This window comes from Pseudarthrobacter sp. 10T415 (assembly GCF_056394175.1).
This window is the reverse complement of record NZ_JBFTHJ010000003.1, coordinates 114074-169963: the sequence shown is the minus strand read 5'-3', so window position 1 is coordinate 169963 and position 55890 is coordinate 114074. Positions and strand designations below refer to the sequence as shown.

Below are 55890 nucleotides of genomic sequence, written 5' to 3'. Positions count from 1 at the left end.
AGAAGTAGCGCCGTGGCCGCTTTGCATGAAGTGGTCATCATTGGCGGCGGCAACGCGGGAGTGTCGCTGGCGGCGCGGCTGGAGCGGTACGGGGTTAAGGACCTGGCGCTCATCGAGCCCAAGGACCACCACTTCTACCAGCCATTGTTTTCCCACATTGCCGGCGGCCGCGCACAGGCGAAGGAGGCCGTCCGGAGCCAGGCCTCGGTGATCCCGCCCGGCGTCGAATGGATCCGGGATGCCGCCGTGGACGTGGACGCGAACACCAACACGGTCACGCTGGCATCCGGCTCAACTGTCGGGTACGGGCAGCTGGTGGTTTGCCCTGGGCTGCAGTACGACTGGGACGCCGTGCCGGGCCTGGCTGATGCTGTCCATTCGCCGCACGGCACCACCCACTACGAGTTCGAGCTCGCATCAAAAGCCTGGACCCTCCTTAGCGGCCTGACCTCCGGGACGGCCGTGTTCACCATGCCTACCGGGCCCATCAAATGCGGCGGAGCCAGCCAGAAGCCCATGTACCTGGCCTGCGACTACTGGCGGCAACAGGGCGTCCTGGACAAGATCCGCGTGGTGATGGTGCAGCCCTACCCCACCGTGTTCGGCGTGCCGGAGGTGGACCGCGAACTGGACCGGAAGATCGCCGAGTACGGCATTGAGCTGCGGACGGACAGCGAACTGGTGTCCGTGGACGCAGCACGCCGGGAGGCGACGATCCGCAACCTCCGCTCAGGCAGCCAGGAAACCCTGCAGTACGACGTCCTCAACGCGGTGCCGCCGCAGTCCGCGCCGGACTGGCTGAAAGCCACCGACCTCCCCACCCCGGCGGACAAGGGCGGTTTCGTGGAGGTGGACCGGCAGACCCTCCGCCACCTGCGGTACCCCAACGTCTGGTCCCTGGGGGACGCCGCGGGCACCACCAATTCGAAGTCCGGCGGGGCGCTGCGGAAACAGACCAAGGTCCTGGCCAAGAACCTGGTGGCCGCCCGGAAGGGAAAGCAGCCCACGCAGAAGTACAACGGCTATTCGGTCTGCCCGTTCACGGTCTCACGCGACACCGTGGTGTTCGCCGAGTTCGACGACAGGTACCGGCCCATGCCCACCATTCCGCGAATCCCCACCTGGAACGAAAGCAAGGCGTCCTGGGTGGTGGACCGCGACGTCTTCCCGCAGGTCTACTGGAACCTCATCCTCAAGGGCCGGGCGTAGGAACTCTGGCTGTTGCGGCGGGCCTGTCGGCTGACGCTGGCACATCTCCGGCCCTCCGCCCGCCGGCACGCCACTCGTCAGCGAGCACTGCGTAAATCATTTCGGTGGCCCACTGATCCTTGTAGAACCATTTGTCCACGTGGCGGCCCTCCAGCCGCATGCCCAGTCGCTGGCAGAGCGCGGCCGAGGCGGTGTTGAGTTCGTCCAGCCGAGCTTCGATCCGGCGCAGGCCAAGCTCCCCGAAACCAAGGTCCAGGACCGCTGCCGCCGCCTCGGTGGCGTAGCCCTTGCCGCGCGCCTGCGGCGCCATGGACCAGCCCACTTCCGCCTGGCCGCGGCCCGGAAGCCACTTGAGCACCACTTCCCCCAGCAAGCCAGGCTCCCCCGCGGCTTCTATGGCCAGGCAGAGCCAGTCGCCTTCCTTCTCGTAGACGAAGTTGGCGTATTTCCCCACCGACTCCATGGATTTGGTGTAGCTCTTGGCAGGCCCGGGCAGGAACCGGGCGGTCTCCGCCAGCGAGTGGTAGGCGTGGAAGGCCTCCAGGTCTCCGGCTTCGAAGCGCCGCAGGACCAGGCGCCCCGTTCGGATGGGCAGCGCGATGTCCGGCATCGGGGCGTTACCGGCCGGAACCTACGACGGCGGCAGTCGCCTCAGCGATGGCGCGCTCCTCGTCAGTGGGAACCACCAGGACGGGGATGGCGGACTGCGGCGTGGAAATAACGCGCGGTTCCTTGGACCGGGCAGCATTCAGCCCGGCGTCGACCTCTATGCCGAGCGCACCCAGGCGGTCGGCGACCAGCGCGCGGAACTGGTGGGAGTTCTCGCCGATTCCCGCCGTGAACACCAGCGCCTTGGCCCCGCCGACGGCCACGTGGTAGCCGCCAATGTACTTGGCCAGCCGGTAGGACGTAACAGCGAGCGCCATGGCGGCTTTGGCATCGCCGTCCTCAGAGGCCTCCACCACGGAGCGCATGTCGTTGTTGCCGGCCAGGCCCTTGAGCCCGGACTCCCGGTTGAGCATGGAGTCCAGGTCCTCGGGGGTCCAGCCGGCGCGGCCCAGGAACACCAGGATGGACGGGTCCAGGTCGCCGGAACGGGTCCCCATCACCAGGCCTTCAAGCGGGGTGAATCCCATTGAGGTGTCCACGGAGTGGCCGCCCTGGATCGCCGTAACGGAGGCGCCGTTGCCCAGGTGGGCGATGACGGCGTCGAACTCCTCCACGGGCAGGTCCAGCAACGCGGCAGCGCGGCGGGCTACATACTCGTGCGAGGTGCCGTGGAAGCCGTACCGGCGGATGCCGTGGTTTGTGTAGAGCTCGTCCGGGACGGCGTAGCGCCAGGCGTGTTCGGGAAGGGTCCGGTGGAAGGCGGTGTCGAACACGGCCACCTGCGGCATGTCCGGCCACTTCCTGGTGATGGCCCTGATGCCCAGGACGTTGGCGGGGTTGTGCAGGGGTGCCAGCGGGTTGAGCCGCTCGATGGCGCGGGTGATCTCGTTGTCGATCAGTACCGGTTCGGCGAACCGCTCCCCGCCGTGCACCACCCGGTGGCCCACGGCGCCGAGTTCCAGGTCACCCAGCTCTCCATGGATGGCGGCTTCCACCTGTTCCAGCGCCTCAGCATGGTCCCGCGGGCCCACGATTTCGCCGTCACCGTCACCGCCGTTGCCCATGCCGATCTTCTCGATCAGCCCCTCGGCCAGCACCGTCCCGGCGGCCACATCGCGCACCTGGTATTTGAGCGAGGACGAACCGGAGTTGATGACGAGCACGAGCATGCGGGGCCTCCTGGGGCTTGCTTCTGCAGTTCAACCCCCACTATAGGTGGCGGCACTGACAGGCGGGTTTCCTTGCGCATGCAGCCCAGCTGTGCCTATGGTCGGCGGACAGGCTGCACCACGTCGAGAGGACTTTCCCAATGACGAACGACCCCACTTCGAACGAAGAGAACGATCCCACCAACACCGGATCCAGCAGCACCGCGCCGCTTCAGCCGGGCGAGTCTGAAGGGGGCTCCAGTTCCAAGGACCCTGCGGGTGTGGAGGGCGCCAACCCGGCGCTGGACGATACCGGGGACCTCAAGGCTGCCGAAACCGGGGACGCCCCCGAGGCGCCCGCGGACCGTGAGGGCCTGGACCTGACTCCGCAGGGGCTGTCCGATGAGCCGGCAAAGGAAGAGGACGACGACAGCCTCGCCAAGCCGGACAACAGCTAGGCACAACGAACGCTCCCGACGGCGGCACCCGGCTTTTTCACCAAAGCCGGGTGCCGTCGTCGTACTTTCCCTAGGCCTGGGCCTGGATGGCGGTGATGGCCACCGTGTTGACGATGTCCTCCACCGTGCAGCCGCGGGAGAGGTCGTTGACCGGCTTCCGCAGGCCCTGCAGGACGGGCCCGACGGCGACAGCCCCGGAGCTCTGCTGCACCGCCTTGTACGTGTTGTTGCCGGTGTTCAGGTCCGGGAAGATGAACACGGTGGCCTGCCCTGCCACGGATGAACCGGGCATTTTGGATTCGGCGATGGAGGCGTCCACGGCGGCGTCGTACTGGATGGGCCCTTCGACGGCGAGTTCCGGGCGGCGCTCCCGCACCAGCTCGGTGGCCTGCCGCACCTCGTCCACGGCCTCGCCCGAACCGGAGCCGCCGGTGGAGTAGGAGAGCATGGCCACCCTCGGCTCCACCCCGAACTGTGCCGCCGTCTCCGCGGATGCGAGCGCGATGTCCGCCAGCTGCTCCACGTTGGGGTCCGGGTTCACTGCGCAGTCGCCGTACACCAGCACCCGGTCCGGCATGAGCATCAGGAACACCGAGGAGACGATCTTCACGCCGTCCCGGGTCTTCACGAATTCCAGGGCCGGCCGGATGGTGTGGGCGGTGGTGTGGGCTGCGCCGGAGACCATGCCGTCCACTACGCCCAGCTGGACCATCATGGTGCCGAAGTAGCTGACGTCCTGCATGATTTCGAGCGCCTTGGCCAGGTCGACACCCTTGTGGGCGCGGAGTTCGGCGTACTTTTCGGCGAACTGCTGCCGCAGCTCAGAGGTTGCCGGGTCCACGATGTTGATCCCGGTGAGGTCGATGCCGCGGGAGGCCGCCAGTTCGCGCACGTCTGTTTCGGGTCCGAGGACCGTGAGGTCGCAGACGTCGCGGCGGTGCAGGATCTCGGCGGCGCGCAGGATGCGGACGTCGGTTCCCTCCGGCAGGACCACGTGGCGACGCTGGGCCCTTGCCCGTTCGATGAGGTCGTGCAGGAACCGCAGCGGGGTCATCCGTTCCGGCCGGGGCAGGTGCAGCCGCTCCATCAGCTCGGCTTCGTCCACGCGCCGGGACCACAGGCCCAGCGCGGAGGCCACCTTGCGGCGGTGCCCGGACCAGATCTCGCTGCGGACCTCGGACACGCGCCGGGCGGTGGTGTAGGTGTCCGCGCTGGCGGCAAAAACGGGGAAGGGCGCCTGGGCCAGGAGCGGGTAGATGTTGGCGTCCGGGGCGAGCCCGCCGGTGAGGATGAGGGCGGAGGCCACCGGGAACTCCGGCGAGAAAGAGGACGCCAGGCACGCCACCATCACATCGGCCCGGTCCCCCGGCACGATCACCAGGGCGCCCTCGTCCAGGACGTTGAGGAAGTTGCCCACGTTCATGGCGGCCACCTTGATGTCCCTTACGTCGCGCTCCATATCGGCCCGGCCCGCGATCTGCCGGACACCCAGCGCGGCGGCCACCTCGCCGGTGGTGGGGCGGGCGATCTCCTCCAGCTCGGGCAGGACATAGACGGGACGCTTTGAGGCGCCGGGCTTGATGGCGGCGGCGATATCCTCGACGTCGTCCGGGTCCGCCCGGTTCACCAGGATGGCCAGCAGCGAGCATTTCTCGGCGGCGAGTTCCTTGCGGGCAACCTCGACGGCGGCGGCGGCCTCCGCGACGGTCCGCCCCTTGGCACCCACCACGGCAACGATGGGGGCCGCGAGGTTGTTGGCCAGGCGCGCGTTGAGGTCGAATTCGACGGCGGCGTCCTGGCCCGTGAGGTCCGTCCCCTCCACGATCACCACGTCGCAGTGCCGGGCAATGTCGGCGAAGATTTCCACGCAACGGGCATCGATCTCTTCGCGCTGCCCCTCGGCCAGCAGCGTCCGGACTTCCTCGAAGGTGAGGCCGCCGCGGCAGCGTTCATCCTCCAGGGCGAACCGGGATTTCATCAGGGTGACCATGGGGTCCTCGCTGGCCACCGGGCCCTGGACCACGGGCTTGAAGAAGCCGATCCGGTCCGCGTGCCGGTGCAGGGTGTCCGCCAGGCCGAGGGCCACAAGGGACTTGCCCGAGCCCGGGGTGGTTGCGCTGACGTAGATGCCTTTGGCCATGGTCCGCCCTTTGCTGTTCTTGCTGGTGCCGGTCCTCCCATCCTTGCACCTCCGGCGCCCCAAAGAACAAAGGTGCGCGCCGCCGTCGTGCGTTCCTTCCCAGTTAGTTTCCATCCCACCGTGCGGCGCGCCGCGGACGACGGCGTGTCCCCCGCTTTGGCGCCCGGAGCAGCTAAGTAACGGGGCGGGAAGGCCCGCGCCGGGCGGCCCCACCCTTGACACCGGACCCCCTTATGGGATTACCTAATGAACATTCGGTAAATAAAGCTGGAGGCAATGACGCATGGCTGAAGCAACACTCTCCGGGGCCACCCACCCCATCCTGGAAAACGACTATGCCTCCGAGTGGATGGGCATCGAGGTCCTGGCACTCAGCGACGGCCACGCCACCATCCGGATGACCCTCCGGCAGGAAATGCTCAACGGCTTCGGCATGGCACACGGCGGAATGATCTTCGCCTTCGGCGACACCGCCTTCGCCCTCGCGTGCAACCCGATCAGCCCCGCACCAGGCGAGGAAAACACCATCACCGTTGCCTCCGGCGTCGACATCAATTTCCTCAAGCCGGCGTTCCGTGGCCAGGTCCTCACCGCCGTGGCAGACCGCCGGTCCAGCGCCGGCCGCAGCGGCCTCTACGACATCCAGATCTTCGCCACCGACGCCCACACCCCCGGCGCGGAGCCCGGCACCAGCACCCCGGGCGAGCTCATCGCCGAGTTCCGCGGACGCAGCCGCACCATCCCCAAGAAGTAGGAAAACCATGACCCTGCATGCCCCCGAAACCCCTGCCGCCGCGTCCGTGGACACCGCAGCCACCGGCACCGACGCCGTCCTGGACCGCGAGGAGACCATCTCCCGCGACGAGCTCGAAGCGCTCCAGCTCAGCCGCCTCCAGCACACCGTCTCCTACGCCTACGAGCGCGTGCCGCTGTACAAGCGCAAGTTCGACGAGGCCGGCATCCACCCGAACGATCTCCGCGAACTGGCCGACCTCGGCAACTTCCCCTTCACCACCAAGGACGACCTGCGCGCCGAATACCCGTTCGGCATGTTCGCCGTGCCGCAGAACGAAGTAGCCCGCATCCACGCCAGCTCGGGCACCACCGGCCGGCCCACCGTCGTCGGGTACACCAAGCAGGACCTGGCCGACTGGGCAAAGCTCGTGGCCCGCAGCTTCCGCGCCGCCGGCATCCGCCCGGGCATGAAGGTCCACAACGCCTACGGCTACGGCCTGTTCACCGGCGGCCTGGGCGCGCACGCCGGCGCCGAGGCCCTGGGCTGCACCGTGATCCCGATGTCCGGCGGCCAGACCGAACGGCAGATCCAGCTGATCCAGGACTTCAAGCCGGACGCCATCCTGGCCACGCCCACATACCTGCTCACCATCGCCGACGCCATGGCACATATGGGCATCGACCCCGCCTCCACGTCGCTGAAGTTCGCCGTCCTGGGCGCCGAGCCGTGGACGCAGGAGATGCGGCACGAGCTCGAGGTCATGATGAACATCAAGGCCTGCGACATCTACGGCCTGTCCGAGGTGATGGGCCCGGGCGTTGCCGGCGAGGCCGTGGAAACGCAGGACGGCAGCCACATCTGGGAGGACCACTTCCGCCCCGAAATCATCGATCCCTTCAACCCCCTGGCGGGCAAGGAAAACGTCCTGCGCGACGGCGAACACGGCGAACTCGTCTTCACCTCGCTCACCAAGGAAGCCCTGCCGATCATCCGCTACCGCACCAAGGACCTCACCCGGCTCCTGCCCGGCACCGCCCGCCCGGCCCACCGCCGCATGGGACGCATCACCGGGCGCAGCGACGACATGATCATCCTGCGCGGCGTGAACCTCTTCCCGTCCCAGATTGAGGAAATTGCCCTCCGCATCCCCGAGCTCAGCCCGCACTTCCAGCTCGAGCTCACCCGCCCGGAAGGGCAGCGGATGGACCAGCTGACCGTCCGAATCGAACGGCGGGACGCCGTCACCATTGAGCAGAGCACGACGGCGGCACGCGCCTTGAAGGAGCAGATCAAGATCCACGTGGGTTCTTCGTGCACGGTGGACGTGGTGGATCCCGGATCGCTTGAGCGCTCCAACGGCAAGCTCCGCCGCATCTACGACATGCGGCCTAAGGGATAGACGGAGGCAGTAGGCCCGGACCTGCGCCTTCCCGCCTGTCCGGGCCGACCGACCGTTCATGAGAAACTAGCCACTATGCCCAGCCAGACCACCAGCACCAACGGCGCAGCCGCCAACGGATCAGCCAAGCGCGGCCGCCCCGGCTACGACCAGCAATCGGTGCTGCGCATCGCCGTCGACGTCTTCAACCGCCATGGCTACGACGCGACGTCCATGGGGATCCTCGCGGACAACCTGGGCATCTCCAAGTCGGCCATCTACCACCACGTGCCGTCCAAGGGCGATCTGCTGAAGCTCGCCCTGGACCACGCGCTGGGCGGGCTGGAGTCCATCCTGGAACAGCCCGAGGCCACCGCAGGTGCCGCCGATGCCCGGCTGGAGTTCGTGCTGCGGCGCACCGTGGCGGTCCTCGTGGAGCGCCTGCCGTTCGTCACCCTGCTGCTGCGGCTGCGGGGCAACACCGAGATCGAGCGGGACGCGCTGGAACGCCGCCGCACGTTCGACCACAAGGTGGCTGCACTCATTTCCGCCGCCCGCGATGAAGGGTCACTGCGCCAGGACATCGACCCGCGCACGGTTACCCGCCTCCTGTTTGGCATGATCAACTCCATCGTGGAGTGGTACAAGCCCGGCGGTTCCCTGAGCCCCGGGAAGCTCGCGGACGATGTCATCACCATGGCCTTCGACGGCCTACACGGGCAAGCGACCCCCACAGCCTGACCTTCCCTGGCCTTCACTGTCACCGGGCACTCCGCAAGTAATAAGGGTGCTTGGTATTTTCCCTGCTTCGAGGCTACGGTGGTAGAAAGCCACTGATAACAGGGAGGTAGGGAAGATGAGCACCCACAAAGAAGAGCCCGACGCAGGATTCATCGTTCCGGATCCGTCCAAGATCCGGGAGGACATCCCCGGGGACGCAGCCGATGAAGCAAACGTCATCCGCTTCAGCGAGGAGCAGGCCCTGATCGAGGAGCAGTCGCACGGCATCCGGCCGGACACCTACAGCGTCCCCGCCGGCGGTCCCACCATGGATGAGGCCCGCGGCAACATGGACCTCTCCGATCAGAGCGAGTCCGGCAAGGGCACCGGCCGCGAGGATGACAGCAGCGATGACGGGCTGCACGGCGGCGCGGAGTCCTGACTCCCCCGCACTAAACCCTGGGCGGTATACCCGCCCGGGCGCGCAGTAACTTACAGGCCCGGCGATGGGCAGCCCTGCCCATCGCCGGGCCTGTTTTTGCGCCGTAAACTCGGGACCACCAACCACATAAATGGCCTTCGCATCTCCGCGGGCCAATAAATCCATACGTTATAGTTATCCGTGTTCGCATCACATCTTCAGGGGGAAATCATGATCAGGAACCGCACTTCTTCGCGCCCGTTGACCGCCTTGGGCGTTGCCGCCGTACTGGGGCTGGGACTGTCCGCTTGCGCAACTGAGGCGCCTGCGGCCTCCGAAACCCGGCCGTCAACCGAAGCGGCCACTTCAGCTTCCGCGTCACCCAGCAGCTCCGCCAGCGCGTCAGCCAGCGCTTCTGCTGCCGCCCCGGCCGGTGCCTCCGGAACCGCGAAGGACCTTACAGCTCCCGGGACAAAGCTCGGCCTGGGCGAAAAGGCAGTCACCCACACCAACACGGGCAAGGATAAGGCTGACGCCAAGTACACGGAAGCCACCTACACCACCAGCGTCACCAAGATCACCGCTGGCGCCGAGGCGGATCTCGCCGCGTTGAAGGACGCCGCGAAGTTCGCCGGGCAGACGCCGTACTACGTCTTCACCGAACACACCTTGGACAGCCTGAGCAAGCCCTCCGCCGGCATCAGCGAAACCCCGCCTGAACGCCCAGCTGAAGGATGGGACGGATGCCCAGAAGCTGATCATCATCGGCTCCCTGGACCAGTGCCCCACCAAGCGGTTTGAGACCACCGGCTCGAGTGACAACCTGAGCTACAAGGTGGGCAGCACCATGACATCGTGCCAGGTCTTCCTCGCACCCGCCGGCGACGAGATCGTCTCCGCGGACTACGCCGATTCCGGCTTCAGCTACGCAAGCTCCAGCGACAACCCGTACCGCAAGAACCCGATCGTCTGGTCCAAGTAGGGACCGGCCCAGCCCGCCAGCGGCCGGGCGACCAACCGACGCAGGGGCGCCCCGATCCGACCGGAGCGCCCCCGCTGCTGTTAATGCTTCCTAGACCTGGTAGTCCGGCTGGCCGTTCAGCCGCTCGTGGACGCAGAGGATGTTGTGCTCGGTGTCCATGAACCACGCACACTTTTCCGAGTCGGTGGTGCAGATGTGGCTTTCGGTCCGAAGGTTGGGCAGGTTGTAATCCTGGAACCGCACGCCCATGGCCTCCATGTCCCGGACGGTCCGTTCGATGTCCGTCACTTCGAAGCTCAAGGCCGTGTGCTCGGAGTGCTTGCCGTCCGATACGGGCATCAGCTGCAGCATCGGGCCGCCGTCGGTGCCGAGTAATTCGCTTCCATCGTCTGTCATTCCGCGGTGCGGGAGTCCGAGTTTCCCGGTGTAGAAACTGCGGGCGCGGGCTGCGTCATCGACCGGCAGGATGGTTGTGGCTGTGCTCATTTTGAGGGTCATGTGGCCACCTCCTACGAGGCAGAATCTTACGCCGGGGAACCGCGAAACACCCTCCCCCTTTTGCCCCGCATCTCCCGCCCACCTTGACCACCCAAACGCCAGCTCACTAGTGGCGCTTAAGAACCGAACGCCAGCTCACCTGGGTGAGCTGGCGTTCGGCGGTAAGACACCACGAGTGAGCGCGCGTCGCAGGGGAAGCGACCACAAGTGAGCGCGCGTCGGGGAGGGGGGCTACTTTTCGACGAGGGTGAGGACGTCGTAAGTGGCCACGATCTCGTCGTCCTGGTTGGTGAGGACGGCGTCCCAGGCCACCTCGCCGTATTCGTCCGTTTCACGCGGCGTGATCTTCTTCGCGGTGAGGGTCACCCGGATGGAGTCGCCGGCGGCAACAGGGGTGATGAAGCGCAGGTTCTCCAGCCCGTAGTTGGCCAGGACGGGGCCCGGTGCCGGCTCTACGAACAGCCCGGCGCCCCAGGCCAGCAGGAGGTAGCCGTGCGCCACGATGCCCGGGAAGAACGGGTTGGCCTCGGCGGCCTCCTGGTTGGTGTGGGCGTAGAAGGTGTCCCCGGTGGTGTTGGCGAAGGCCGTGATGTCCTCCAGGGTGACCTGCCGCAGGTCCGAGCGGACGGCATCGCCGATGCGCAGGGTCTGCAGGTGCTTGCGGAACGGGTGCGTCCCCTCAGTGTCCACCGTGAAGTTGCGGTCCGCCCCTGTGTGCCAAACGCCGGTGACGGCGGTGAGCATGTTGGGCGAGCCCTGGATGGCGGTGCGCTGCATGTGGTGCAGGACCGAGCGGATGCCGCCGAGCTCCTCGCCGCCGCCGGCGCGGCCGGGGCCGCCGTGCACCAGGTGCGGGACGGGTGAGCCGTGTCCGGTTGAGGTGCGGGCGTCTTCGCGGTTCAGCATGAGGACGCGGCCGTGGTGCGCGGCAATGCCGGTGACCAGTTCACGCGCCACGTCGGGATCGTTGGTGCAGACGGAGGCCACCAGCGAGCCGCCGCCGCGGGCGGCAAGCCGGACGGCGTCGGCGAGGTCCGTGTAGCCCACCACGGAGGAGACCGGGCCGAAAGCTTCCAGCGAGTGCAGCGCCTCGGCTTCGGGATTGTCCCAGTTGAGGACCACGGGGGCCATGAAGGCGCCGGCGTCCACCACGCCGGTGGTTCCGTCGGCCGAGGTGACCGACGGCGAATCGAGGGTTCCGTACGCAAGCTCACCGCCGGCGTCGAGCATGGACTGCACGGCCACCCGGACGTCCTCAAGCTGTTCCACGGACGCCAGCGCACCCATGGTGACGCCCTCGGCGCGCGGGTCGCCCACCACCACGCGCTCCTGGATGCGCTTGCCGATGGCGGCGGAAACCGCGGACACCAGCTCCTGCGGCACGATGGCGCGGCGGATGGCGGTGCACTTCTGGCCCGCCTTGACGGTCATCTCGGTGACCACGGATTTGACGAAGGCCTCGAACTCCGGGGTGCCCTCCACAGCGTCGGGGCCGAGGATGGCGGCGTTGAGGGAGTCGGTTTCGGACGTGAACCGGACGCCGCCCTCCACCACGTTCGGGTGCGCCTTCAGGGACTTGGCGGTGGCGGCGGACCCGGTGAAGGACACCAGGTCCCGGTAGTCCAGCACGTCCAGCAGTCCGCGGACCGAGCCGGAGACCAGCTGCAGCGACCCCTTGGGCAGGATGTTGGACTCCACGATGGCCTTCACCACCGCAGCGGCAACGTAGCCGGTGGGGGTGGCGGGCTTGACGATGGTGGGTACGCCGGCGATAAACGCGGGGGCGAACTTTTCCAGCATGCCCCACACCGGGAAGTTGAAGGCGTTGATCTGCACTGCGACGCCGGGGATGCGGGTGTAGATGTGTTCGCCGGCGAAGGATCCGTCCTTGGACAGCACCTCCATGGGGCCGTCCACCACCACCTGCGAGTTGGGCAGTTCGCGCCGGCCCTTGGAGCCGAAGGTGAAGAGCACGCCGATGCCACCGTCGATGTCCACCATGGAATCGATCTTGGTGGCGCCGGTCTGGTACGAGAAGCCGTAGAAGTGTTCGCGGCGGGCGTTCAGGTACTGCGCCAGCTCCTTGAGCTTGAGGGCGCGCTGGTGGAAGGTCAGCTTGCCCAGCTCGGCCTGGCCGGTGGTCCGGCCGAATTCCACGGCGGCCGCGAGGTCCAGCCCCTCGGTGCTCACCTTGGCCAGGAGCTCGCCCGTGCTGGCGTCGCGGACCGGGGTGGCAGCGGCGGAGCCGGTTTCGGGCGTCCACCAGGAGTCCATAATGAAGCTGGGCACCGTCTCCACGGTATCGAGCGTGGCGTGGGGCGCTGTGGCAGTGGTGGTCATCGTTGACGGGTCCTTCCAAAAAGGGGCAGACAAACGGCTGGTTGATACTGCAATGATTACTGACCGTCCGTTCGGTAATATAAGTACCATACAGGAATGTCCCCGCTGCGCACTAGGAGAGCACATGAACGACGCCGCCCCGCACCACTCCCCCACAGAGTACGAACTGTGGAAGATCACCCTCGGTGAACTCGACGAGAAGATGGGCGTGAAGATCCTGGAGGAGTCCGTGGAGCGGGTAGTCGCCACCATGCCTGTGGAGGGAAACCGGCAGTCCTTCGGCCTGCTGCACGGCGGTGCTTCGCTGGCAGTGGGTGAGGCGGTGGGCTCCTGGGCGGCGGTTATCCACGCGAGCACCCTGGGCAAGACGGCGGTGGGCATCGACGTCTCCGCGACGCACCACCGCTCCGCCCGGGAAGGCCAGATCACCATCACGGCCACGCCCATCCACCTGGGCGGCACGCTGACCACCCACGAAGTGCTTATCACCAACGAGGCCGGCCAGCGGCTCTGCACCCTGCGCATCACCAACCTGCTGCGGAAGCACAAACACTAGGCACCAAAAAATGTTTCCCGGGCCTGCATCCAAAGACCCCTTTCCCGCGGTATTAAGCGCGTAAGCACAAACAGCCCGGCCACCGGGCATCCTTCAAGGAGTTTGATATGCGCAAAATCAGCTACGCCGCCGGAGCACTTTCACTCGCTGCTTCGTTGGCCTTCGCCGCCCCCGCCCAGGCCGGCGGATGGCACCATGATGACGACCCCGCGCTGCTGTCCGTACTTCATGGCGTTCCCGGCCTGACCGTGGATGTGTGGGTCAACGGCGCCCTCACGCTGGACGACTTCAAGCCCGGCACCCTGGCAGGACCGCTGGAACTGGCCGCCGGCGATTACCAGATCGCCATCACGGCCGCCGACGCCACCAGCGCCGACAACCCGGTCATCGGACCCGTGGACGTGGAGCTCGAAGAGGGCGGCAACTACACCGCCGTGGCCCACCTCAATGCCGATGGTGCACCCACCGCTACGCTCTTCACCAACGACACCAAGGCTCCCCGCAACGACAGCAAAGGCAAGCTGACGGTCCGGCACGTAGCGGCAGCTCCCGCCGTCGACGTCCTGGCCGGTGGGAAAGCGGTCATCGAAGGGCTGAGCAACCCGGACGAGGCCACGCTGAAGCTGAAGGCCGGCACCTACTCGGCGTCGGTGGCTGCAGCCGGCACCACCGATCCCGTGATCGGCCCGGCGGACGTCACCGTTGAGGGCGGGAAGAACACCATCGTTTACGCGTGGGGAAGCCTGGCTGACGGCACCCTGGGCGTGGCAGTGCAGGTGGTTGACGGCACGAACAGGTGGCACGGCCACCACTGACCGCCAGCCAAACCGCTTTTTAGGCCGGACGGGCGGGGCGCTTTACGCGTCCCGCCCGTCCGCTGTTCATTTAGCCGAGCTGCCGGCCCCCGCGCCGCACCAGGATTGTCATGATGATTCCGACGGCGAGCGCCGCGGCCGCTGCGAGGGCTGCGGGAACCAGCCCCGACGGTCCGGTGTTTGCCAGGTCCGCGGGGGACGTGCCGGCATCAAAAGGTACGACGACGAGACCTGCGTCCGCAGGCGGCTGCGGTGCCGCGGGCGCGGGCACAGCCGGGGCCGGGTCAGCGGGGACGGCTGGAACGGGTGCCGGGTCCGCGGGAACGACGGGCTGGGGCTGTTCCGGTGCGGGCGGTTCCGGGGCAGGAACGCCGGGAACCGGATTGCCGGGGGCAGGCAGCCCCGGCGCAGGCGGCTCCGCTGCTGCCTTGGCAAACTCAAACTCGACGGCGCCCGAGGTGCTGAAGCCGTTGACCGTCTCGGCCGTAAAGCGGAGGGGTCCGTTGCCGTCCGGTGCGGTGAAGCTCCAGTTGCCCGCGGCGTCGACAGGGACCTCCACCGGGTCCTCGCCCTCCACCGTGACCTTGACCGTGGAGCCTGCGGCGACGGCGGAAGCGGGGGCTGCCGGGACGTTGCCGCTGATGGCCTGCCCCGGTTCATAGCTTCCGCCGGGGAGGGGCGAGCTGACAGCCGGCTTGTTGAGGAACAGTTCCAGCTGGTAGCCGGGAAGGACGGCCAGGCTTTCCGAGATTGTGGCGCCGACGGCGAAGTTTGCGGGTACCGGCTCGCCTGGCGCGGGCGGCGCGTCACCGGCGGCGTGCGTTCCCACCGCGTAGTTGCCGCTGACGTAGGGGCCTCCGGAGTCGCCCCCGCTGGACTGAACGCCATAGGAGAGGAATCCGCGGAAGGCGCGGAGATCGGTGGGATCTGCGGCGAAGTCAGGGCCGGGCACCACGTAGATTCCCACGGCGTCCACTGTTCCGCAGGACCAGTCTGAGGTCCGGCCCGAGCGGCAGATGGGCATTCCCAGTACCGGATCGGCAGTGCCGATGATCTTCACATCCGGGCCGGGCTGTGAAGGATCACCCCAGGTGCTGGCGGCAGGCAGCGGATCCAGTCCCTCCGGAATGTTGTGGATCACCGAAATGTCCGTGCCCACGTTTCCGGGGTTCTCGGGGTCCGCAGGGTTCTCGATGATGCGGGAGTTGCCGGGGCCGCCAAACTGGCTGAACCCGAACTCGCCCAGCGGGTCCTTCCGGACGAACTGGAACTCCAGGGTTGCCGTTACCGCCTGCCCGTCCGAGGCACAGTGACCTGCGCTGAGGACGGCAGGCAGTCCCGCGGGGTCGAAGGCGGAGAACCCGGTGGAGCAGATCCAGCCGGTATCGGCGATGTAGCCCACTCCGCCGGGAACTTCGGCCTCGGGCTTGAGGGGTGCGCCGCCGTCGAGCTCCACGTTGGCGTACCGGGCCACGAAGTCGGCCGGCGAGACCTTGCCGGAGGCTCCCGCCGCCGTCGTTCCTGCTGTGGTGGTCCCGGCTGCAGTGGTTCCGGCTGCGGTTGTTGCGTCAGCCGCCACCCCACCGGCCTGTCCGGCGGACTCGGGTGCGTTCAGCGCCCCGGTGCGGATGACGAACTTCCCGTCCGCGGCCATGACTGCCTGCAGGCCTTCGGGGCCGACATCGCGCACGTATGCCTGGAAGAGCTGCTCGGTGCTGACCGCCAACTGTGAGCCATTTGCTGCTCCCCCGCCGGAGGGTGCTGCGCCGCCGTCGGTACGCCGGGCCTGCGGGGCCTCCACGGTGAGGTCCGGAAGGGTCCCGGCGAGCGCTGCCACTTTGGCGAGGAACTCCGGGCCGGATCCGGTGACCACCACGTGGCCGTCGGCCAGCCGGATCCCGGCGTAACCGGGGACGTCGCGCAACTGGGCGGCCGCGGCTGCTGCCTGGGCGCCAAGCTCACCGGCCGCGGTGAACTGCTCCCGGGTGAGTCCGAGGTCCCGCTGGACGGCGGCGTCCAGCGGGACCTCCGACAGCCCGGAGACCTGTGTCCCGGCGGCAGGTGTTCCGGCCCCAGGTGTTCCGCCGGCAGGCGTTCCGACTGGTGGCGCATCGGGGGACGCCGTGGATGCGGCCTGACCGTCGGCTGCCCAGGCCGGTGCAGCCACGTAGGCCGACGACGCCAGGATGCCTGCAACGGCACCCAGCGAGAGGTACCTGCGCACTGACGGCGGGGTCATCGGGGCACACCCGCTCCACACAGGGACAGCACGGCGTCGAGTTGGCCGCCGCTGAGTCCGTTCTTCAGGAGGTAGCCACGGCTGTCCAGGGTCCGCACGAAGTCCACAACGGCTTTCCCGCGCTGCTCCAGCAGCGGCGCCAGTTCGTCGTCGGCCAGGTAGCGTTCCCTGTCATGCGGAGGCCCATGGGTCCGGTACCGCTCGTTGATGCCACGCGCTGCCCGCCGGTAGCCCTCGGCGATCTGATGGTCCGAGTCCCCCGCGAGGTCCTGCACCATGGCCGCCACCAGGCCGCTGCGGTCCCGTCCCGCGGCGCAGTGCAGCACCACCGCACCCCGGTCTGCGGCATCAGCCAACGCGCGAAAGACTCCCGCGATCCTGTTCGGGAACAGGCGGGCGTTTTCCGTGTAGTAGGCGGGGTCGTTCAGGTAGGGTCCGGTCAGCGCGGCGAACTGCTGGTGGTTGGCTTCCTCCGTGGGAGCCGACACCACGGCCAGTCCGTGCAGCGCGGCCGCTGGCACCACCGGATCTGTGTCCCGGCGCCGAGCTTCCGCTGCGTTACGGAGATCCACTACTGTGCGGACGCCGTCGTCGTACGCCTGCCGCCAGCCGGCTTCCGTGAGCCATTCCCGCCGGCCCATGCGGTACACGCCGCCGGCAACGTGCCAGGCATTGACAGCACCATCCCAGTCCATGGACCCGCCCGCTTTCTCCATCCGCACAGCTAACCACAAGCACGTGAACCCCGCATGTCACAGACGGGTACCAAGACAAACGGCTTCAGCCCGGTCCTACCCGCGCCGGTCCAGGCGGTATTCCAGGCCGGCGCGGACCATGGGCCATTCGTGTTCCAGGATGGAGAACACCACGGTGTCGCGCAGCAGGCCGTCGCGGGTCCGGGAGTGGCTGCGGAGGACGCCGTCCTGTTTGGCGCCCAGCCGGGCGATTGCTTCGCGGGACTGGTGGTTCAGCCAGTGCGTGCGGAACTCCACGGCCGGGCAGCCAAGCGCCTCGAACGCGTGCTGCAGCAGCAGGAGCTTGGAGTCCGGGTTTGTTCCGCTCCCCTGTACTGATGCCGCGTTCCAGGTGGAGCCGATCTCCACGCGGGGAGTGCCGGCGTCGACGTTCATATAGGTGGTCATCCCGATGACCCGGCCGGGACCGCCGGTTTCCGGGTCGATCAGCCGCGTGGTGAACGGCAGCATGGACCCTTGCTCCTGCAACGCCAGGCGGCGCCGGATCTCCCCCGCCATCTCGGCGGGAGACGGCACGGAGGTGTACCAGAGTTTCCACAGCTCGCCGTCCTCCGCCGCCTGCACCAGCCCGTCGTGGTGGGCTGGGTCGAGGGGCTCGAGGATTACGTACCGGCCGGTCAGGGTAAGGGGCTCAAGGAAAGTCACTGCACCAGCCTAGGACCAAACACCGGGGCCGGTTACGCTGGGGAAAGCCCCAGACCGCGAGCAAGGGAGTTAACGTGTCAGGAACCAATCCGGACCCGGAAGACGACAAGATCACAGGCCTGGAACCCGGCGGCGGAGTTCCCCCGGGCGAAACCCCGCCCGGGGAAGGCTCGGTGGCGGGCACTCAGGAACCCCGGCAACCTGGTTCCGGGAGGGGCCAGCAGATCTTTTGGCTTGGAGCCATTGGCGCAGGCGTCCTGCTGTTCCTGCTGTTTTTCATCGGCTACATCGTCGGCTTCTTCGACTAGGCGCCGCACCTCTCGCGGGTTGCCCTAGCTGGGCCAGTCGAAGAAGCCCTTGCCGGTTTTGCGGCCGAGTTCGCCGCGGGCCACCTTGTCGCGGAGGATCTGCGGCGGGGCGAAACGGTCGCCAAGGGTGGACTGCAGGTATTCGGCGATGCCCAGCCGCACGTCCAGGCCCACGATATCGGTGGTCCGCAGCGGACCGGTGGGGTGCTTGTAGCCCAGCACCATGGCGTTATCGATGTCCTCGGCCGACGCAACGCCCTCTTCGACCATCCGCATCGCTTCCAGCGCGATGGCCACGCCCAGCCGGGACGAGGCAAAGCCCGGCGCGTCATTGACGACGACGGCGGTCTTGCCCAGTGCCGCCACCCACCTTTTCGCCGCGTCAGCGAGTCCGGGTGCGGTGTGTTCGCCGAGGACCACCTCGATCAGCGTGGATGCCGGGACCGGGTTGAAGAAGTGCAGCCCCAGGAAGTTCCCGGGCCGCTGCAGTTCCTTCGCGAGCCCGTTCACCGACAGCGAGGACGTGTTCGACGCCAGATACGCCTCCGGAGCCAGCCGCTCCTCGATCCCGCGCAACGAGGAAACCTTCAGGTCCCAGTCCTCCGGAACAGCTTCAACCACCAGTTGCCGGTCTTTGAACGCGTCATAATCCACGCCCACCGTCAGCCGTGAAGCCATCTCATCAAGGTTCGCGTCCACCACGCCACGCTCGATGCTCTTGGCCGCGGCAGACTCCACCCGCTCCCGGGCAGCCTCGGCCGACTGCTCATCACGCTCCACCACCAGCACCTCGGCGCCCTTGATCAGGAACGCGTGCGCGATGCCCGCGCCCATCCGGCCACCACCCAGCACCCCCACAAAATGGGGCAGGTCAGTGGAAAGGTCAGCGGGCAGGCCAGCAGGAATTGCAGTGTTGCTCATGGGTTTCTACTTTCCGTCAGCGGTGTCGGAGGATGCAGCCTTCTTGGCCGCGTTGCGGTCCAGGAACTTCTGCATGCGGTCGAACTTGGCCTGCGATTCGAAGAGGATGCCCTGGGCCAGCTGGTCGATCAGCGGGTGCGCTTCAGCCGGAGCATGGAACACGGACTTGGTGATCCGGACGGCGAGGGGGTCCTGCCGGGCGATGCGGTCCGCAAGGCTGTGGGCGGCACCCAGAAGGTCCGCGGGGCTATGGATCTCGCTGATGAGGTTGACGGCCAACGCCTCGTCGGCGCCCAGCACCTTGCCCGCAAGGAGGATCTGCTTGGCCACCGGCTCCCCCACCAGCTCCTTGAGCCGCCAGCTTGCACCGGCGGCGGCCAGAATCCCCAGCCCGGTCTCCGGGTTGCCGATCTTGACGTCCGGAGTCCCGATCCGGAAGTCGACCGCGTAGGCCAACTCCGCGCCGCCACCCAGGCAGTACCCGTCCACGGCTGCGATGACGGGCATGGGCAGCTTGGCGATCCGTACGAAAATGGTGGAGTTGATTCCCTGCAGGGCATCGTCCCGCCGCCGCTCACGGAGCTGGGCGATGTCGGCGCCGGAGGCGAACACCCCGTCCACGCCGGCGATGATCAGGACCTTGGGATTCTGTTCCAGCGCAGCACAGACGGTGTGCAGCTCATCCACCATCTGCTGGTCGATGGCGTTGCGCACCTCTGGGCGGTTCAGCAGGACCACCACACGGTCGCCCTGCTCCTCCACCAGGAGCGCGGAGAACTTCTCGGCCGCCAGATCCACAGCGCCCGGCATCAGATCTTCTCCAGCAGCATGGCCGTGCCCTGGCCGACGCCAACGCACATGGTGGCCAGGCCCATCTTGGCGTCCTCGCGTTCCATGCGGCCGAGCAAGGTGATGGCGATCCGTGAGCCGCTGGAACCGAGCGGATGGCCCAAAGCGATGGCACCGCCGTCGTTATTCACAATGTCCGGGTCCAGGCCCAGCCGGCGGATGCAGGCAAGGGACTGCGTGGCGAAGGCCTCGTTAAGTTCGACGGCGGACAGGTCACCGACGCTCAAGCCGGACCGCTTCAGGATCTTCTGCGTGGCCGGGACCGGGCCGATTCCCATGATCTCGGGCTCGCATCCAGCGGACGCGCCGTCGATAATCCGGGCACGCGGTGTCAGGCCGAGCCGCTCGATGGCCGCTTCGGACGCGATGATGATCGCGGAGGCGCCGTCGTTCAGCGACGAGGAGTTCCCGGCCGTGACCACCGATCCGCCATGCGCCACGGGCTTAAGTTTCGCCAGCACCTCGGCGGTGGTGCCGGCGCGGGGACCCTCATCGGTGTCCACCACGGTTTCGGCCTTGCGGGTCTGGACGGTGACCGGGACGATCTCGTCCTTGAACCGGCCGGCGGCGATGGCGGCGAGTGCACGTTCGTGGGAGCGGACGGCAAAGGCGTCGGCGTCCTCGCGGGAGATACCGTCCACCCGTGCCACTTCCTCAGCGGTTTCAGGCATGGCATAGGTCATTTTGCCGTCCCGGGACAACGCGCCGTGCTGGAACTGGGGGTTGGTGAAGCGCCACCCGATGGAAGTGTCGAAGATCTGCCCGGGCTTTGCGAAGGCCGCGCTCGGCTTCTCCTGCACCCACGGCGCCCGGCTCATCGACTCGACGCCGCCTGCGATCACGATGTCCGCGGCACCGGCTTTGATCATGTGGCTGGCCTGGATGATGGCGCTCAACCCGGACGCGCAAAGCCTGTTGACGGTAATTCCGGGGATGTGCATCGGCAGCCCGGCCAGGAGGACGGCCATCCGCGCGACGTTGCGGTTCTCTTCACCGGCGCCGTTCGCGTTGCCAAGGATCACCTCGTCGATGCTGTCCGGGTCCAGGCCGGCGCGTTGCACGGCTTCACGGACCACCAGCGCGGCCAGGTCATCGGGCCGGACCGCCGAGAGCGCACCTCCGTACCTGCCCACCGGAGTCCGGACTCCGCCTACCAGGAAAGCCTGGGGACCTGCGCTTGCAGCCATGGAAACACCCTTCACGCGATTAACAGCACTGTCACCGGCAGCCGGTATGGCGACATGCGCTACTTACCGACCGTTCGTTCTGTAAATAGTACACGGCGGGCCCGGCCACGCGTAGCCCCACTTAGATAACGGTGATGCCCAGGTGTGCGGCCAGGAGTGGCGCGAGCAGTCCCAGCTGGTATTCGTCCATGACGACGCCGGCCATGTTGCCGATGCCGCTGACGCTGCGGAAATCGGCGCCGCGGAGGTCGAAGTCCTTGAGCCTGGCACCGGTAAAGTCCAGGGCTCCGATGGTGCACCCCTTCAGCGATACCCTCGTTGCCGCTGCCGAGCCAAGGTCCAGTTCGTTGATGATGCAGTCGGTGATGAGCACGTCCGTCAGCTTCGCCCCGCGCAGGTTCAGGTAGTCCAGCTTGCCGCCCTCGATCCGGACGGACTGCCACCCTGATTCGTAGAGTTCGGCCGAACCGAGCCGGGGGTTGGTGATCTCAACGTCCCGCCAGGTGCTGCGGGCGGCCCGGAAGACGGGGGCATACAGCTCGCTGATGACGGTGTCGCGGAATCCGGCGCCCCGGAGTTGGGCTTCGTTGAAGGAAACCCCCTGGAGCTCACACTCGGAGAAGTCGACGCCGGAGAGCTCCAGCCCATCGGCGTCCAGGCGGCTGTAGCGGGCACCCTCGTGGCGCCCGCCGCGGCGGAAGTCCAGGCCGCGGTCCTCGAGGTCCTCTAGCCGGACCGGCGAAAGCCGCGGAGCGGTGACGGCAGCCTTGGGCCGCCTGGTCCCGGACCCGCTCACCGGGCGGATTCCGCTTTGGCCGCGATGTCCGCCAGGTCCTTGGCGAGTGCTTTGCGGCTTGCCGCCATGCCCAGCCTGCCGAACACTGCGACGAGGATCCGGGTGGCCGCCGTGGGCTTGGACATTTTGGCACCAAAGGTCAGCGTCAGGTCGGTTCCGCCGTCGCGGTTGGCCAGGCTGAACCTGGTGCTGTAATCCGCCCCGCCCTGGGCCGCCTTAACGGTGGTGGTGCGGGGCGGTTCCGCACTGTCCACCCACATCTCCACGGTTTCAGACCTGCCGAACATCTTCCGCGTTTCCTTCCAGCGGGTGCCCTCGGCGTAGGCACCGTCCGTCAGGAGCTGCACCGCCTCCACCCCGGACAGCGTCCCGGGTGCGTTCCGGATATCCGTGATTACGGCCCACACCCTTTCCGGCGAAGCTTTGATGTGCTGGGTCAGGCTGAGGCTTTGGTCCATGACGTCGAGCCTATCGCCGCCGGCGGACAACGACAGGGCGGCCAACCGCCCGCGGCACTCCCGCTGCCCGCTGGGCTTGAACTAGTAAGCATGCTTCGTGTTAGTGTGAAAGGGCATTGTTTGATCGACGGAAACGAAAGGAGGCCACACCATGGGCCTCGGAGACAAGATCAGTAACGCAGCAGAAGATATGGGCGGTAAGGCCAAGGAAGCTGCTGGCAACGCAACCGACAATGACCGCCTGAAGGCAGAAGGCCAGACCGACCAGGTCAAGGCTGATGCAAAGAAGGTCGGCGAAAATGTCAAGGACGAGTTCAAGCGCAACTAGTCCTTTACCGGGGCGGCCGCAGCGAACGGCGTGCTGAACCGGTAGACAATGGCGGCGGATCCCCCGGATCCGCCGCCATTTTGCTGCCCGGTCCACATCGTTACCTCGTGGGTCACCAGCCACTGCGGGTTGGCGTATGCCCCTGCCTGGACTCGTACGGCATGGTCATTTCAGCCCGCAGCCCCAGCAGCCGGATGGGCCGGTCCGGTTCAATCTTGCCCCTGAGGTCGAGGGCCCGGGCCAGCACCTCCGCGGGGTCCGCCGTTTCGGGAATCTTGCGGGCATACGTTTTGGTGGTGAACGGGGCGTACCGGACCTTGAGCGTCAGCCCGACCACCGGCCGCCCTTCAGCGGCAACGTCCTCCAGCACCGCCGCCACCAGTTCCCGGACAGCTTCATCCACCTGCGCAGGTTCATTGAGGTCGCGCTGGAACGTGGTCTCCCGGCTGTGGCCGCGCGCCACCCACGGGGTGTCATCCACCACCGAGGAACCGTCACCCCGCCCGAGCTGCGCGTACCAGGGCCCCATTTTGGGGCCGAATTCGGGGACAAGGACCTCCGGATCCACCGCCGCCAGCTGGGAAACCGTGGTGATCCCCAGCGTTGCCAGCCGGCGCGACACTTTTGTACCCACTCCCCACAGGTCGATGGTGGGCCGGCTCCCCATGACCTCCAGCCAGTTCTCCGCCGTCAGCCGGAAAACACCGGCCGGTTTGCCGAATGTCGTCGCCACCTTGGCGCGGACCAGGGTGTCGCCGACGCCCACGCTGCAATGCAGCCTGGTGGCCTCGAGTACCGCCTCCTGCAGTTGGCGGGCGTAGGCCTCGGGATCACTGGACTGCACGCCGACGAACGCCTCATCCCAGCCAAGCACCTGCACAACAGCGCCGGGCCGGGAGCGCAGCACGCCCATCACCTCCCCCGAGGCCTGGAGGTAGGCCTCCTGGTCCACGGGCAGAATGACGGCGTCAGGAACTTTCCGCGCGGCGATGCGCAGCGGCATCCCGGATCCGACGCCATAGGCCCGGGCTTCGTAGGAGGCGGTGGAGACGACGGCCCGTTCGGTGGGATCGCCCCGGCCACCCACGATCACGGGCTTGCCGGCAAGCTCGGGGCGGCGGAGCACTTCCACGGCCGCGATGAACTGGTCCAGATCCACATGCAGCACCCAGGGTTCGCCCACATGCCCCAGTCTGCCCCGCGCCGCCGCCCTGCACCAGCATTCCCCGCGTGCGGCTAGCCTTGGGCCATGACGAACGTGGACCTGAGCACCGAGAGCATGGCCGCCGGCGGATCGCCCTCGCTGGAAGGCTATCTGGCCGTACCCGAGGGCGAGGGTCCCTTTCCCGCCGTAGTGGTGATCCATGAAGCGTTCGGCTTGGATGACCAGACCCGCCGGCACGCGGACCGGCTGGCCCGGGCCGGCTACCTTGCCCTGGCGCTGGACCTGTACAGCGACGGCGGGGCGCGGCGGTGCCTGGTGGGAACCCTGCGCGCCATGGCAGCCCGCACAGGCCGGCCGTTCACCGACATCGCCACGGCCCGCACCTGGCTTGCGGAATCGGACCTCAGTAACGGCAGGACGGGGGTGATCGGGTTCTGCATGGGCGGCGGGTTCGCCCTTCTGGCCGCCAAGGACGGGTTCCAGGCCGCGGCGGTCAACTACGGACGGCTCCCCAAAGAGCAGGAGGACCTTGTCGATGCCCTGCGCGGCGCCTGCCCCATTGTGGCCAACTACGGTGGTGCGGACAGGTCCCTCAAAGGGGCGTCCGCGCGGCTCGATTCAGCCCTCGACCAGCTGGGCATCGAGCACAGCGTGCAGGAGTTTCCCGGCGCCGGCCACAGCTTCCTCAATGACGAAGAGATGGGCCCGGCACTCCTCCGGCCGCTGATGCGCGTCATGGGAGTGGGACCTGATCCGGACTCCGCCCCCGAGGCGTGGCGGCGGATCGAAGACTACTTTGCGCGGTACCTGAAGGAAGAGGGCCCCGCCACCCCATCGAATTAAGCGACAACGGCGGCCCACCCTCCGAGCCTTTAGGTACTCAGGGGCGGGCCGTCGTCGTGCGTATCCCGGCAGTCCTGCAGCGCTAGCTGAAGAGCTCGCTCTTGGGCGCGTTGTTCTTGACCTTCTGCCAGCCCAGCCACAGGACCACGGCGAAGAACGGAATGGTGGCCAGGGTCCACAGCCCCAGGTAGAACACCTCGCCGTCCTTGCTGGTCATGGTGTCGAAGCCGATGAGGACTGCGATGACGAGCAGGGCGATGAGGCCGGCCCAGCTGGTCCACGGCGAGCCGGGCATGGGCAGGGTGGACACGCTGCCCTTCTTCTTCCGCAGCGCGATCTGGCTGGCGAAGATGGAACCCCAGGTGAAGATCACGCCGATGGAGGCCGTGTTCAGGGCGAGGTCGAACGCGTGCGAACCGCCCAGCCAGATGTTCAGGAGGATGCCCACCAGGTAGACGGTGCCGATGGCGAGGATGGCCATGTACGGGACCCGGCGGGTGGACATGCGGGTCAGCCACTGCGGCGCGTGGCCGTTGTTGGCCATGGTGCGGAAGATTCGGCCGATCGAGTAGAGGCCCGAATTGCAGGAGGACAGGGCGGCGGTAATGACGATCATGTTCATGACGTCGCCCATCCAGCCCAGGCCCATCTGGCCGAAGACGGTGACGAACGGGGAAGTCCCGGCCTTGTACTGGTCCGAGGGCAGCAGCATGGCCAGCAGGGAGACAGAGCCGACGTAGAAGACGACGATGCGGACCACGACGGCGCGGATCGCCTTGGGGACTTCGCGTTCCGGGTTCTGCATCTCACCGGCGGTGATGCCCACCAGTTCGATGGCGTTGTAGGCGAAGATGACGGCGTTCAGCACGAGGATCATGACCAGCGCGCCCTTGGGGAACATGCCGCCTTCGTCATGGAAGAGGTTGGCCACGGAGGCGTGTCCGTCGCCCACCTTGGCATTGGTGACCACCATGAAGGTGCCCACCGCCAGGAAGATGACAATCGCGGCAACCTTGAGGCAGGAGGCCCAGAATTCGAACTCGCCGAAGGCCTTGACGCTGAAGAGGTTCACAGCCACCAGCAGCACCAGCGCGGCGATGGCGGACAGCTCAACGGGGACGTTGGGGAAGAAGAACTGGAAGTAGAGGCCGATCGCGATGAGTTCGGCGATGCCGGTCATGGCCCAGTTGATGAAGTACATCCAGCCGGACAGGTAGGCGCCCTTGCGGCCGAACATTTCACCGGCGTAGCTGACGAACGAGCCGGAGGTCTGGCGGTACATGATGAGTTCGCCCAGGGCCCGCATCAGCAGGTAGGCGATGACGCCGGCAATGGCGTAGGAGAAGATGAGGGCCGGGCCGGTGGAGGCGAGGCGGCCGCCGGCTCCCATGAAGAGGCCGACGCCGATGGCGCCGCCCATGGCGATCATGGTGACGTGGCGCCTGCCCAGCGTTTTGCTGTAGCCCTCGGCACTGAGGGACGGGTCGACGGCGGTGGATGCTGCCGTGCTGTTCTTGATTTCGGGCGGGGTACTTTGAGGCACAACGGTTCCTTGTGGGTTGGGGGTTGGCCGCATCCGGAAGCGAATGATCCACCTCACATAATTCGGCCTTCATCCGCTGGGACGACCGTTTGTGAGCGTAAGTCTTCGTCTTGCCGAAGCTTCGCGCGGCCTATCCATCGTACAAGATCCATCCGGGTGCCACGTGACGCGCACTACACCAGACTTGCTACGGCATCCCGTAAAGATACTTTTCGGTATGCCTAAATTTGCTGTATTCTCGTGTCATTACCGCAATGGCGAGGAGATGATCATGGCAGCACCCACCGTGCAAGCACGGCCAGCCGCAGGCAAGCTGTGGTCACGGCTCCTGCTGCTGGGCCCGGCATTCGTCGCCGCCATCGCCTACGTGGATCCCGGAAATGTCGCCGCCAACCTGACCGCCGGCGCCAACTACGGCTACCTGCTGGTCTGGGTGCTGGTAATGGCCAACGCCATGGCGGTCCTGGTGCAGTACCAGTCCGCGAAACTGGGCCTCGCCACGGGCCTGAGCCTGCCGGAAATCCTCGGCAGGCGGCTGGGAACCCGCTCCCGGCGCCTCTACTGGGTGCAGGCCGAGGTGGTTGCCGGCGCCACGGACATGGCCGAGGTCATTGGCGGCGCCGTGGCCCTGAACCTGCTGTTCGGGCTGCCGCTCCTGCTGGGCGGGGTCATCATCGGCATCGCCTCCATGCTGCTGCTGGCGCTGCAGACCGCCCGCGGCCAACGGTCCTTCGAGTACGCCGTCCTGGTCCTCCTCGGAGTGATTGCCGTCGGTTTCATGGCCGGCTTGTTCGTCAACCCGCCCGACGCCGGCAGCGCCCTGGGCGGCCTGGTTCCGCGTTTCGAGGGAACGGACACGGTCCTGCTCGCCGCCAGCATGCTCGGCGCCACGGTGATGCCGCACGCCATCTACCTGCACTCTGCGCTGGCACGTGACCGGTTCGGCTTTTCCCCGGACCCGGCCGTGCGGACCCGCCTGATCCGGGCCACCCGGTTCGATGTGCTGGGCGCCCTGCTGCTGGCCGGCGTGGTCAACATCTCGATGCTGCTGCTGGCTGCATCCAGCCTGCGCGGCATCGAGGGAACGGACACCATCGCCGGAGCCCACGCCGCCGTCTCCGCCGCTTTGGGACCGGCCATCGGCGTCGTGTTCGCCGTGGGGCTACTGGCATCTGGCCTGGCCTCCACCTCGGTGGGCTGCTACGCCGGCGCAACCATCATGGGCGGCCTGCTGAAAGTCCGGATTCCGCTGCTGGTCCGCCGGGTCATCACCCTCATCCCCGCCCTGGTGATCCTCGGGGCAGGAATCGAGCCGACACTCGCCCTGGTCCTCAGCCAGGTGCTGCTGAGTTTCGGCATTCCGTTTGCGCTGATCCCGCTGATCCGGCTCACCGGCAAACGCGAGATCATGGGCATCCACGTTGACTCCCGCGCCCTGAAGATCGCCGGCTGGACCAGCGCCACGCTGATCGTCGGGCTGAACTGCGTGCTGATCGCCCTGACCATCGCCGGGCAATCCTGAAGCCTGGTTCCGAAAACGTTCCCGGGGGCATCCGGAAGCTAGGCTGAAACCATGGCCACCACGCACCGCCGCCCGCCCGCACCGCAGCCGGAGCTGTACCGCTTCGCTCCCCTGGATTTCGCCGCCCTCGGCACATATGTGGCCATTGCCGGCGTCTTCACCGTGGCAGGTGAGCTTCTGGCGCCGGCACTTCAGCAACTGGCACCCTCCCCGGCGGCGGCGTCCTACCTGGTCAACCTGATCTTCTACGGATCCGTGGCGGTCCTGGCGTTCCTGGCGGCCCGGCGGGTGGTGGTGCGGGACCTGAGGGTCCTGGCCACCCGCCCGTGGTTCACCGTGCTGATGGTCCCGGCGGCCGTGATCGTGATGATGATCCTCACGGCCGTGGTGGTGGCTGCCGGCGGGGAGGCCCAGACCTCCGCCAACCAGGCCGGCCTGCAGTCGCTGATGCAGCAGGTCCCGGCCTGGCTGATTGTGCCCGTGCTGGTGGTGGTGGGGCCGTTCGTGGAGGAGTACATTTTCCGGCACCTCCTGATCGGCAAGCTCAGCAGGCGGCTGAATATCTGGCTGTGCTGCGCCCTGTCCGTGGTGGTGTTTGCCGGCATCCACATCGCCGGCCAGGAGGCCATCACCCTGACGGCGCTGCTGCCCTACCTGGCCATGGGCGCCACCCTGGTGTTCGTCTACGTCTGGACCGGCAGGAACGTGATGTTCTCCTATTTCGTCCACGCTGCCAAGAACCTGCTGGCGGTGGTCTTCATCTACGCCATCCCGCCGGAGCTGTTTGAACAGCTCCAGCAGGCCCAGGCCTGATTCCTATGGCGCTTCGGTGCTCCCCCGCAGCACCAGACGGTGGCTGCCGGCGGTCCGTCCCGTGATGAACACCTTGACCCCGTCCGAGGCGTTGGTCCCCGCGAGGTAGCGGTAGTTCTCGCCCGGGTTGTAAGTGGGCGGAGTATCAGGATGGGCCGGCAGGCCCGGCCCGAACTCGATGGTGTCCGCGCCAACCCGGTAACTGCCGGCCCCGTCCACGAGCTGGAAGGCTCCGGGCGTGCCTGCAGCCGGGATCACGCCGTCGAGCACGCCCCCGGGCCGGAAGGTCAATTCCAGTGCAAAGGCGGTGTCCGCACCGTCGAAATCCAGCTCCAGGACGGTCTGCCCCGGCTCGGCCCGGACGGCAATCTGCGTGCCCAGCCGGTGGACCACCGTGGGCCTGCCGGGAAAGTCCATGCTGGCGCTGAACCGGCCCTCGTGGCCCAAAGCGTAAACGCCGTCCTGGCGCCTGCGGGCGGCGGGCAGTGGCAGGTAGAAGTTCGCTGAAAGCTCCTCGGACAGCCGGACCGTGGCGCCGTCCCGTACCGTGTGCTGGCTGCGGAACGGGCCCAGGTCGAAGAAGCTGCGGGACAGCCGCACCCCGGCGAGGACCGCTGCTCCCTGCGCGAACCGCAGGAACGTGGGATTGCTGGCCAGCCCGGACACCACGCCCGGGACCAGATTGTCGCAGCCGCCGTACACGGTGGTCACCGCACCCCCGGTCCGGAACCGGTAGGCGCCGCAGGTTTCCAGTACGGCGTCGGCCGGGGTGAGGACGTCCGGGAAAATGGCGTCCGACGGCGGCGCGTCCGGAAGTGCCGCGCCCAGCCAGGGGTCCAGCCGCAGGAGCGCCAGCAGTTTGGCGGGTTCGTGCAGCGGCAGCGTCTCCAGCCAGGCGGCGGCCGCGGCAAAGTCCGGGTTGGCGTCCTGGCCGGCAAGGCGCCGGTAGAGCGGAAGGAAGGGTGCGGCCTCGAAGTCCATCCACTGGTCCTGCCGGCGGGAGAAAACGGATTCCAGGGTTCCGTCCGGGTTGAACCAGGGCAGGAACGCCATGAGGTTCCGGCGGACATGGTCCAGCAGCCCGGGACGGCCCGCATGGTCAGCGATGGCCAGCAGGGACGGGTTGGTCACGGCCGAGGCGTACAGCGCGCTGCGTTCGGAGTACATGCTGTCCGGCAACTGGTCGATGCCTTCGGCCAGCCATTCGTTGATCCTGTCCGCGATGTCCTGCCGCGGCTGCAGCGCGTTGATCCTGGCCAGGGCGGCGCTCAGTTCCCAGCGGTGGTTGGGAGTGTGGACTCCCCCGGCCACCAGTGCGTCGGTGGCGCGGGAGATGATGCCGGCCAGCCGGGCCTCGGCGTCTGCGAGCGCCTCCCCGGGCGCCTCCAGGGCACGGATGATGCCCAGTGCGATGCACGCATCATTGAGGGTGAAGGCAGAATCCGGCGGCGAACAGAGGTTGGTGCCGTCGAACAGCCCCGTGGGGCCCTGCAGCTGTTCGAGCCGGTCCAGGCACCGGCGTATCGCGTCAACCGTGCCGCCTGCGGCGGAGCCTCCTCCCCCGGCAACGCCCCCGCCGGAACCGACGCCGCCGGCAACACCCCCGCCCGCGCCGTAAAAGGCGGAGCCGGGCTCCGTGGTGACCGCGGCCAAAGCCAGCAGCCTGCCCATGGCGGCGCGGTGCGGAAGGGCCGCGGCGTCGTCGTCGTGCGTGGCCACGAACTCTGCCACGCTCCTGTCCGCCGCCTCCACCACCCGGGAGTGGAAAGCGGTGTCAGTTGTTGTTGTTTCCACGGGCCTAGTCCTTCAGTCCGGCGCTGACATCGGCGTTGAGCACGTACTTCTGGAACACGAAGAACACGAACACCAGCGGCAGGAGGGAAATCACCGAGGCACCCAGCAGCACCGGCCAGTCAATGTTCTCCGCGCCAACGATGCTGCGCAGCGCCACCTGCAGCGTGTACCACTTGGGGTCGTTGAGCACGATCAGAGGCCAGATGTAGTCGTTCCAGCGCCACTGGAAGGAGAAGATGGCCAGCGTGAACAGGATGGGCTTGGACAGCGGGAGCATGATCCGGAAGAAAATGGCCAGCTCGCTGGCACCGTCGATCCGGGCGGAGTGCAGCAGGTCGTCCGGGACGGTCAGGAAGAACTGCCGGAACATGAAGACGCCGGTGGCCGTCAGCACGGAGGGCACGATGATGCCGGCCAGCGAGTTGTAGAGGCCCAGGTCCCGGATGACCGAGAACGTGGGATTCAGGATGACCTCGGTGGGCAGCATGGTGGTGGCCAGGATGCACACGAAGAACAGCCGGGTGCCCTTGTTGTTGTACTTGGCCAGGGCGTATCCCGTGCAGGCGCTGAAGAAGACCGTGAGGACAGTGGTGACGATGGAAACCGTCGCCGTGTTCAGGAAGTACTGGGCGAAGTCCACCCGCTCCCAGGCGTCCACGAAGCCCTGGAAGGTCCATTCGCGCGGAATCATGGACAGCGGATAGCTGAAGAGTTCGCTGCCCGGCTTGAAGGAGCTGAGCAGGAACCATAGCAGCGGGAACGCGTAGATCGCGGCGATCAGCCACGTCACCACGGTGAGCGGGACGGATGCCTTGGCGCGGGCCTCCCGGTTTCCCCGAGGCTTCCTCCGCGGGTTCTTCGGGGAATTGGGCGGCGCAGCAGGGGTCTTTGCCGCCCCGATGGCCGCTTCCTCGGCGACGGCGGGAGGCAGGTTGGCAGCTGTTGCCATGGGTCAGCCCTTCTTCCGGTTGAACCGCAGCTGGATCAGCGCGATGGCCAGCAGAACCAGCATCAGCACCATGGAGGCGGCGCTGGCGTAGCCCACCTTGGACTGCTCGAAGCCGGTCTTGTAGATGTACTGCACAATCAGGGTGTTCTCCGTGCCCGGGCCGCCGTTGGTGAGGGCCTGGATCATGGCGAACTCCTTCATCGCATGGATGGTGGAGAGCAGGATGACCATGAACGACGTCGGGGCGATGCCCGGGAGCGTGATGTGCAGGAAGCGCTGCCACGCGTTCGCCCCGTCCAGCTCTGCTGCCTCCAGCAGGGCCTCGGGGATGTTCTTCAGCGCGGCGATGAAGAGGAGCATGTTGAACGCCGTACCGCCCCAGGCCGAGGCGAAGATGACTACCGCGAGGGCCAGGTTGCCGTTGCTGGACCACGGGACGGGGCTGCCGCCCAGCAGGGAGATGACGAAGTTGACGAAGCCGAAGTCCTGGCCGAACAGCCACTTCCAGATCACGCCCACCACGATGGGCGAGATCAGCCAGGGCAGGAAGATCACCATCTTCGCCGCCGTGCGGCCGCGGACGGCCTTGCTGACCAGCAGCGAGGCCACCCCCAGCGAGCACACGTACACCAGGGGCACGGACAGGACCGTGTAGGCGAACGTCCTGCCCAGCGCCGCGTAGAACGTGCTGTCCGCGAGGAGCTTCTGGAAATTGGCCAGGCCGATGAAGTGGAGCTTGCCTACTCCGCGGTAGTCGGTGAACGAGTACAGCATCCCCAGGGCGCCCGGCCAGACGAAGAAGACCAGGAAGAGCACCACGTTGACGCCCACCAGGACCAGCGGGGCGATGACATAGCGGTTGCGGCGCTTCTGCTGCGACTTGCTCCGGACCGCCCCTGTGGGGGGCTTCCCGGGAGCCGCAGCAGTAGTGCTGATGGTTGGGTTGGCCACTGGCTTAGGCGCCGTTGTAGAGCTTCACGATGTTGTCCACCGTGGTTTTGGCATCCTGGCTGCCGGAGAGCATCTTCACGGTCTCTTCGCGCAGCGGGTCCCCGGAGAACGGGGTTTCGGAGTACGCCTCTGCCACCACGCGCTTGATGGCGTTATCGCCCTTGGCGTCGTTCTGGGCGATCTGCTTCTGGTACAGCTCAAAGGACGGCTGCTGGAACTGGTACTCCACCTTGAGGTCCTTGGCCGGCAGGTAGCCGCCCAGCTGTGCGAACTCGGTGTAGTTGGCGTCCTCGTAGAACCAGTCGATGAACTTCTTGGCTTCCTCGTCCGCGCCGGTGTCCTTGAAGGCCACCATGAAGCCGCCGCCAAGGTTGGTGGCGTTGACTTCCTTCTTGGGCAGCGGCACCGAGAGCCACTCGAAGTCCTTGATGTTCTTGTTGAAGTCGGCCACCTGCCAGCTGCCGGAGTAGTACGCGGCCACCTGGCCGCTCTTGAACATGGCGTTGCCGTCCTCGCCGCTGAGCCAGACGGACTTGGGCATGGTCTTGTCGTCGTTAATCCTCTGGAAGTACTCCAGGGTTTCCACGGCCTTGCTGTCGCCTGCGTACTTGCCGTTCTCCTTGGCGAAGGCGGTGCTGCCGAACTCGTACATCATGGCGCGGAGGCGGTGCCCGGAGCGGTCCATGACAAAGCCGTACTTGGCGCCGGCCTTTTCCCGGACTTCGGTGACGGCGGCAATGAACTCGTCCCAGGTCCAGGTGCCCTCGATGGCGGTGGGGTATTTGACGCCGGCCTTGTCGAAAAGGCTCTTGTTGACGAACAGGCCCACTGCGGTGAGGTCCGAGGGGATGGCGGGGATGATGCCGTCCGGGGACTCCTGCAGGTACTTTTCGTCGATGCTGTGGGACTTGGCGATGTCCGAGAGGTCCTGCAGCTGGTTGGCCCACAGCGGGTCAAGAGCCGTGACGCGGGCCAGTGCCGGCAGGTCGTTAGCGGTAGCGGCGTTCTTGAGTTTGGTGGTGATGTCCGCGGTGGGCACGTCCACCACCTCGATGGTGATGCCCGTGGCTTCCTTGTACTTCTTGGCCGCCGCCGCGAAAGCGCCGCCCTGGTTGGTGTCACCGGAGAGGACCAGCTGGAGCGTCTTGGACCCGGAGTCCGAGGAGCCGCCCCCGCCGCCGCAGGCAGTCAGGCCGGCAGCAAGTGCTGACAGCCCGAATGCGGTCAGGCCGAACTGGCGGCGGGTGATGCTTGAGATTCTTGTCTTCTCTGACAATGGTCTGTCCTGTCTCTCAGTGCTACTGGCCTTGCAGCAAGGCCTTTGCCGATGGTGAAAGCTAAGCCCATTCCGGCAGCCCTGCCGGCAAGGAAAAGCCTTTCCGGACCCAACTGTGACCCATGTCATGACATATTGTCAAGAGCACTTTTCAGCGTTGTAGATCCTTCTCCATCGTGGGAAAGCGTGCCCCTACCGCTCGGGCGCATGCGCCTTTACCGTTGTGGGATGGGACTGAATATCCAGATTGTCATCGACTGCCGCAGGCCGCACCACCTCGCGGACTGGTGGGCCGAAACCCTCGAATGGTCGGTGGAGCCGCAGGATGCCGGGTTCATCCGCTCCATGATCGAGCAGGGCTTCGCCACCGAGGACCAGACCACCACCCACCACGGGAACCTGGTGTGGAAGGACGGGGCCGCCATCCGCCCGCCCGATGAAATCGAGTCCAAGGCGCCCAGCCGCCGCCTCCTGTTCCAGACCGGCGAGGAGGAAAAGGTGGTCAAGAACCGTGTGCACTGGGACGTCAACCTCGCCGGACGGGACAAGGACGACGTCCGGAGCGAGCTGGAAGCGCGGGGTGCCACGTTCCTGTGGACGGCGCGTCAGGGACCGCATTCCTGGCACACCATGGCGGACCCCGAGGGGAACGAGTTCTGCATCAGCTAAGCACGATTACTAGACTTGGACGGTGAGCAACCAAATTCCCGCCCCGGTGTCCGACGTCTTCGATCCCACCCGCTGGCGGGTGGTAGCCGGTTTCGAGGACTTCCAGGACATGACCTACCACCGCCAGGTGGAGCGGGACGCCGACGGCGGCTGGGTGCGTGACCTGCCCACCGTCCGGATTGCCTTCAACCGTCCCGAGGTACGCAACGCCTTCCGCCCCGGCACCGTGGACGAGCTCTACCGTTCACTGGACCACGCCCGGATGACCCCGGACGTGGCTACCGTACTGCTCACCGGCAACGGCCCCTCCCCCAAGGACGGCGGCCACTCGTTCTGTTCCGGCGGGGACCAGCGGATCCGGGGCCGGGACGGGTACCGGTATGCCGACGGCGAGACGCAGGAAACCATCGACCCCGCCCGCGCCGGCCGGCTGCACATCCTGGAAGTGCAGCGGCTCATTCGCACCATGCCCAAGGTGGTCATCGCGGTGGTCAACGGCTGGGCGGCCGGCGGCGGGCACTCGCTGCATGTGGTGGCAGACCTGACCATCGCCTCCCGGCAGCACGGCAAGTTCAAGCAGACCGACGCCACGGTGGGCAGCTTCGACGCCGGCTATGGTTCGGCGCTGCTGGCCCGGCAGATCGGACAGAAGGCGGCCCGTGAGATCTTCTTCCTGGCACGCGAATATTCCGCTGAGGACATGGTCCGGATGGGCGCCGTCAACGAGGCCGTGGACCACGAGCGCCTCGAGGACGTGGCCCTGGAATACGCCGCAGACATCGCGCGGCAGTCGCCGCAGGCCATCAGGATGCTGAAGTTCGCGTTCAATTTGGCAGATGACGGCCTGGCAGGCCAGCAGGTCTTCGCCGGCGAAGCCACCCGGCTGGCCTACATGACGGACGAGGCGGTGGAGGGCAAGGAAGCCTTCCTGCAAAAACGGGACCCCGACTGGTCCGGCTTCCCGCACTACTTCTAAGGCAGGAGCGGCACATGAACAGCACCTCCCCCAACACCAGCCACCTCAACATCGAGCCCGTGCTCAAGGCCCTGGCCGCCGCGCTCCACGGCGAGGGCCCCGCCGTCGAACTTTCCATCGGTGCCGACGGCGCCCTCGTGGTGGGCCACATCGAAACCCCGGGCTGCGACGACGCGGTGGCAGTGGTCCGCACCTCCGGTTCCACCGGTGCGCCCAAGGCCACGGTCCTGACCGTGGAGTCCCTGGCGGCCTCCTCGATGGCCACGGCGCTGGCGCTCAAGGGCGAAGGCCAGTGGCTGCTGGCCCTCCCCGTGCAGTACGTCGCCGGCATCCAGGTCCTGGTGCGCTCTCTCTTCGCCGGGACCCGGCCATGGGTGATGGACATGTCCGGCGGTTTCACGCCCGAGGCCTTCACCGCCGCCGCCCTGGAGCTCACGGACAAGATCCGGTACACCTCCCTGGTCCCCACCCAGCTGCAGCGGCTCCTGGACGATCCTTCCCCTGACACTCTCGCCGTGCTCCGCCGCTTCAACGCCATCCTGCTGGGCGGCGCCCCCACCCCGCCCGCGCTGCTCGATGCTGCCCGGGAAGCCGGGGTCCGCGTGGTCACCACCTACGGCTCGGCGGAAACCTCCGGGGGTTGCGTCTACGACGGCTACCCGCTGGAAGGCGTTTCCGTCCGGGTGGCCCCGGACGGCCGCATCCACCTGGGCGGCGACACCATTGCCGCCGGCTACATCGAGGCCCCGGACGAGGAAACCGGCACCTTCTTCGAAGAGGACGGCGTCCGCTGGTACCGCACCAGCGATATCGGCAAGATTGACGACGACGGCCGCCTCACCGTGCTGGGACGCGCCGACGACATGATCATCACCGGCGGCATGAAGGTTTCCGCCGCGGACGTCCAGGAAAAGCTGGAAAAGTCCGACGGCGTTGCGGCCGCTTTCGTGGCCGGCGTTCCGTCCGAGGAATGGGGCCAGGCCGTGGCCGCCTACGTGGCGCTCGCCGCGGAAGGCGCCACGGGCGACGATCAGGCGGGTCCTGCCGCCGACGTCGACGGCCTCCGGGAATCCTGGCACCGGGAACTGGGCTTTGCTGCGCCGAAAACCGTCCTCACCGCGCCTGCCCTGAAGATGCTGCCGAACGGGAAACCGGACAGGCTGGCCATGACCGCCGAACTCAGCGCCCTGCACCAGGGAAAGTAGAGTGGACCTGCACTACTGCGGCGCATGCCTGCCTGGCATCCTGCCGCTTACACGAAACAACACGAGGTACTGACCGTGGCAACAGCCGCCCAATGGGTCCAAGGCGCACGCCTGAGGACGCTTCCCGCCGCGATTGCGCCGGTGCTCATCGGCTCCGCCGCCGCCTATGCAATGGATTCATTCCTTCTGCCCAACGCCATCCTGGCAGCGCTGGTGGCCCTCCTGCTCCAGGTGGGCGTGAACTTCGCCAACGACTACTCGGACGGCATCCGCGGAACGGACGATGACCGCGTGGGTCCGCTGCGCCTGGTGGGCTCCGGAGCCGCCAAGCCAGAGCACGTCAAGCGGGCTGCGTTCGTAACCTTCGCCGGCGCCATGGTGTTCGGGCTGGCACTGGTGGTCATCACCCAAAGCTGGTGGCTCATCCTGGTTGGCCTCGGCTGCGTCATGGCCGCCTGGGGCTACACCGGCGGCAAGAACCCTTACGGCTACATGGGCCTGGGCGACGTCTTCGTGTTCGTTTTCTTCGGCCTGGTGGCCACCCTCGGAACCACCTACACCCAGGCCGGGCAGGTCAGCCTGCCAGCAGTCATCGGCGCCATCGGCACCGGGCTGATTGCCACCGCCCTGCTCATGGCCAACAACGTCCGCGACATCCCCACGGACATGCAGGCCGGCAAGAAGACGCTCGCCGTGCGTCTGGGAGACAAGCACGCCCGCGAAAGCTACGTGCTGATGCTTGCCGTCGCCATCCTGCTGGTGGTCATCCTGGCTCCGGGACGGCCGTGGATGCTCATTGTCCTGCTGCTGATCCCGGCCTGCCTCATGCCGGCCTGGCTGATGATCAACGGCCGCAAGCGCAAGAGCCTGATCCCAGTGCTCAAGCAGACCGGGTTGATCAACCTTGGCTACAGCGTCCTGTTCTCACTGGGACTGGTACTCAGCCACGGCTTCTGAGCCGTCTGTTGCCAGCCACGGATAAACCGCCGTGGCTGGCGGGCCGGGTCAGTTGCGGGGCTTGGGGTTCCTGGCGTCGTTGTTGATGGCGACGTCCGGGTTGGCGTCCAGCAGGGCGTCCTCGGCGTTGGCATCCTGGACCTCGCCCGCGGAGCGCAGGGGCTTGGCCTTGCCGGAGAAACGGTGATGCAGGTTTGCCGTTGCAGCGTCCCGCTGCTTCTGGAAGAACAGGTAGCTCACGGCGAAGGCGATCACTCCGGCGAAGACCACCGACATCAGGGCGCCCAGCTCCAGGAGCATGAAAACGACGAACAACGGCACGAAGAGCGCCAGGCGGATCAGGGAATATTTCAAAAAGGCCACATTCAAGTTTAGCCGTCTCCCGCCCGCAACCCCCTGCGCCTGCGGACGATAGACTTAGTGGCATGCTTCTCCGTGTGGCTTTGGCCGTGGCTGTCCTCGTCATCTTTGTGTATGGCCTCGTGGACGTGATCCGTACCGATGGCCGCCTCACCCGCGGAATTTCCAAACCCGCCTGGATCGTGGTCATGATCATCCTGCCCGTGCTGGGCGCGATTCTCTGGCTCCTCATTGGCCGCCCCCGTGACGCAGCACCGCAGCAGCAGGGTTACCGCCACCCCACCGCCCCGGACGATGATCCGGAGTTCCTCCGCAACCTCGAGGTCCGCCGCCGCAACGAGGCAGAAGCCGCGCGGCTGAAGAAGCTCAAGGACGATCTCGAGGCCAAGGCCAGGGACGCCGACGGTAACAAGGGCAAGCACGAAAACGACCACGATACCGACGGACTGAAGTAGGGCCCATGGCTTACGACCCTGACGGAGAAGAACGGCTGCGCACCACGCCCACCGGAACAGCCCCGCCGTCAGGGCCAGACGCCCAACCTTCGCCGCCGCCCCGGCCAGGCCTATCCTACGCGGCCCCCGCGCCCATCGCCGTCGTTCCGCCCGTCCCCGGTACCGTGCGGCTTGCCCGGACGCTGTGGCTCCTCAGTTTCGTCGCAGGAATGGCCGTCCTGGTGGGGTCATTCCTCAGCCGCGACGGGCATCTTGAGCGGCTGCGCACGGTGGTGGACGGGATGGCCCCCGGCGGGGATGCGGAGGCCGTCAGCACCGCCAGCGCCATCGTGTTCTGGGGCAGCGTGGGGGCACTGCTGTTGGTGATCCTCCTTGAGGCCGCCCTCCTCGGCGCAATCTTGGCGCGGCACGGCTGGGCACGCTGGGCGCTGGTCCCGCTGCTGGCGGTGCATGCCGTGGTGACGCTGCTCGCCACAGCGTTCCTGATGCCGGAAGGCGAAAGCGCCAACTACGTCATGGTGCTCTGGGGAGCCCAGCTGCTCCTGGCACTGGTGGGACTGGTCCTGTTGTTCCTCCCGGCCTCCAGCGCCTGGCTCAAGAGCCGCCGCACAGTCCGCCGTTAGGCGCTGCGCTGCCGCTGCAGAGCGGATGATTCCGCCAGCACGCCCTCGCAGCTGCGGATCACCACACGGCAGGCATCGATGGCCGTGCGTTCCGTGAGTGGATTCTCGGCAAGGGCCCGCCACCGCAGCAGGCACCGCCGGGCCTCGTCGGAAAGCTCATCCGGAGTGGCTGCCGCCTCCAGGCCCAGCCTCACGTGGGTGGCGGCACCCAACCCGCCGACGAGGCGTTCCGCGTCAGCGGCAAGATCGGGTTTCAGTGAGACATCCGTGGTGCGCAGTGTTGCCAGCAGCCGCAGTTCGCGGAATTCATGCGCATTGGCCTGCAGCCGTTCAAGGGAGCCGGAGAGTTCCTCCGTTCCTTCGCGCGGACTGGACCGCAGGAGCGCCTCGACCCCTACCAGCGCCGTACGCGCCTTGAGGGCCCCGGCCCGGGCCTGGAACTGCCGCTCCAACAGTTCCAGCAACGGATCCAGGCCGCTGCGCCGGGCAAGTTCGTGGGCCAGCGGGGTGGGTTCATTGAAGCCGTTGCGGATAAGGACCACGGACAGCCGGATGCCGAACAGTCCGAACCTGGCAAGCAGGGAAGCCCGGGCCTCGGACGTCAGCCGTTCTGGTTCGGAGCCGCGGAGGAACCGGTCCGCCGAGAGCATCATCTTCTCCCGGGCCGCGCGGTCAAGCCCCGCCAGCAGCTGAAGCGAGGCGAAGTCCTGTTGCCGGAGGCTTCGGGCTGTCTGGGCCAGCAGGCCCGCCACCGGGACCACCCCCAGCGCCAGCTTCCGGAGGTTGTGGTCGCGCCGGTACCGTTCGGCGATGTCGCCGGCGGAGAGCAGCGAGTCAATGCGGCCCGCGCCCACCTCATCGGCCCGGGACAGCACGGCCAGCGCGTTGACAGTGCCGGACCTCCCCGATTCGGTGTCCTTGAACGATTCCAGGAACCGCAGGTCCGAAGCGTGCATATGCCGCATCAGGTATACGATCGCGTCGGCCTGCGACGGTGCGTCCGCCGGAGTGAGGAAGCCGGTGGCGAGGGCTGACACATCCTCGGACAGCGACGCGATGCCGGGGGTGTCGATCAGCGTCATGGTCCGCAGCGTGGGCGAGGGCCACTCGACCTCCAGACGCTCGGCGTCTTCGGCCCGGACGTCACCCAGGACGAACACCAGCCGCCCGTCCACCCGTTTCAGGGGCAGCGGCCTCGGCTCGCCGTCGCGCGGGTGGAGCATGATGCGGGGCGTGCGGCCGTACCGGTACCAGGTGACGATCCGGGTGCACTCACCGGTGTCCGTGGGCGCGATTTCCTCGCCGATGATGGCGTTCAGGAGCGTTGATTTGCCGGCTTTGACCATGCCGGCGATGGCTATGCGGAGCGGCTCTGCCAGCCGCTGCCCGTACCCCTCCAGCAGGGCCACTGCTGCGGGGTCGTCAGCGTAGACGTCCAGGGCGTCCCGGACCAGGCCCGCTGCCCCGGCAACGGTATCCGCAGTCATCCGGCCGCCGCCGGCGCCAGGGGCCGGGAAGCGGCCACTTCAGCCGCCACCGCGGCCGCTGCCGCGTGCAGGGCGTCCACTTTCTTGAGTTCTGCCTTGATGTCCCTGATCCGCACGTCCTTTTGCAGGGTGAACGTGGTGGCTGCCTTCTGGGCCACGGCCACGGAGTCGGACAGCGACCTGTGGTGTTCCTCGGCGATTTCGGTGAAGTGGTCCCGGATGGACCGCTGCACCAGCCGCAGGCGGTCCTTGAGCTGCTTTCCCACCTGGAACGTCACATCATCAATTTGGCGCCGGACCAGGGCCTTGGCCTCGCCCTGCCGCCGCTTGAGCCGGGCTTCCCGGTCTTCCCGGTAGGCCTTGCGTCCCAGCAGCAGGCCGGCGCCCACGGACAGCGGGTTGATCAGCGCCATGCCGAAGATCCCGGTCAGCAGGCCGAACATCAGCACACCGCCGTAGGAACCGCGCATGCCGATCAGGACTTTCTGTATGGGGTTGATGCGGCCCGGGTCAAGGGCCGGCATCTCCTCCACGGGGTCCAGGGCGTCGCCGGTGTCCGAAACCCGCAGGGCCGGGATCCTTACCTCGTCGGCGGCAAAGTGCTCGGCCACCTGTGAGGCCAGCCAGTGGGCCCGCTCGCTGGTCCACACGAAGGTGTCCGAAATGGCTGCGGCGGAGCATTCCTCCAGCCACTTGGAGAACTCGTTCCAGGTGGGCCCTGGGTCACCCTGGTCAATGGCTGCCTCGGCTTCCCGCTGGATCCGGCGGAGCCGGTCGCGGAGGTCGTACTCCATGTCCGCGATGAGGTCGCTGATGCCGTCGCTGAGCGTGATCTGCCAGCGGGCCGAACGCTTCCGGAGATCATCCGCTTCGGTCTTGGCCAGTTCCAGGCCGGCGATCATCCGGGGCGTGCCGGCGGGATTCTCGAGGGCATCGAGTTCGGACTGCAGGGACAGGCGCAGGTTTTCGGTGACCGAGAGCAGGTCCTGGCTGACGTGCCGGCGCTGGAGCCGCTCCGATTTGCCCACGATTTCATTGCGCAGGTGCCGGACCAGTGCAGGGAACCCGGACTCGCCGTTCAGCTCGGCGTCCTGCAGCCGGCTGGCCTCGAGCCGCAGGTCCGAGGACACCGGGAAGAGCGGGATGTCCGGTGCAACGGCGTCCAGGCGGGACCGGTCCATGTCCGCCACACGCCGCCACTCCGGGTAGAGGTCCGTCTTGGACAGGACACCCACCACGCTGGGGGTGATCCGCATTGCCTGGCGGAGGAAGCGAAGCTCGGGTTCGGTGTATTCCTGGGAGGCGTCGGAGACCAGCAGCATGGCATCGGCCGTTGGGAGCGCCGTGAGGGTGGTGAGCGTGTGGGAGGATCCCATGCCGCCCACACCCGGTGAGTCGATGACCGTCAGCCCTCCGGTGAGGATCTTCCGCGGCAGGTACACCTCGGCGGCCACCAGTTTCTTGCTGTTGCCGGGATTGCCCTGCTCGGAAACGTAGGCGGCGATGTCCTCGAGGGGGATGGCCTGGCGTTCAACGCTTCCCTCCTCACCGCCGTCGGAATCTGCTTTGGGAACAAGGATGGCTGCCGAGGCCGGTTCGCCGTGGCGGACCACCGTGGGCACTGAGGTGGCAATGTCGTCGTCAACCGGGCAGACCGGCGCGTTCACCAAGGCGTTGATCAGCTTGCTCTTGCCCTGCTTGAACTCCCCCACCACAATGACGCGGACACTCGGGTCCCGCAGCCTGCCCGCGGCCTGCTCCAGGCGCTTGCGGAGGTCGGCGCGGTCTGCCGTCTGGGCCAGCTGGAGGCCGTGCTCCACCAGCTTGATCAGCTGTCCCGCTGTCATCGGTGTTGGTTTTGCCGGTCCTGCTTCTGCCACAGTGTGTCCTTTGCGTCGGGCTCCGGGTTGGAGTGCGGGCTAAGCCGGGGATAGCCCGGCAGGAGGGTTTCCCCTCCTGCCGGGCGTTTCTGCCCGGACCGGGATCAGAGGATCACAGTGTTGTCCTCTACCTCGACGTCGGTGTTGATCTCGGAGTTGTCCTGGAAGGAGTCCTCCACCTGCAGCGAGTTGTCCTGGAAGGAATCCTCAACCTCCACCGAGTTGTCCTGGAAGGAGTCCTCGATCTCGACGTCGGTGTTGATGGAGTTGTCCGAGTTGTCGGTGGTGTTGGCGACGTTGTCCAGGGCGACGTCGATATCCGTGTTGGTGGAGTTGTCCGAGTTGTCCTGGAAGGAGTCCTCGATGTCCACGTCCGTGTTGATGGAGTTGTCCGAATTGTCGGTGCTGGTGGTGTTCCCCACGTTGTCCAGGTCGACATCAATGTCGGTGGAGTTGTCCGAGTTGTCCGAATTGTCGTTGTACGAGCCGTTGGTGGAGTTGTCCGAGTTGTCGGAATTATCCGAGTTGTCGTTGAACGAGTCGTCCACGTCGAGGTCCACGTCGGTGTTGAAGGAGTCGTCGATGTCCGTCTCTTCGTTCCCGATGTTGACGTCGCCGCCGGCGCGGATGGAGTTGTCGGTGGAGTTATCCGTCGAGTTGTCCGAGTTGTCGTTGTAGGAGTCTTCGATGTTGTTGGAGTCATCGACGTCGGCGTCGTCACCGGCTGCGATGGAGCGGTCGCCGGAGGCGATCACGGAATCGTTGTCGAACCACTGCTTGACGTCGCCGTCGGCCCAGATGTTCTGGTTCACGGACTGGTCAACAATGTTGTCCCGGTCATCCACCGTGGAGGTGTAGGAGTAGTTGTTCACGATGTGGTGCAGCTGCTGGATCGCGTGCCCATGGTCATCGTGGTCGTGGTCGTGGTGCCCGCCGTTACCGCCGCCGGCCGGGGGCGGGGTCACTGCGCCGGCGCCGCCACCGTTCTGGCCGGTTTCGGCGCGGTTGCCGCCGGTGTTGTACTCGCGGTCGAAGCGGGAAGCGTTGACCGTGATGGGGGCGTAGTCCAGCACTACGGGCATTGCGGCATCCACGTCAGCGGAGCATACGCCGCCCAGGCCGTGGTCTTCCAGGACGCGCTCCGGATCATCCAGGAAGTCCTGGGCCGCTTGGCGGTCGCCGAAGAGGCTCATCAGGAACTGGACGAGATCATTTGCGAGTGTCATTTCGTGGTCCTCAATCTTCTCTGTATTGCGGATCACCGGGCATCGTTGCCGGGTTGGAACCAACGTACGGGCCCCGTAGCGGCCCGGGCATCGGGCCGGTTCCCCCTACCGGCCGGTGCCGCGCCGGGGAACAGCGCCACCGTCCGTTAGGGGCATTAGGGGTTCACTGCTGCGGGGGATTTTCGGCCGCCAGGGCGAGCCGCAGCCGGGCCAGGAGGTCCGAACGGTTCTCCGCCCCCAGCCGGCGACGCATCCGGGCAATGTGGTGCTCGGCCGTGCGCGGGGAAATGTAGATGGCTTCGCCGATCTCGCGGTAAGTTTTGCCCTCGAGGACCAGCCGTGCCACCTCTTTTTCCCGCTCGCTCAGGCCCGAGCCGTCCGGATGCATGCCGTTGCCGGCCTCCGCCGTGGCCGCTGCCCGCGGTTCGCCCGTTCCGGCGCTCCCGTTGCCGGGTGCGTTTCCCTGCGGGTGGAGGTCCCTGGCACAGGACAGCAGGCGCACCATGTCCTTGCGTTCCCCAGCGCGCGCGGCCGCGTGTCCGGCGAGCCGGGCACCCTCCCAGGGCATGCCCATCCGGCCCAGTCCCCGTGCCGCCGCTTCCACATCGGCGGGCTGGAAATTACCGGCAAGGACGGAAACCCAGGCTTTGCCGGCCCCGGCCAGCACGGCGGCAAGGTGGCTGTTTCTAGCAGCCCGGGCCAGGGCCGTGGCATGCGGCGCCAGCGCGGCGGGGTTTTCGCTGAGGAGTGCTGCCTGCACTGCGGCCCAGTGGAACGGCACGGCCCACAGCGGCGGGCTTCCCAGCCGTTCGAGCAACTGGTTTGCCTCCTCGAAGTAGTGGGCGATCCGCCTCGTCTCCCGGAGCCGGGCAGCGGTGATCACCAGTTCACCCCACGGCAGCAGGCTGTAGAGGTCAACCGAGATGTGCAGCATCGCCTCACGGGCACGTTCCCAGGCCAGCACCAGCTCGGCGATTTCGCCGTTGCGCCTGGCCAGTCCCACTTCCAGGGCGGCGCGCAGGAACTCATCGCGTGGAACGAGTGGCCAATGGTTCGCCTTGGACGCTTCATTGATGGAGAGCCGTGCGTCCTCGAGTTTGTCCTGCTGCATGGCAGACCACGCCTGGAGCAGGAAAAGCCTCGGTTTTGCCGCGTTACCGCCCTGGCCAGCAGCGGCGGCTGCCCGGCACACGGTCTCTGCCAGGTAGGGTTCCCCACTGTGGAGGGCCAGGAGTGCCGCGAGGGCGGCAGGAGTATCCGGGAGCGGCAGCGCAGAGCCGGCCGCGTTCAGCATGTCTGAGGCGTGGATCAGGATGGGAAGGGCCTGTTGCGGATCCTCGGCCAGGGATTCCAGGATTCCCTTGCCCGTTCCGGCCAGCGCGGCCGCCAGCAGCGTGGGCGATTCCGGCGGGGCGTCGGCCCGGAACAGTGCATCCGCGCCGGAACGGTTGCCGCAACCCACCATCGCGACGGCGGCGAGCGGCGCCGAGGACCCCAGCCTGGGAGCACCCAGCCAGCTGTAGGCGTCGGCACTCCGCGCCAGCATTCCCCTGTGCGCCCAGACTGCTGCGGCCACGTCCACCCCACGGCGGACGTCAGGTGGATCTACGCTCACCAGGAGGGTGTCGATGATCCGGGTGGCTGAGTCCAGGTCGCCGTTGGCGGCAGCCGCCTGGGCACGGCGCGCAGCGGTGCCGGTTTCGTCCGCCCCGGCCAACAGGGCTTCTTCGTAGAGGCTGCACGCCAGGGCCGGATCGTGTTCGAGGGCCTTGTCCGCGGTATGTTCCAGTTCCGCGGCCACGCGCTGGTCCGCCAGCCCGCCGCGGGCAAGCTCCCGGGCGAAGTCGCCCATCGGTTGGCCGTCCGCGGCGTAGAAAGCGACCAGCTCACGCTGAAGTGCATGGACCTTGGACGTGGGCGCTGCCGTCAGCAAGGCGTTGCGGGCGGGCCCTACGACTGTTCCGTCCGTGAGTAATCCTGCCTGCTCCGCCTGGCCGATCAGCACATCGAGGCTTTCCACCTCGCCGGCGTCGATTCTGCGCTCCAGGTCCGCGGGCAGCGGTCCGGGAAGGACGAACCCCACTGACAAGGCAAGGAGCAGTTCCCGGACAGCGGCGTTCTCGCCTTTGAGCTGCAGGGCCATGGCCTCGGCCGCGTGGGGCGGGGGTTCGCTGTGGTTCATTCCTGAATGGTTGAGCCGGGAGCCCAGGAGTTCTGCCGCATCCTGGGGCCGCGGCTGGAAGCTGGCCACCCTAGGCCGCCGGTTCCGTGGTGGGAGCGTCGGAGCCCGCTGCCGGAACCGGCGTGGGGTCCGGAACCGGTGTGGGGTCCGGGACCGGTGTGGGGTCCGGCGCGGGAGCGCTGCTGGGCGCCGGTGTTTCAGGCACCGGCGGGTTCGTCGTGGGGTCCGGAACCGGCGGGTTGGTGGTCGGATCCGGAACCGGCGGGTTAGTCGTGGGATCCGGAACCGGCGGGGTGGTGGTCGGGTCAGGTGCGGGCACCACGGTGGCGGGGTCGGTGGGAACAGGTGCCGGCGTACCCGGGGCCGGATCCACCGTCCCCGCTGCGGTGGTGGGCGTCACGGCAGGAACGGACCCGGTTCCGGAGCCGGTACCGCCTCCGGTGGTCCCGGGTACGGTGCCTGTTCCCGCAGCCGGAGCCGGCCCGCCCGCTGCGGGAGCAGGTGAGCCGTCCGGAGCCTTGGTAGCCGCTGCGGAGGGTTTGCTGGTTGGCGAGGCCTCGACGTTCAGCCCGGGACCGGCGTCGGACTTCTTTTTCTGCACGCCGGCGTCGATGCCTGCCAGCGGCTGGGCGTCACCGGCAGTTCCGGCGGCCGCGGCACCGCCGCCACCGGTCAACGATCCGGTCCCGCCCGCCTGGGCAGGTGGACCGCTGTCGGCGCCAGCCTGGGGAACGAACACCGAGGTGAGGTCGCTGAGGCCGCCAGGGCTTTGGGCGGCGGTGGCGGACAGCACGGTGAACAGGGCGGCCGCGGCTGCGATGGCGGTGAGCCGCACCGTCGGCTTCGGTGCGTGCGCCCCGCCGTGGCTGTGGCCCGGGCCGTGGCCCAGCGCTGCAAAGGCGCCGGCCGCCGTCGTACCCTTCCGGGACCAGCTGGCCAGCCGCGGGCGAACGTGTCCGCCGGTGTCCAGAGGCTCGTCGCCGGACGCCGGTGCCGGCAGCTGCGGGGCCTCTGAAACAGGAGCCGCGGCACGCTCGGCGGCCGCGCGGGAAAGCACGGCCGATACCGCGGCGCCGAGGCAGATGGACGACTTAGGATCAGCGTCCACGGCGATGGGGCGGTCCAGCTGTTCGGAGATCAGCTCCGCCACGAGGGGTATCCGTGATGACCCACCGATCAGCAGGACGGCAGTGAGGTCCGCCGGAGCCAGCTTGAGCTGCGCGAGCGATTCCTCCAGCGCATCCACTGTTTCCCGGACGGGTTCCCCGATCAGGGCTTCGAACTCGGACCGGACCAGGCGTACCTGTTGCTGGTAGCCCGGCAGCAGCACCGGGATGGTGGCCTCGCTGTCCGATGACAGTGCTTCCTTGGCCTCCACGCATTCGCGCCGCAGCCTGGACAGGGCGGCCAGGACGTCCGGGTCCGCGGGGTCCAGGTCCGCCAGTGCTCCCCCGGTGTGTTCGGCGACGTAGCGGAACACGGCGGCGTCGAAGTCCGCGCCGCCGAGGTCGTCAATGCCCTCCGGACGCCCCACCGCTTCAAACCGGTCATCGGCAGCCTTCGTCAGCACGGCGGTATCGAACGTGCCGCCGCCGAGGTCATAGACGGCGATGGTGCTGCCTTCCTCAACCCGCACCTGCGACGCGTAGTGCAGTGCCGCGGCTTCCGGTTCGGTCAGGAGCGTCACGTCAGGCAGGCCCTTGGCCGCCAGCGCTTCCCGGACCGCGGAGGTGCGGTGGCTGCCCCACGCTGCGGGGTGGGTGAGGATGATGTCCGACGGCGCTGCCCCCTCGCGCTCGGCCGCCCGGTCTGCCACCCAGCGGGCAACGGTGGCGAAGACTTCTTCGGGGCGGACGGACAGGGTGCCAAGCGAAAGGGGCACGGCATCGCCGATGCGGCGCTTGAACTCCCGCACAACGCGTTCCGGGGTGGCGAGTCCGCGGCGTTCCGCAGCCTCCCCCACCAGGACGGGACCCTGCTCAGGGTAGTAGACCACGGAGGGCACTGCGGTGCCCCGAAGGCCCAGCGGCAGGCACTCCGGAACGGGTGGAACTCCCTGGTTGAAACGGACAACCGCGGCTGCGGTGAAACTGGTCCCGACGTCTACGGCGAGAACGTAGGTCATTGCTACCTCGGACAACTGGTGTTTCGCCAGCAAGCTTCATCACAGGCGAACGTCACCAACGTAGCATCACCAACAGGACCCGGAACAGCCCTGTTGGTACATCGAATGGTTATTTACCGGGTGTCAGAGGCCCGAGTAGGAGTGCAGGCCGTTGAAGAACTGGTTCACGATGGTGAAGTTGAAGACCACGCACAGGTAGCCAACGATCGACAGCCAGGCCGCACGGGTTCCGGTCCAGCCCCTGGTGGCGCGGGCGTGCAGGTAGCCGGCGTACACCACCCAGATAACGAAGGTCCAGACTTCCTTGGTGTCCCAGCCCCAGAACCGTCCCCATGCCTTCTCGGCCCAGATGGCACCGAACATGAGGGTGAAGGTCCAGCCGATGAAGGCGATGGCGTTGATCCGGTAGGACAGGTTTTCCAGGCTCAGGGCTGAGGGTACCAGGCGCATGAAGCCCAGCTTGTCCTCGCCGCCGGCGGCCACGGTCTTCTGCCGGTGCGACTGGACCAGCTGCAGCGCGGACATGGCGAAGGTGAGGGTGAACAGGGCCGAGGACATCACGGCGATGGAGACGTGGATGATCAGCCAGTAGCTCTGCAGTGCGGGGACCAGGTGGCCCACCGGGGTCCAGTACGCCACGGACGCGGCCACCAGCATGATGATGGCCAGGCCCACCACGAAGGTGCCCAGGAAGCGGAGGTCGCGGCGGATCAGGACCAGCAGGAACACGGCAATGGCCACAAAGGCGCCCGTAGTGAGGAACTCGTACATGTTGCCCCACGGCACGCGGCCGGCTCCGAGTGCCCGGGTGACTACGCCGGCGCCGTGGATCAGGGCGCCCAGGACGGTGAGGGCCACCGCAACGCGGGCGGGGGCGCGCCGCGCGGCGGAGTATTTCATGTCGGCGCCGGCGGTGATGATGCCGCCGCCCGCCGGGGTGCCTGATGCCGTGGACGACGACGGACGCTCGGCCCGGCCGGCCGGCCCGCCGACGCTGGACTCGGCACGGTTGCCCGCACCCACTGCGGCGGGAACCTTGGCCGGTTCAACGGCCTGTGCGGCCTTGAGGTCGATGGCCTGGAGGGCCCGGCTGCTCTTGGCCAGGTCCCAGGCGAAGGCAATGAAGGCTACGGTGTACGTGCCCGCCGCCAGCAGCATGAAGAGCTCGCTGTACTGGCCCATGGTTTCGTTGATTCCAAACGGCATTACTGGTCCTTTTCGGGCCCTGCGGGGCTTGCTGGGGTGGGGGTGCCTGCGCCATTATCGCCGAGGCTGCTGGGAGTTTGCTGGGACTGCGTGGAATCGTCCTGCCGGTCGCCGTCCTGCTGCGGATCGGCCGCGAGGCCCCATTCCTGGGCCAGCAGGGTGCGGATGGCGGCAGCTTCCCCGGCCAGGCGGTGGTCTTCGCCGCGGGCCAGGAGGCCGTACTCCACCATGGTCCGGCCGTCGTCGTGCGTGCCGGTGCGCACCCAGGCGCGGCGGCGGTTGACGTACAGGGAGAGGATCAGGCCGGCCACGGCCAGGAGCGCGAAGATCAGGGCGTACAGCTGGCCGGGGTTGTGGTGGATGTCCACGCCGACGTACCGCTTGACGCCGTCGAAGCTGATGGAGCCCTTGCCGTCCGGCAGCGTGTAGGTGGAGCCGGGTGACAGGGTGATGCCGCCGGCGTCTAGGTTGCGGGCGTTCAGCGGCGTGAGGTCCTTGACATCGATCTCGAAGACGTTCTGCGGCGAGCCGGTATCCAGTCCAAGGTCGCCGTAGTAGGAGTTCAGGGACAGCTGCGGGTTGAAGAGATCAGGATCTCCGCTGAAGGACACGCCCTGCTCCGTGACGAAAGCCGTCGGCAGGAAGAAGCCCTGGAACCCGAGCTGGTCCGGCTTGGCGTCGGGGACCTTGATGACCACCGAGGAGTAGTAGTTGTCACCCTGCAGCTTGGCCACCACCGGGCCCTGCATGGCCACGTTGCCGTCACCGTCGCGGATGGTCACCACCGGGGCGTAGCCGTTGCCGGTCAGGTAGATGCTGGTGCCGCCCAGGGTGATGGGGTCGTTGACCTTCAGCGTCTCCTTCTTGGCGGGCGCGTCAGGGTTTTCCTTGGTGGTAACGGCTGCCGAGAAGTCGATGGGCTGGCCGAACTTACCCTGCGATTCGCGGTCAAAGGTGATGTCGAACTTGTCCAGCTGCACAGAGTAGGGCTGCAGCTGCCTGGACTGGAAGTTGGTGCCCGGCGTGAACTGGTCATAGCCCACCAGGGTGTTCACAAAGGTGTCGCCCTCCACCAGGATCCGCTGGCCGCTGTAGCCAAACAGACCGCCGATGGCCACGGACACCAGGACCCCAATCAGGGAGGTGTGGAAAATCAGGTTTCCCACTTCTTTGGAGAGCCCGCGTTCTGCGCCCAAAGACGGCCGCGCGCCGTCGTCGTCCCTTACCTCAACGCGGTAGCCGCGCTTCCGAAGCAGCCCGGCGGCGCCGTGGATGGCGTCCGACGCCGGGATCCCCGCGTCGGCAGGAATGACCAGCGTGCCGTACTCGGGGAGGCGGGAGAGCCGCTTGGGCGTCCGGGGCGGCTGGGAGCGCATGGCCTTGTAGTGGGCGATGGCGCGGGGCACTACGCAGCCGATCAGGGAGATGAACAGCAGCAGGTAGATGGCGGAGAACCACACCGAGGAGTAGACGTCGTAGAGCTGCAGGCTGTCCAGCAGCTTGCCGTAGTCCGGGTGGTCCTTGATGTACTGCGTGACCACGGAGGGGTTGGCCGGGCGCTGCGGAAACAGCGATCCCGGAACCGCGGCCACGGCCAGGAGCAGCAGCAGGAACAGCGCTGTGCGCATGCTGGTCAGCTGGGTCCAGGCGAACCGCAACATCTCCTTGGCGCCCAGCGCAGGCAGCGCGGCGTCAGCCTTTGCCGCTGACACCTTGTCCGCATCCGGGGCGGGGGACTTCTTCTTTACGTTCACACGCTCGCTCATCAGATCGGCAACTTCACGTCGGTTTGGAACCAGTACTGCAGCTCGGTCACCCAGGTCCCCCAGACGCCGGTGGCCATCAGCACACCCAGCACCACCAGAATGCCTCCGCCGGTCCGCTGGATGGTGAGCCGGTGCTTGCGGAAAAATGCCATGACACCCATGCCGCGGCGCACAGCAAGCGCGATCAGCAGGAACGGGATGCCCAGGCCAAGGCTGTAGACGAACGCCAGGAAGGCGCCCTTCGCTGCTGACGAGCCGCCGGAGAGGCTGAGCAGCTGGACAGCGGAGTAGGTAGGCCCGATGCACGGCGCCCACCCCAGGCCGAAGGTCAGGCCCAGCAGCGGCGCACCCCACAGGCCGGCAGGCGGCTTGGCGTGGATCTTGGCGTCACGCTGCAGCCAGCCCAGGCCACCCATGAACACCACCCCCATGATGATGACCAGCACGCCCAGCAGCTGGGTGATCCAGGCGTTCTGTGAGCCGGTAATCAGGGTGCCCAGCTGCCCGAAGGCCCCGCCCAGCAGGACGAAGATCACGGAGAAACCCAGTACGAACAGCCCGATGCCCGCGAACATCCGGCCCCGCCGCTGCTTCTGCAGGTCAACGCCGCTGAGCCCGGTGACGTAGCCCAGGTAACCCGGGACCAGGGGCAGCACGCAGGGAGAGAGGAAGGAGACCAGGCCGGCCAGCAGCGCCACGGGGATGGCGAGCAGGATCGATCCGTTCAGGATGGTTTCGGCGAAGGGGCTGTTCACGGGACCGCGCCGCCGCTACTCAGCCACGGCGGCGGTGATCAGGGCTTTCAGGGTGCCCTTCTGGATTTCGCCCAGGACGCGGGAAGCCACGCGCCCCTGCTTGTCCAGGACCAGGGTGGTGGGTACCGCGCCGGGAGGAACCAACCCGGAGACGGACAGCAGCACGCCGCCGTCCTTGTCGTCGAAGCTGGGGTAGGTGAGGTTGAACGTCTTGTCGAACGCTTCCGCGGTTGCCTTCTCATCGCGGAGGTTGACGCCGTAGAACTGCACGCCCTGGTCCTTGAACTCCTGGTGGAGCTCCTCGAGGATGGGGGCTTCCACCCGGCACGGGGCGCAGGCGGCGAACCAGAAGTTCAGGATGGTCACCTTGCCCTGGAAGTCTGCCGGGGTCACCGTGGTGCCGTTGAAGAGGGTGCCGTTGACCTGGATGGCGTCCTTGCGGTCCGCGGCGGCGAACTCTGTGACGGAGCCGTCGCCGGCAACGTAGTTCTTGTTGTCGCCGGCCCTGGCCTGCTTCGCCAGGGCGTCTTCCTGGGCGCAGCCCGAAAGGCCCATGGTGAGCGCGGTCAGGACGAAGCCGCCGGCAGCCAGCACGCTGCGGCGGGAGGTCAGGTTGTTGTGGGTCACTGCTTAGGCTCCAGGGGTGCTGGCGGCACCGGGAAGAAGGGACGCCGCCGGTTCGCTGTACTGGACGCGCAGGAGGCTGCCGTCGTCGTCGAACACCAGGGACGTGATGGAGGTGAGGGTGCATTCGCGTTTCCGCGGGTCATGCCAGAGCGGCTTGCCCTCCGCGCTGAGGCGGGTGGCCCAGATGGGCAGCTGGTGGCTGACCATGATGGCTTCAGGGCCGTTGGTGCCGTAGTCGCCGCCGGCAAAGTCGATGGCGCGCAGGCGTGCGTCCTGGACCGCGTCCATGACGCGGGTTGCCTGCTGCTTGTAGGGCTCGCCCCAGGACGGCCGGAGCGGGTTGACCAGCCGAGGCCAGTGCGTCGGCCGGCGCAGTTCGGCCTTGGTGACCTTCATCCCCTCGAAGTAGTTTTCGGCTTCGATGATGCGAGCGTCGGTGTGGATCTGAAGGCGCAACGCTTCTGCCGTGGGGGCCGCCGTTTCCTGGGCCCGGTCCAGCGGAGAGGCAGCAAGATAGGTGATCCTGGCGCCGGCTTCCACCTGTTCCCGGAAGTGCCCGGCGAGCATGCGGGCCATCTCCCGCCCCAGTTCCGAGAGGTGGAATTCGGGCAGCCGTCCGTACAGAACGCCGTCGGGATTATGGACCTCGCCGTGGCGGAGCAGATGGACAGTGGCTTGGGGCATGTTTACCAGTTTCTCAAAGATGGCCTGCGATCCGAAATCTTCTACAAAGAGTAGAACTGAAGTTTTTGAAGAAATGTTCCAAAGACGGGAACAAAAGATGCAAATGCATGTTTATACTGGATGCAGCAAGTTAGTTGAGACTTCAACCGATGAAGCTTCAACGGCAGAACCCCGCAGGCACGCAGACACAAGGAGCAACATCATGGCACTTCCCGCAGACGTCACCACCGGCACCTGGACCCTCGACAACTCCCACAGCGAAATCGGCTTCACCGTCCGGCACGCCGGCATCAGCAAGGTGCGCGGGCAGTTCACCGACGCCACCGCCACGCTCGAGCTCGCCGAGGACGTAGCCCAGTCCAAGATCGCCGCCACCATCAACACCGCCAGCTTCGACTCCGGCGACGCCAACCGCGACGGCCACGTCAAGGGCGAGGACTTCTTCGACGTGGAGAAGTTCCCGGAAATGTCCTTCGCATCCAACGGCCTGGTGGCCAAGGGCAACAGCTACGAACTGACCGGCGACCTCACCATCAAGGGCGTCACCCGCCCAGTGACCCTCGAAACCGAATTCAACGGCGTGGCCGTTGATCCCTTCGGCAACACCCGCGCCGGCGTCTCCGCAGAGACCACCATCAGCCGCAAGGACTTCGGCCTGACCTGGAACGCCGTCCTCGAGACCGGTGGCGTACTGGTCAGCGACAAGGTTGCCATCAACCTGGAACTGGCGTTCATCGCCCCCGCCGCATAAGCAGCGAATCCTTCGGGCGAAACCCCGGCGCCGCCCCCAGGGCGGGCCGGGGTTTCCCGTTTAAGCAGCGTCCCTTACGCAGCGCCCGGCCCGGCACATGCGGCGCGGGAGCGCCAGGCCCGGCCACGCACGACGACGGCGCTACAGTGAACGCCATGAGCAACTCCCCCACCACTCCCCGCAGCGGGGCTGCCGCGATGTTTTCCCTCGCCGGGCTGCCCCTTGAACTCAAGGTCTCCTTCTGGATCTGGTTTGTGGGCGGTGTCCTGTCCATGCTGGGCGGCCTGCTGGGCATGCTGGCTTCGCTGGTCCTGTTCGCCGCCGCACCGGCGGCCGCCATGGGTGTGGTGGTGCTGATGCTGCTGGCCGCCGCGGTGGGGGTGGCCCAGATGGTCTTCGCGCTCAAGATGAAGGCAGGACGGTCCTGGGCACGGGTGGCCCTCACTGTGCTGGCGGCCATCACCCTTGGCCTCGCCGTGGTGAACGGCAACGCCGGTACCGGCCAGGCCGGGAACTGGGTGGCGTTCGTGGTGGCGCTGGCTGCAACCGTCCTGATGTGGTTACCGAAGGCGCAGGCCTGGTTCCGCGGAAGTCCGCGCCGGAATACCTCTTCCGAATGATCCCCAAGGGCAGCGGCCGGGGGTACGGTGGTCTTAAGTCATGCTGGGGGTAGGGGCACTGGACCGATCCTCGGCAACCCACCTGTAACCCGACATGAATAGAGGACCGCTCATGAGCACTCCCCCTGTCCCGCCGCCGGGATCAAACGATCCCCACCCCGGCAGTTCAAACACCGGCAACCCGAACACCAACGGCGATGCCGGCAACCAGCCGCCGCGCTTTGGCGAAAACGCCCCGCAGTATGGCCAGAGCGCACCCCAGTACGGCCAGAATGCGCCGCAGCAGGGCCAGGACCAGCCGCAGTACGGCCAGAACGCTCCCCAGTACGGGCAAAACGCGCCGCAACATGGCCAGCAGTTCAGTTCGCAGCCGCCGGCCACTCCGCAATACGGCCAGAATGCGCCCCAGCAGGGCCAGCAGTACGGCCAGGGTTACGGACAGCAGTTCGGGCAGAACGCCCCGGGCGGGCAGCAGTTCGGCCAGTCGCCGTACGGCCAGTCCCCCTACCCGTCCGAGCAGCCCCAGCCCGCCGGCAGCAACGGCGTTCCCCAGCTGGTCAACATCTCCTTCTGGCTCCTGCTCGCGGCGGCAGCCATTTACGTGATTTCCATGCTGACGGGCCTCGGCCAGCTGAACGACCCCGCATTCCGCCAGACGTTCGAAGACCAGATGGCATCGAGCGGCGCCGCCGGCGTGACGTACGACGACGTCCAGGGCTTCATCGGCGGCACCCTCGTGGCGTTCGCCATCCTCGGCGCCGGCCTGTACTTCCTGGTGGCCTTCTTTGTCCGCAAGGGCAAGAACTGGGCACGCATCCTGGGAACGGTCTTCGCGGGCCTGTCGGTCTTCGGGCTGTTCGGCATCCCCACGTTCGGTACGCTCGGCACCGTCCTGGGCATCGCGGCCATCGTGCTGCTGTACCTGCCGGCCGCTGCCCCGTATTTCCGGAAGCAGCAGCCCTTCGCCAACCCTTATGGTGGCGGTTTCAGCGGCCCGTACGGCCGCTGACCCTTTAGTTCCACTCCCGCGGGCGCGGGTTCCGGACCTGCCGTTTTCCTAGGCAGTCTGCTCCGGGGCCTGCGCCCGTTGTGCGTGGTAGGCAAGGATCTGCAGTTCGGTGGCCATGTCCACCTTGCGCAGGTTAACCCCCTCGGGGACCTGCAGCATCACCGGGGCGAAGCTCAGGACGCTCCGAACGCCGGCTGCCACCACACGGTCGCAGACATCCTGGGCCACGGATGCCGGCAACGCCAGCACCACCATGTTGGCCCCGGTCCGGTGCAGCACCGCCTCCAGGTCCGCGACATCGCTGACCCGCAGCCATCCCACTTCGTTTCCCACCACCATCTGGTCGGCGTCAAAGATGGCCACCACGTCGAATCCCCGGGACTCGAACCCGCCATACCGGGCCAGGGCCTTGCCCAGGTTGCCGGCGCCCACAATGGCAACTTTCCAGTCGTGCGTCAGGCCGAGGGCGGCAGCGATATGGCGGCTCAGGTACTGGACTTCGTAGCCCACTCCGCGGGTGCCGTAAGAGCCGACGTGGGAGAGGTCCTTGCGGAGGGTGGAGGAGCTTACTCCGGAGGCTTCGGCCAGCGATTCGGAGGATACCCGCTCGATGCCGTCGGCCAGCAGGGTGTTGAGGGCGCGGAGGTAGATCGTCAGCCGGGCCACCGCTGCGGGCGGAATCTGCTTGGCTGGCGTACCCGTGGCGTCCGGCAGGTCCGGGACAGCCTGGGGAGTTGAGTCCAGCGAAGTCACCAGCCCCTCCCTTGCATCGCGTTGTGCCTCCACTCTAGAGCCCCATCGCCGGTGCCAACAAAGCAGGTACCGTCACGTCGGACCGCTCCCCCTACTGCGCCATGGCCCGCTGCAGGACGCGTTCCAGCCTGGCTTCGTCGATCTTCCAGAAGTCGCGCTGCACACCGTCCACGAGGACCACGGGAATTTCCTCCGCATAGCGTTCGCGCAGTTCCGGCTGGT

At 67.1% G+C, this 55890-nt stretch carries 57 protein-coding genes (2 of these 57 only partly in view); 25 read left to right on the top strand and 32 right to left on the bottom strand.

Translation table 11 applies throughout. The features are described from left to right. Together AC1DBN_RS06420 and AC1DBN_RS06415 are read left to right on the top strand one after the other, a co-directional pair. Positions 1–8, top strand: the 3' end of a protein-coding gene (locus tag AC1DBN_RS06420; RefSeq protein WP_091722674.1) for a hypervirulence associated TUDOR domain-containing protein. It extends 199 nt beyond the left edge of the window; the window shows 8 of its 207 coding nt (coding positions 200–207); its start codon lies off the left edge, out of view; it ends in the stop codon at positions 6–8. A gap of 4 nt (positions 9–12) precedes the next feature. After that, a complete protein-coding gene (locus AC1DBN_RS06415) occupies positions 13–1209 on the top strand; it encodes an NAD(P)/FAD-dependent oxidoreductase (protein ID WP_314214421.1) in 1197 nt (398 codons plus the stop codon). Here the strand turns inward: AC1DBN_RS06415 and AC1DBN_RS06410 are convergent. After that, positions 1193–1819: a GNAT family N-acetyltransferase gene (locus AC1DBN_RS06410; protein WP_314214422.1), complete on the bottom strand. Its 627-nt coding sequence runs from the start codon at positions 1817–1819 to the stop codon at positions 1193–1195. The genes AC1DBN_RS06415 and AC1DBN_RS06410 overlap by 17 nt on opposite strands. Before the next feature lie 7 nt (positions 1820–1826). Continuing rightward, on the bottom strand, positions 1827–2987 hold the full coding sequence (locus AC1DBN_RS06405; RefSeq protein WP_477722799.1) for an acetate kinase: 1161 nt from the start codon (positions 2985–2987) through the stop codon (positions 1827–1829). Between the two features lie 140 nt (positions 2988–3127). Between AC1DBN_RS06405 and AC1DBN_RS06400 the strand changes: the two genes are divergently transcribed. After that, a complete protein-coding gene (locus tag AC1DBN_RS06400) occupies positions 3128–3424 on the top strand; it encodes a hypothetical protein (protein ID WP_477722798.1) in 297 nt (98 codons plus the stop codon). Positions 3425–3494: 70 nt separating this feature from the next. On the opposite strand, the gene pta is transcribed toward AC1DBN_RS06400, so the two are convergent. Next, positions 3495–5564: a phosphate acetyltransferase gene (gene pta / locus AC1DBN_RS06395; RefSeq protein WP_477722797.1), complete on the bottom strand. Its 2070-nt coding sequence runs from the start codon at positions 5562–5564 to the stop codon at positions 3495–3497. A gap of 283 nt (positions 5565–5847) precedes the next feature. On the opposite strand from pta, the gene AC1DBN_RS06390 reads away from it, so the two are divergent. The 6 genes from AC1DBN_RS06390 (at position 5848) to AC1DBN_RS06365 (ending at position 9801) form a co-directional block, all read left to right on the top strand. Further along, positions 5848–6318 (top strand): hotdog fold thioesterase, encoded by a 471-nt coding sequence (locus AC1DBN_RS06390; RefSeq protein WP_091722687.1) that lies wholly within the window; start codon positions 5848–5850, stop codon positions 6316–6318. Between the two features lie 7 nt (positions 6319–6325). Beyond that, positions 6326–7699, top strand: coding sequence for a phenylacetate--CoA ligase PaaK (gene paaK, locus AC1DBN_RS06385; RefSeq protein ID WP_172830000.1), 1374 nt, complete (start codon positions 6326–6328; stop codon positions 7697–7699). A 75-nt stretch (positions 7700–7774) separates the two neighbouring features. Further along, positions 7775–8419 carry a TetR/AcrR family transcriptional regulator gene (locus tag AC1DBN_RS06380; protein ID WP_091722690.1) on the top strand — a complete coding sequence of 215 codons (645 nt, stop codon included), beginning with the start codon at positions 7775–7777 and terminating at the stop codon, positions 8417–8419. A 115-nt stretch (positions 8420–8534) separates the two neighbouring features. Further along, positions 8535–8840, top strand: coding sequence for a hypothetical protein (locus AC1DBN_RS06375; RefSeq protein ID WP_477722796.1), 306 nt, complete (start codon positions 8535–8537; stop codon positions 8838–8840). A 210-nt stretch (positions 8841–9050) separates the two neighbouring features. Then, positions 9051–9620 (top strand): hypothetical protein, encoded by a 570-nt coding sequence (locus tag AC1DBN_RS06370; protein WP_477722795.1) that lies wholly within the window; start codon positions 9051–9053, stop codon positions 9618–9620. 46 nt (positions 9621–9666) lie between these two features. After that, on the top strand, positions 9667–9801 hold the full coding sequence (locus AC1DBN_RS06365; protein WP_477722794.1) for a hypothetical protein: 135 nt from the start codon (positions 9667–9669) through the stop codon (positions 9799–9801). A 90-nt stretch (positions 9802–9891) separates the two neighbouring features. Here AC1DBN_RS06365 and AC1DBN_RS06360 read toward each other — a convergent pair whose 3' ends face one another. Both AC1DBN_RS06360 and paaZ read right to left on the bottom strand, forming a co-directional pair. Then, positions 9892–10299: a VOC family protein gene (locus AC1DBN_RS06360; RefSeq protein WP_091722700.1), complete on the bottom strand. Its 408-nt coding sequence runs from the start codon at positions 10297–10299 to the stop codon at positions 9892–9894. Between the two features lie 231 nt (positions 10300–10530). Then, positions 10531–12639, bottom strand: coding sequence for a phenylacetic acid degradation bifunctional protein PaaZ (gene paaZ / locus AC1DBN_RS06355; RefSeq protein WP_477722793.1), 2109 nt, complete (start codon positions 12637–12639; stop codon positions 10531–10533). A 124-nt stretch (positions 12640–12763) separates the two neighbouring features. Here paaZ and AC1DBN_RS06350 point away from each other — a divergent pair, with 124 nt between their 5' ends. Together AC1DBN_RS06350 and AC1DBN_RS06345 are read left to right on the top strand one after the other, a co-directional pair. Beyond that, complete coding sequence (locus AC1DBN_RS06350) at positions 12764–13195, top strand: PaaI family thioesterase (protein WP_477722792.1); 432 nt, start codon at positions 12764–12766, stop codon at positions 13193–13195. A 107-nt stretch (positions 13196–13302) separates the two neighbouring features. Further along, positions 13303–14010 carry a DUF4397 domain-containing protein gene (locus AC1DBN_RS06345; RefSeq protein WP_477722791.1) on the top strand — a complete coding sequence of 236 codons (708 nt, stop codon included), beginning with the start codon at positions 13303–13305 and terminating at the stop codon, positions 14008–14010. A gap of 70 nt (positions 14011–14080) precedes the next feature. On the opposite strand, the gene AC1DBN_RS06340 is transcribed toward AC1DBN_RS06345, so the two are convergent. The 3 genes from AC1DBN_RS06340 to AC1DBN_RS06330 form a co-directional block, all read right to left on the bottom strand. Next, positions 14081–16249, bottom strand: coding sequence for a S1 family peptidase (locus tag AC1DBN_RS06340; RefSeq protein WP_477722790.1), 2169 nt, complete (start codon positions 16247–16249; stop codon positions 14081–14083). Continuing rightward, positions 16246–16965, bottom strand: coding sequence for a tyrosine-protein phosphatase (locus AC1DBN_RS06335; RefSeq protein ID WP_231994346.1), 720 nt, complete (start codon positions 16963–16965; stop codon positions 16246–16248). The genes AC1DBN_RS06340 and AC1DBN_RS06335 overlap by 4 nt, the downstream gene beginning before the upstream one ends. Before the next feature lie 75 nt (positions 16966–17040). After that, complete coding sequence (locus AC1DBN_RS06330) at positions 17041–17649, bottom strand: GNAT family N-acetyltransferase (RefSeq protein ID WP_091722716.1); 609 nt, start codon at positions 17647–17649, stop codon at positions 17041–17043. Between the two features lie 74 nt (positions 17650–17723). On the opposite strand from AC1DBN_RS06330, the gene AC1DBN_RS06325 reads away from it, so the two are divergent. Next, entirely contained in the window at positions 17724–17957 is a 234-nt protein-coding gene (locus AC1DBN_RS06325; RefSeq protein WP_091722719.1) for a DUF6480 family protein, read from the top strand. A 24-nt stretch (positions 17958–17981) separates the two neighbouring features. Here AC1DBN_RS06325 and AC1DBN_RS06320 read toward each other — a convergent pair whose 3' ends face one another. The 5 genes from AC1DBN_RS06320 to AC1DBN_RS06300 form a co-directional block, all read right to left on the bottom strand. Next, complete coding sequence (locus tag AC1DBN_RS06320) at positions 17982–18878, bottom strand: 3-hydroxyacyl-CoA dehydrogenase family protein (protein WP_477722789.1); 897 nt, start codon at positions 18876–18878, stop codon at positions 17982–17984. A gap of 6 nt (positions 18879–18884) precedes the next feature. After that, a complete protein-coding gene (locus AC1DBN_RS06315; RefSeq protein ID WP_477722788.1) occupies positions 18885–19688 on the bottom strand; it encodes an enoyl-CoA hydratase/isomerase family protein in 804 nt (267 codons plus the stop codon). Continuing rightward, positions 19688–20914, bottom strand: a complete 1227-nt coding sequence (locus AC1DBN_RS06310) for a thiolase family protein (RefSeq protein ID WP_477722787.1) — start codon at positions 20912–20914, stop codon at positions 19688–19690. Before AC1DBN_RS06310 ends, AC1DBN_RS06315 begins: the two co-directional genes overlap by 1 nt. 121 nt (positions 20915–21035) lie before the next feature. Next, a complete protein-coding gene (locus AC1DBN_RS06305) occupies positions 21036–21710 on the bottom strand; it encodes a pentapeptide repeat-containing protein (RefSeq protein WP_477722786.1) in 675 nt (224 codons plus the stop codon). Continuing rightward, complete coding sequence (locus AC1DBN_RS06300; protein ID WP_477722785.1) at positions 21707–22168, bottom strand: SRPBCC family protein; 462 nt, start codon at positions 22166–22168, stop codon at positions 21707–21709. The genes AC1DBN_RS06305 and AC1DBN_RS06300 overlap by 4 nt, the downstream gene beginning before the upstream one ends. Before the next feature lie 151 nt (positions 22169–22319). Between AC1DBN_RS06300 and AC1DBN_RS06295 the strand changes: the two genes are divergently transcribed. Then, positions 22320–22496 (top strand): CsbD family protein, encoded by a 177-nt coding sequence (locus tag AC1DBN_RS06295; RefSeq protein ID WP_045729318.1) that lies wholly within the window; start codon positions 22320–22322, stop codon positions 22494–22496. A 112-nt stretch (positions 22497–22608) separates the two neighbouring features. Here AC1DBN_RS06295 and AC1DBN_RS06290 read toward each other — a convergent pair whose 3' ends face one another. Continuing rightward, the gene (locus tag AC1DBN_RS06290; protein WP_477722784.1) at positions 22609–23679 is read right to left on the bottom strand and encodes a DNA polymerase IV; all 1071 of its coding nucleotides are present in this window, start codon (positions 23677–23679) and stop codon (positions 22609–22611) included. Between the two features lie 66 nt (positions 23680–23745). Between AC1DBN_RS06290 and AC1DBN_RS06285 the strand changes: the two genes are divergently transcribed. Further along, entirely contained in the window at positions 23746–24504 is a 759-nt protein-coding gene (locus AC1DBN_RS06285) for a dienelactone hydrolase family protein (RefSeq protein WP_477722783.1), read from the top strand. Positions 24505–24586: 82 nt separating this feature from the next. Here the strand turns inward: AC1DBN_RS06285 and AC1DBN_RS06280 are convergent, their stop codons facing one another. Further along, entirely contained in the window at positions 24587–26047 is a 1461-nt protein-coding gene (locus tag AC1DBN_RS06280; protein WP_091722736.1) for an amino acid permease, read from the bottom strand. 271 nt (positions 26048–26318) lie between these two features. Between AC1DBN_RS06280 and AC1DBN_RS06275 the strand changes: the two genes are divergently transcribed. Together AC1DBN_RS06275 and AC1DBN_RS06270 are read left to right on the top strand one after the other, a co-directional pair. After that, positions 26319–27569, top strand: a complete 1251-nt coding sequence (locus AC1DBN_RS06275; RefSeq protein ID WP_477722782.1) for an Nramp family divalent metal transporter — start codon at positions 26319–26321, stop codon at positions 27567–27569. 51 nt (positions 27570–27620) lie between these two features. Then, positions 27621–28382, top strand: coding sequence for a CPBP family intramembrane glutamic endopeptidase (locus tag AC1DBN_RS06270; RefSeq protein WP_091722739.1), 762 nt, complete (start codon positions 27621–27623; stop codon positions 28380–28382). 3 nt (positions 28383–28385) lie between these two features. Here AC1DBN_RS06270 and AC1DBN_RS06265 read toward each other — a convergent pair whose 3' ends face one another. From AC1DBN_RS06265 to AC1DBN_RS06250, 4 genes are read right to left on the bottom strand one after another with little or no spacing between them, the layout of a single operon-like run. Further along, positions 28386–30176, bottom strand: a complete 1791-nt coding sequence (locus AC1DBN_RS06265; RefSeq protein WP_477722781.1) for a hypothetical protein — start codon at positions 30174–30176, stop codon at positions 28386–28388. A 4-nt stretch (positions 30177–30180) separates the two neighbouring features. Then, on the bottom strand, positions 30181–31125 hold the full coding sequence (locus AC1DBN_RS06260; protein WP_477722780.1) for a carbohydrate ABC transporter permease: 945 nt from the start codon (positions 31123–31125) through the stop codon (positions 30181–30183). Between the two features lie 3 nt (positions 31126–31128). Continuing rightward, complete coding sequence (locus AC1DBN_RS06255) at positions 31129–32076, bottom strand: carbohydrate ABC transporter permease (RefSeq protein ID WP_172830001.1); 948 nt, start codon at positions 32074–32076, stop codon at positions 31129–31131. A gap of 4 nt (positions 32077–32080) precedes the next feature. Further along, positions 32081–33352, bottom strand: coding sequence for an ABC transporter substrate-binding protein (locus tag AC1DBN_RS06250; protein WP_091722746.1), 1272 nt, complete (start codon positions 33350–33352; stop codon positions 32081–32083). A gap of 228 nt (positions 33353–33580) precedes the next feature. On the opposite strand from AC1DBN_RS06250, the gene AC1DBN_RS06245 reads away from it, so the two are divergent. The 4 genes from AC1DBN_RS06245 to AC1DBN_RS06230 all read left to right on the top strand — a co-directional run bounded on the left by AC1DBN_RS06245 (position 33581) and on the right by AC1DBN_RS06230 (position 37159). After that, complete coding sequence (locus AC1DBN_RS06245; protein WP_091722748.1) at positions 33581–34021, top strand: VOC family protein; 441 nt, start codon at positions 33581–33583, stop codon at positions 34019–34021. 22 nt (positions 34022–34043) lie between these two features. Beyond that, on the top strand, positions 34044–34997 hold the full coding sequence (locus AC1DBN_RS06240; RefSeq protein WP_477722779.1) for a 1,4-dihydroxy-2-naphthoyl-CoA synthase: 954 nt from the start codon (positions 34044–34046) through the stop codon (positions 34995–34997). 14 nt (positions 34998–35011) lie between these two features. Then, the gene (locus AC1DBN_RS06235; RefSeq protein WP_477722778.1) at positions 35012–36202 is read left to right on the top strand and encodes an AMP-binding protein; all 1191 of its coding nucleotides are present in this window, start codon (positions 35012–35014) and stop codon (positions 36200–36202) included. 75 nt (positions 36203–36277) lie between these two features. Further along, entirely contained in the window at positions 36278–37159 is an 882-nt protein-coding gene (locus AC1DBN_RS06230; RefSeq protein WP_091724127.1) for a 1,4-dihydroxy-2-naphthoate polyprenyltransferase, read from the top strand. Between the two features lie 48 nt (positions 37160–37207). On the opposite strand, the gene AC1DBN_RS06225 is transcribed toward AC1DBN_RS06230, so the two are convergent. Further along, positions 37208–37522 carry a DUF4229 domain-containing protein gene (locus AC1DBN_RS06225; protein ID WP_091722756.1) on the bottom strand — a complete coding sequence of 105 codons (315 nt, stop codon included), beginning with the start codon at positions 37520–37522 and terminating at the stop codon, positions 37208–37210. A gap of 62 nt (positions 37523–37584) precedes the next feature. Here AC1DBN_RS06225 and AC1DBN_RS06220 point away from each other — a divergent pair, with 62 nt between their 5' ends. Then, on the top strand, positions 37585–37974 hold the full coding sequence (locus tag AC1DBN_RS06220) for a PLD nuclease N-terminal domain-containing protein (protein ID WP_091722759.1): 390 nt from the start codon (positions 37585–37587) through the stop codon (positions 37972–37974). Between the two features lie 5 nt (positions 37975–37979). Continuing rightward, positions 37980–38597: a hypothetical protein gene (locus AC1DBN_RS06215; protein ID WP_477722777.1), complete on the top strand. Its 618-nt coding sequence runs from the start codon at positions 37980–37982 to the stop codon at positions 38595–38597. Here AC1DBN_RS06215 and AC1DBN_RS06210 read toward each other — a convergent pair. The 10 genes from AC1DBN_RS06210 to AC1DBN_RS06165 form a co-directional block, all read right to left on the bottom strand. Then, positions 38594–40084: a dynamin family protein gene (locus AC1DBN_RS06210; protein ID WP_477722776.1), complete on the bottom strand. Its 1491-nt coding sequence runs from the start codon at positions 40082–40084 to the stop codon at positions 38594–38596. The two genes, AC1DBN_RS06215 and AC1DBN_RS06210, sit on opposite strands and share 4 nt — an antisense overlap. Next, complete coding sequence (locus AC1DBN_RS06205) at positions 40081–41931, bottom strand: dynamin family protein (protein WP_314214456.1); 1851 nt, start codon at positions 41929–41931, stop codon at positions 40081–40083. Before AC1DBN_RS06205 ends, AC1DBN_RS06210 begins: the two co-directional genes overlap by 4 nt. A 137-nt stretch (positions 41932–42068) precedes the next feature. Further along, positions 42069–43190, bottom strand: a complete 1122-nt coding sequence (locus tag AC1DBN_RS06200) for an IniB N-terminal domain-containing protein (protein WP_314214458.1) — start codon at positions 43188–43190, stop codon at positions 42069–42071. A gap of 163 nt (positions 43191–43353) precedes the next feature. Continuing rightward, complete coding sequence (locus AC1DBN_RS06195; RefSeq protein ID WP_314214459.1) at positions 43354–45372, bottom strand: LuxR C-terminal-related transcriptional regulator; 2019 nt, start codon at positions 45370–45372, stop codon at positions 43354–43356. 70 nt (positions 45373–45442) lie between these two features. Then, positions 45443–47497, bottom strand: coding sequence for an Hsp70 family protein (locus tag AC1DBN_RS06190; RefSeq protein ID WP_477722775.1), 2055 nt, complete (start codon positions 47495–47497; stop codon positions 45443–45445). 123 nt (positions 47498–47620) lie between these two features. Beyond that, positions 47621–48703: a c-type cytochrome biogenesis protein CcsB gene (gene ccsB / locus AC1DBN_RS06185; RefSeq protein WP_091722773.1), complete on the bottom strand. Its 1083-nt coding sequence runs from the start codon at positions 48701–48703 to the stop codon at positions 47621–47623. Next, on the bottom strand, positions 48703–50469 hold the full coding sequence (gene resB / locus AC1DBN_RS06180) for a cytochrome c biogenesis protein ResB (protein ID WP_477722774.1): 1767 nt from the start codon (positions 50467–50469) through the stop codon (positions 48703–48705). Before resB ends, ccsB begins: the two co-directional genes overlap by 1 nt. Next, positions 50469–51224 (bottom strand): cytochrome c biogenesis CcdA family protein, encoded by a 756-nt coding sequence (locus tag AC1DBN_RS06175; RefSeq protein ID WP_477722773.1) that lies wholly within the window; start codon positions 51222–51224, stop codon positions 50469–50471. The genes resB and AC1DBN_RS06175 overlap by 1 nt, the downstream gene beginning before the upstream one ends. Before the next feature lie 15 nt (positions 51225–51239). Then, a complete protein-coding gene (locus AC1DBN_RS06170; protein ID WP_477722772.1) occupies positions 51240–51851 on the bottom strand; it encodes a TlpA family protein disulfide reductase in 612 nt (203 codons plus the stop codon). 3 nt (positions 51852–51854) lie between these two features. Then, positions 51855–52535, bottom strand: coding sequence for a histidine phosphatase family protein (locus AC1DBN_RS06165; protein ID WP_477722771.1), 681 nt, complete (start codon positions 52533–52535; stop codon positions 51855–51857). 202 nt (positions 52536–52737) lie between these two features. Here AC1DBN_RS06165 and AC1DBN_RS06160 point away from each other — a divergent pair, with 202 nt between their 5' ends. The 3 genes from AC1DBN_RS06160 (at position 52738) to AC1DBN_RS06150 (ending at position 54915) form a co-directional block, all read left to right on the top strand. Continuing rightward, positions 52738–53286: a YceI family protein gene (locus AC1DBN_RS06160; protein ID WP_314214468.1), complete on the top strand. Its 549-nt coding sequence runs from the start codon at positions 52738–52740 to the stop codon at positions 53284–53286. Between the two features lie 155 nt (positions 53287–53441). Beyond that, a complete protein-coding gene (locus AC1DBN_RS06155; protein WP_477722770.1) occupies positions 53442–53906 on the top strand; it encodes a hypothetical protein in 465 nt (154 codons plus the stop codon). 112 nt (positions 53907–54018) lie between these two features. Then, positions 54019–54915, top strand: a complete 897-nt coding sequence (locus tag AC1DBN_RS06150) for a hypothetical protein (protein ID WP_477722769.1) — start codon at positions 54019–54021, stop codon at positions 54913–54915. Between the two features lie 48 nt (positions 54916–54963). On the opposite strand, the gene AC1DBN_RS06145 is transcribed toward AC1DBN_RS06150, so the two are convergent. Beyond that, positions 54964–55668, bottom strand: a complete 705-nt coding sequence (locus tag AC1DBN_RS06145; protein ID WP_091722786.1) for a redox-sensing transcriptional repressor Rex — start codon at positions 55666–55668, stop codon at positions 54964–54966. 91 nt (positions 55669–55759) lie between these two features. Beyond that, on the bottom strand, positions 55760–55890 hold the 3' portion of the coding sequence (locus AC1DBN_RS06140) for a glutaredoxin family protein (RefSeq protein ID WP_015938254.1). Its footprint extends 124 nt past the window's final position; 131 of the gene's 255 nt are visible here — the last part of the coding sequence; its start codon lies off the right edge, out of view; its stop codon occupies positions 55760–55762.

What these genes read in the sequence shown, in the direction of transcription:
- AC1DBN_RS06350 (WP_477722792.1), top strand. Translation starts at nt 12,764, where the DNA reads ATGAACGACGCCGCCCCGCACCACTCCCCCACAGAGTACGAACTGTGG.
- AC1DBN_RS06400 (WP_477722798.1), top strand. Translation starts at nt 3,128, where the DNA reads ATGACGAACGACCCCACTTCGAACGAAGAGAACGATCCCACCAACACC.
- AC1DBN_RS06410 (WP_314214422.1), bottom strand. Translation starts at nt 1,819, where the DNA reads ATGCCGGACATCGCGCTGCCCATCCGAACGGGGCGCCTGGTCCTGCGG.
- paaK (WP_172830000.1), top strand. Translation starts at nt 6,326, where the DNA reads ATGACCCTGCATGCCCCCGAAACCCCTGCCGCCGCGTCCGTGGACACC.
- AC1DBN_RS06310 (WP_477722787.1), bottom strand. Translation starts at nt 20,914, where the DNA reads ATGGCTGCAAGCGCAGGTCCCCAGGCTTTCCTGGTAGGCGGAGTCCGG.
- AC1DBN_RS06360 (WP_091722700.1), bottom strand. Translation starts at nt 10,299, where the DNA reads ATGACCCTCAAAATGAGCACAGCCACAACCATCCTGCCGGTCGATGAC.
- AC1DBN_RS06150 (WP_477722769.1), top strand. Translation starts at nt 54,019, where the DNA reads ATGAGCACTCCCCCTGTCCCGCCGCCGGGATCAAACGATCCCCACCCC.
- AC1DBN_RS06365 (WP_477722794.1), top strand. Translation starts at nt 9,667, where the DNA reads ATGACATCGTGCCAGGTCTTCCTCGCACCCGCCGGCGACGAGATCGTC.
- AC1DBN_RS06160 (WP_314214468.1), top strand. Translation starts at nt 52,738, where the DNA reads ATGGCACTTCCCGCAGACGTCACCACCGGCACCTGGACCCTCGACAAC.
- AC1DBN_RS06315 (WP_477722788.1), bottom strand. Translation starts at nt 19,688, where the DNA reads ATGCCGGGCGCTGTGGATCTGGCGGCCGAGAAGTTCTCCGCGCTCCTG.
- AC1DBN_RS06275 (WP_477722782.1), top strand. Translation starts at nt 26,319, where the DNA reads ATGGCAGCACCCACCGTGCAAGCACGGCCAGCCGCAGGCAAGCTGTGG.
- resB (WP_477722774.1), bottom strand. Translation starts at nt 50,469, where the DNA reads ATGAGCGAGCGTGTGAACGTAAAGAAGAAGTCCCCCGCCCCGGATGCG.
- AC1DBN_RS06340 (WP_477722790.1), bottom strand. Translation starts at nt 16,249, where the DNA reads ATGACCCCGCCGTCAGTGCGCAGGTACCTCTCGCTGGGTGCCGTTGCA.
- AC1DBN_RS06210 (WP_477722776.1), bottom strand. Translation starts at nt 40,084, where the DNA reads ATGACTGCGGATACCGTTGCCGGGGCAGCGGGCCTGGTCCGGGACGCC.
- ccsB (WP_091722773.1), bottom strand. Translation starts at nt 48,703, where the DNA reads ATGCCGTTTGGAATCAACGAAACCATGGGCCAGTACAGCGAGCTCTTC.
- AC1DBN_RS06380 (WP_091722690.1), top strand. Translation starts at nt 7,775, where the DNA reads ATGCCCAGCCAGACCACCAGCACCAACGGCGCAGCCGCCAACGGATCA.
- AC1DBN_RS06235 (WP_477722778.1), top strand. Translation starts at nt 35,012, where the DNA reads ATGAACAGCACCTCCCCCAACACCAGCCACCTCAACATCGAGCCCGTG.
- AC1DBN_RS06260 (WP_477722780.1), bottom strand. Translation starts at nt 31,125, where the DNA reads ATGGCAACAGCTGCCAACCTGCCTCCCGCCGTCGCCGAGGAAGCGGCC.
- AC1DBN_RS06190 (WP_477722775.1), bottom strand. Translation starts at nt 47,497, where the DNA reads ATGACCTACGTTCTCGCCGTAGACGTCGGGACCAGTTTCACCGCAGCC.
- AC1DBN_RS06195 (WP_314214459.1), bottom strand. Translation starts at nt 45,372, where the DNA reads ATGAACCACAGCGAACCCCCGCCCCACGCGGCCGAGGCCATGGCCCTG.
- AC1DBN_RS06215 (WP_477722777.1), top strand. Translation starts at nt 37,980, where the DNA reads ATGGCTTACGACCCTGACGGAGAAGAACGGCTGCGCACCACGCCCACC.
- AC1DBN_RS06270 (WP_091722739.1), top strand. Translation starts at nt 27,621, where the DNA reads ATGGCCACCACGCACCGCCGCCCGCCCGCACCGCAGCCGGAGCTGTAC.
- AC1DBN_RS06370 (WP_477722795.1), top strand. Translation starts at nt 9,051, where the DNA reads ATGATCAGGAACCGCACTTCTTCGCGCCCGTTGACCGCCTTGGGCGTT.
- paaZ (WP_477722793.1), bottom strand. Translation starts at nt 12,639, where the DNA reads ATGACCACCACTGCCACAGCGCCCCACGCCACGCTCGATACCGTGGAG.
- AC1DBN_RS06335 (WP_231994346.1), bottom strand. Translation starts at nt 16,965, where the DNA reads ATGGAGAAAGCGGGCGGGTCCATGGACTGGGATGGTGCTGTCAATGCC.
- AC1DBN_RS06220 (WP_091722759.1), top strand. Translation starts at nt 37,585, where the DNA reads ATGCTTCTCCGTGTGGCTTTGGCCGTGGCTGTCCTCGTCATCTTTGTG.
- AC1DBN_RS06205 (WP_314214456.1), bottom strand. Translation starts at nt 41,931, where the DNA reads ATGACAGCGGGACAGCTGATCAAGCTGGTGGAGCACGGCCTCCAGCTG.
- AC1DBN_RS06320 (WP_477722789.1), bottom strand. Translation starts at nt 18,878, where the DNA reads ATGAGCAACACTGCAATTCCTGCTGGCCTGCCCGCTGACCTTTCCACT.
- AC1DBN_RS06390 (WP_091722687.1), top strand. Translation starts at nt 5,848, where the DNA reads ATGGCTGAAGCAACACTCTCCGGGGCCACCCACCCCATCCTGGAAAAC.
- AC1DBN_RS06295 (WP_045729318.1), top strand. Translation starts at nt 22,320, where the DNA reads ATGGGCCTCGGAGACAAGATCAGTAACGCAGCAGAAGATATGGGCGGT.
- AC1DBN_RS06285 (WP_477722783.1), top strand. Translation starts at nt 23,746, where the DNA reads ATGACGAACGTGGACCTGAGCACCGAGAGCATGGCCGCCGGCGGATCG.
- AC1DBN_RS06405 (WP_477722799.1), bottom strand. Translation starts at nt 2,987, where the DNA reads ATGCTCGTGCTCGTCATCAACTCCGGTTCGTCCTCGCTCAAATACCAG.
- AC1DBN_RS06345 (WP_477722791.1), top strand. Translation starts at nt 13,303, where the DNA reads ATGCGCAAAATCAGCTACGCCGCCGGAGCACTTTCACTCGCTGCTTCG.
- pta (WP_477722797.1), bottom strand. Translation starts at nt 5,564, where the DNA reads ATGGCCAAAGGCATCTACGTCAGCGCAACCACCCCGGGCTCGGGCAAG.
- AC1DBN_RS06165 (WP_477722771.1), bottom strand. Translation starts at nt 52,535, where the DNA reads ATGCCCCAAGCCACTGTCCATCTGCTCCGCCACGGCGAGGTCCATAAT.
- AC1DBN_RS06300 (WP_477722785.1), bottom strand. Translation starts at nt 22,168, where the DNA reads ATGGACCAAAGCCTCAGCCTGACCCAGCACATCAAAGCTTCGCCGGAA.
- AC1DBN_RS06375 (WP_477722796.1), top strand. Translation starts at nt 8,535, where the DNA reads ATGAGCACCCACAAAGAAGAGCCCGACGCAGGATTCATCGTTCCGGAT.
- AC1DBN_RS06245 (WP_091722748.1), top strand. Translation starts at nt 33,581, where the DNA reads ATGGGACTGAATATCCAGATTGTCATCGACTGCCGCAGGCCGCACCAC.
- AC1DBN_RS06200 (WP_314214458.1), bottom strand. Translation starts at nt 43,190, where the DNA reads ATGACACTCGCAAATGATCTCGTCCAGTTCCTGATGAGCCTCTTCGGC.
- AC1DBN_RS06155 (WP_477722770.1), top strand. Translation starts at nt 53,442, where the DNA reads ATGAGCAACTCCCCCACCACTCCCCGCAGCGGGGCTGCCGCGATGTTT.